This is a genomic window from Streptomyces sp. NPDC002054 (assembly GCF_040296685.1).
GTDB lineage: Bacteria > Actinomycetota > Actinomycetes > Streptomycetales > Streptomycetaceae > Streptomyces.
In genome coordinates this window covers 57672-115342 of sequence record NZ_JBEOXT010000002.1, presented here as the reverse complement: position 1 = coordinate 115342, position 57671 = coordinate 57672, and the positions used below count along the sequence as shown (strand labels likewise).

Genomic DNA, 57671 nt, shown 5'->3' with positions numbered 1-57671 from the left:
TGTGGCTGGCCTGGCGCTACGGCGCCTGCCTGGTGCCCGTACCCCGCTCCCAGGTGCGCAGCGGTGCCGACCTCGGCCCCTGGCTGGTGGAGCAGGAGATCACCGTGGTCTCCACCGTGCCGACCCTGGCCGCCCTCTGGGAGCCCGAGACCCTCAACGAGGTCCGGCTGCTGATCTTCGGCGGCGAGGCCTGCCCGCCCGAGCTCACCCAGCGCCTGGTCACCGAGGGCCGCGAGGTCTGGAACACGTACGGCCCCACCGAGGCCACCGTGGTCGCCTGCGCCTCCCTGCTGACCGGGGAGGAACCGATCCGGATCGGCCTCCCGCTGAACGGCTGGGAACTGGCCGTGGTCGACGAGTCCGGCGAACCGGTGCCCATGGGCGGCAGCGGCCAGCTCGTGATCGGCGGCGTCGGCCTGGCCCGCTACCTCGACCCCGAGAAGGACGCCGAGAAGTACGCCCCGCTGGAATCCCTCGGCTGGCAGCGGGCCTACCGCAGCGGCGACCTGGTCCGTGCCGAGCCGGAGGGGCTGGTCTTCCTCGGCCGCGGCGACGAGCAGATCAAGCTCGGCGGTCGCCGGATCGAGCTGGGCGAGGTGGACGCCGCGCTCCAGGCCCTGCCCTGTGTGGCCGGCGCGGCAGCCGCCGTCCGCACCGCCCGCAGCGGCAACCAGCTGCTCGTCGGCTACCTGGTCACCCAGGAGGGCTGGGACCACGCGGCGGCCGTCGAACGGCTGCGCGCCGAACTGCCCGCCGCCCTCGTCCCGCTGCTCGCACCGGTCGAGGAACTGCCGACCCGCACCTCCGGCAAGGTCGACCGGGACGCACTGCCCTGGCCGCTGCCCGAACTGGAGACCACCGGCCCGGCCGAGCAGCTGTACGGCACCGAGGCCTGGCTCGCCGAGCAGTGGAGCGAGACCCTCGGCGTGACCGTCGCCGGTGCCACCGACGACTTCTTCGCCATCGGCGGCAACAGCCTCGCCGCCGCCCAGCTCACCACCCGGCTGCGCACCCGCTACCCGAGCGCCGCCGTCCTCGACATCTACCAGCAGCCCACCCTGCGCAAGCTCGCCCGGCGGCTGGAGAAGTCCGTCCAGGACGACGGCGCGGCCCGGACCGTCGCCCCGGTACCGCTCCGGACCAAGGTGCTGCAGTGCCTCCTGCTGCTCCCGCTGTTCACCCTGGTCGGCCTGCGCTGGACGGTGGCGCTGCTGGCCCTGGGCAACGTCCTGCACTGGTTCGGGCCCTACCCGTGGGCGCCGACTGCCTCGTGGTGGGCGGTCGCCGCCGGCGCCGTGCTGCTCTACAGCCCGCCGGGCCGGCTGGCGATCGCGGCCGGCGGCGCCCGCCTGCTGTTGCGCGGGGTGAGCGCAGGACGCCACCCGCGCGGCGGAAGCGTGCACCTGCGGCTGTGGACGGCCGAACGGCTCGCCGAGTACGTCGGCGCGACCTCGCTCACCGGTTCCTGGCTGGAGCGCTACGCCCGGGCGCTGGGCGCCAAGGTCGGCCCCGAGGTGGACCTGCACTCGCTGCCCCCGGTCACGGGCATGCTCAAGCTCGGCCGCGGCTGCGCCGTGGAGTCCGAGGTGGACCTCTGCGGGCACTGGCTGGACGGGGACCGGCTCGTCATCGGCCCGGTCAAGGTCGGTGCGGGGGCGGTGGTCGGCACCCGCAGCATCCTCTTCCCCGGTGCGCGGGTCGGCAAGCGGGCCGAGGTGGCACCCGGCTCCGCCGTGGTCGGCCAGATCCCGACCGGCCAGCGCTGGGCCGGAGCGCCCGCCGGCAAGCTCGGCAGGGCCAAGCACAACTGGCCCAAGGAGCGCCCGCCGCGCGCGGTCCACTGGCGGGCCATATACGGGGCGACCGGCTTCTGCCTGACGGCCCTGCCCGTGCTCGCCACCCTGCCCGCCCTCCTGGTGGCCAGCCGGTTCGTACCCGCCGGCGCCGGGCTCGCCGAGGCCCTGCGCGGGGCGCTGATCGCCGTGGTGCCCGGGGCGCTCGCCTTCGGGTTCGCGTACGCGCTGCTGCTGCTGGTCTCGGTACGTCTGCTCAGCCTCGGGCTGCGGACCGGAAGCCATCCCACCCACAGCCGGGTCGGCTGGCAGGCCTGGACGGTCACCCAGCTGATGGACCTGTCCCGGCAGACGCTGTTCCCGCTGTACGCCGGGCTGATCACCCCCGTGTGGCTGCGGCTGCTCGGTATGAAGATCGGCCGGGGTGCGGAGGTGTCCACCGTGCTCGCGCTGCCGAGCCTCACCACCGTCGGCGAAGGGGCCTTCCTCGCCGACGACACCCTGACAGCCCCCTATGAACTGGGGGGCGGCTGGATGCGGATCGGACACTCCGAGATCGGCCGCCGGGCCTTCCTCGGCAACTCCGGAATGACCGCTCCGGGTCGCAGCGTGCCGGACGACGGGCTGGTCGGCGTCCTGTCCGCCACCCCGAAGAAGGCCAAGAAGGGCAGCTCCTACCTGGGCCTGCCGCCGGTCCGGCTGCCGCGGTCCGCCGCGGACGCCGATCAGAGCCGGACGTACGAGCCGCCCGCGCACCTGCTGTGGGCGCGCGGCCTGGTGGAGCTGTGCCGGCTCGTCCCGGTGTTCTGCTCGGCCGCGTTGGCCGTACTGACCGTGGCGGCGCTCTGCGCACTGAGCACCACGGGCGGGCCGGGCATCTGGGCGACGGCACTGCTGTCCGGAGCGGTCCTGCTCGCCGCCGGTGCCCTCGCGTGCGTGGTCGCGGTGGCTGCGAAGTGGCTGCTGGTGGGCCGGCACCGGGCGGGGGAGCACCCGCTGTGGAGCGGCTTCGTGTGGCGCAACGAGCTGGCCGACACCTTCGTCGAGGTCCTGGCCGTGCCGTGGCTGGTCGGATCGGTGCCCGGTACGCCCGCCATGACCCTGTGGCTGCGCGGACTGGGGGCCCGGATCGGCCGGGGCGTGTGGTGCGAGAGCTACTGGCTGCCCGAGACGGACCTGGTGGTGCTGGGCGATGCGGTCAGCGTGAACCGCGGCTGCGTGGTGCAGACACACCTCTTCCACGACCGGATCTTGCGGACGGATACTGTGGTCCTCCGCGAGGGCGCCACCCTGGGCCCGGGCGGAATCGTCCTGCCCGGAAGCACGGTCGGAGCCCGCAGCACACTGGGCCCCGCCTCCCTTGTGATGGCCGGGGAATCCGTCCCCGCCGACACCCGCTGGCTGGGCAATCCGATCGAGGCGTGGCGGTCCTGAAAGGGCCACGGCGTACGAGCACAGTGCAGGGAGCGGAAACGACAGTGACCGGCGAGAAGACCGCGGTATCGGACCCGTACTTTCCGGCCAACGGCGACCCCCGTTACCGCGTGCACCGGTACGAACTCGCGCTGGAATACCGTCCCGGCCCCAACCGGCTGGCCGGGACGGCCCGGCTGAGCGCGATCGCCGGGCGGGCCCCGCTCACCGAGTTCCACCTCAACCTGGCCGAGTTCAAGACGGGCCGGGTCCTGGTCAACGGCCGGGCGCCGCAATACACCCACCGCGGCGGCAAGCTCCGCATCCGGCCGGCCAAGCCGCTGCCGGCCGGCGCCGCCTTCACCGTGGAGGTGCACTGGTCAGGCAACCCCAAGCCGGTGCGCAGCCCCTGGGGCGGCCTCGGCTGGGAGGAACTGACCGACGGGGCGCTGGTGGCCAGCCAGCCGGTCGGCGCACCCTCCTGGTACCCGTGCAACGACCGGCCCGCCGACAAGGCCTCGTACCACATCTCGGTCAACACCCCGTCCCCCTACACGGTGGTGGCCGGCGGCCGGCTGCTCACCCGGACGACCAGGGCCAGCACCACCACCTGGGTGTACGAGCAGCCCGCGCCGACCTCCAGCTATCTGGTCGGCCTGGCCATCGGCATGTTCCAGACGGTGCTGCTCGGCGACCCCGGGCTCGGTGGCGTTCCGCAGACCGCCCATGTGCCGCCGCACCTGCTGGCGCGGTTCTCCCGCGACTTCGCCCGGCAGCCCGCCATGATGCAGCTGTTCGAGGAGCTGTTCGGGCCCTATCCCTTCGGCGAGTACACCGTGGTCGTCGCCGACGAGGAGCTGGACGTCCCGGTGGAGGCCCAGGGCCTCTCCCTGTTCGGCACCAACCATGTGGACGGCGCACGCGGTTCGGAGCGCCTGATCGCCCACGAGCTCGCCCACCAGTGGTTCGGCAACAGCGTGAGCATCGCCGACTGGCGGCACATCTGGCTGAACGAAGGATTCGCCAAGTACGCGGAGTGGCTCTGGTCGGAGCGCTCCGGCGGCCGGACCGCGCACGCACAGGCAGCCGCGGCACACCGGCTGCTGGCCTCGCAGCCGCAGGACCTGCGGCTGGTCGACCCGGGCCGCAAGCTGATGTTCGACGACCGCCTCTACCAGCGCGGCGGCCTCGCCATGCACGCGTTCCGCTGCGCCCTCGGCGATGACGCGTTCTTCCGCATGCTGCGCGACTGGGCCACCGTGCACCGCAACGGGGTGGTGACCACCTTCGCCTTCACCACCCACCTGTCCCGCTACGCCGCCGAGCCGCTGGACGACCTGCTCTCGGCCTGGCTGTACGAGCCGTCCCTCCCGCCGCTGCCGGCGCCGCCCAAGCCGCCCGCGCCGCCCGCCCTGCCGTCGATACCCGCGAGGCCCGGCTACCCGCCAGGGTCTAGTCTGCGTGGGTGAGCCTTCATATCGTCATGGGATTCGGGCCCGCCGGTGCGGCCACTGCTCGGCTGCTGGCCGAACAGGGCCATTCGGTAAGGGTTGTCACCAGGTCGGGCCGGAGTCCGGAGCCCGGGATCGAGCATGTCGCGCTGGACGCGGCCGACAGCGGGCGGCTGACCGCAGCCGCGCAGGGCGCGGCGGCCATCCACCAGTGCGCGGCCCCGCCCTACCACCGCTGGGCGGCCGACTGGCCGCCGCTGGCCTCGTCGGTCTGTGCCGCGGCCGAGGCGACCGGCGCCGTACTGGTCCTGCTGGGGAACCTCTACGGCTACGGTCCGGTGGACGGCCCCATGACCGAGGAACTGCCGCTCGCGGCGACCGGCCCCAAGGGGCGGGTGCGCGCTGCCGTGTGGGAGCAGGCGCGGAAGCTGCACGAGCAGGGCCGGATCAAGGCCGTCGAGGTGCGGGCCTCGGACTTCTTCGGACCCGGGGTGACCGAGGGCGGCCATCTGGCCGCGCGGGTGCTGCCGCGGCTGCTGCGCGGCAAGCCGGTGTCCACGCTCGGGGATCCGGACACCCCGCACAGCTGGACCTATCTCCCCGATGTGGCCCGGGCCCTGGCCGAGGTCGCGGGCGAGGAGCGGGCCTGGGGGCGCGCCTGGCACGTCCCGACGGGGCCCGCGCTGTCCACCCGCGAGATGGTCGACCGGCTTGCGGCCCAGGCGGGAACGCGGCCGGTTCCGGTGCGCAGGCTGCCCTCGGCGGTGCTGGGCGTCGCCTCGCTCTTCTCCCCGCTGATCCGCGAGCTGAAGGAGGTCCGCTACCAGTTCGACCGCCCCTTCGTGATCGATTCGAGCGCGTACGAGGCCGCGTTCGCGGTGCGGGCCACCCCTCTCGAGGAGCAGCTCCGGGCGACGGTGGAGTGGTGGCGACCGCGGGTGCGCGGGCTCGCCTGACTCAGATCAGGGTGCGTTCGATCCGGTTGAGCAGGGCGCTCTTTCCGGGGTCCGGAGCCGCGTCGTGCCGCTGTCCGGTTGCGTTGCCCATCCGCTGCGCGAGCAGGTAGGCGATGATCTCCGCTTCCTGTTCCTGGACGTCGTCGTAGGTCGCGCGCAGGAGCATGTCGCGTACGAGATCGGGGTCGAGGTCGGGGAAGAGGAGGCGGGAGGCCGCCTCGTCCAGCCCGCCCGCACCGCGATGGCAGCAGATGATGTGCCCCAGCTCATGCAAGATGATGTGCTCCTGATGCGCGCCGGTGGTGTTGGCGTCGTAGAAGATCAGGTCTTCGTCGCGTGCGGCGACCCACATGCCGCACGGATGGGACGCGGGCATCGGCAGCGGGACCAGCGTGATCGGACGGTCGCGCACCTCACCGAGGTGGTGGCAGAGCCCGTCCACATCGGTCACCTTCGGCAGGTCGAGTTCGGCGATCCGCCGGGCGCCGGCCTTCCGGAGCTTCTTGAGCCGGATGCGGCGGTCGTGATCGGCCGACCGGTCCTTCCAGGGGGCCTTCATGCGGGGTCGGTGGTGTCGGTGACGGGGGGCAGGCCCTGCATCTGCCGGTACTGGTCCATGATGGCCGTGATGGCCTGGAGGTTCTCTTTCTTCATGCCGGCCGCGCGCATGGCCACGGCGCGGACCCCGGACTGCCGCAGTGCCTCGATGGCGGCGACCTGGCCGAGCACCGATTCGGCGACCTGGTCGTCGAAGAAGTAGGCGACCGAGACCCCGAAGAAGCGGGCGAGGCCGGCCAGCAGGTCGGGGGAGGGGTTGGAGCGTTTCCCCGTCCGCAGCTGCGACAGGTACACGCCGCCGACCTTGAGCTCGGGGTTGGCCCGCTTGAGCTCCTCCGCCACTTCGGCGTTGGTCCAGTGCCTGCCCTTGGGGCGGACCGTCTTGAACAGGTCGTCGAGGCGCACTGCGAGCAGCGGCCGGTCGTCGGCGGCCTCGTTCTCGGCCCCGTTCTCGGTCTCGGTCATGGTGAAACTTCCTCCCGTCACCTCCCCGGCATAGCTCTTGGCTATACCGCAGTCTCACAGATTAGCGGTCAGTTGACAATCGAGCCGGACTCCGCCAACGTTGGGTCTCGCCGACAGTTGTCAGCCACGTGGCTCAAGGGGGTCGCCGGGCTGACCGTCGGCGATGTCGGACTGGCCCGGCCCTCGGGGGATGGGCCGGGCCAGCCCGGCGCGGGAGTCTTCCGTCCGGTTTGACGGGGGATGCAAACCGGGTGGGAGCCCTCAACTCGCGGTGCCGAGCTTACTGCAGGCGGCTGCGACTTGGGTGAGCCAGGCAACCTCCGCCGTGAATTTATTGGTGTCGCGGTCGTCACCCCGCGTCCTGTACCTCGACCGGGTCAACCGAAACGTTGATCGGTATCGTGAGGCACCCCGGGTTCCTGCGCAGGGAGTCAACGCCCGGTTCAAGGACGGATGGTGTTCTGTGGAGGGATCCACCGTGTGCGTCATCGGTGCGGGCCTGTCGGGGCTGGCGACCGCACACGCACTCGCGGCCAGGGGTATCGAGTTCGTCTGCCTGGAGAAGGCACCGGACGTCGGAGGGCTGTGGCGCCAGCCGGGGGCCGGCGAGGACGGCCCGGCCTACCTGTCGCTGCATCTGAACACTGCCAAACAGCTCACCGGCTACACCGCCTTCCCGATGCCGTCCGAGCTGCCCCTCTATCCCCACCACAGCGATATCGCCGCCTATCTGCGGTCCTTCGCCGAGTGGGCCGGGCTGCTGCCCCGCATCGAACTGCGGACCGAAGTGCTCTCCGTACGGCAGGGCGGCGACGGCATCTGGACGGTCACCAGCCGGGACGCGCGGGGCGAGGTGACGGAGCGGCGGTTCGCCCAGGTCATCGTGGCTTCGGGCCACAACACGGAGCCGGCGCTGCCGAAGCCGCTGCCGCCCGGCTCCGACTCCTTCGCCGGAACGATTCTCCATTCGATGGACTACCGCGACGGCAGCGATTTCGCCGGACAGCGGGTCATCGTCGTGGGGATGGGCGCGTCGGGGGTGGACATCGCCGTGGACCTCTCCCGGCACGCCGCGCAGACCGTGCTGTCCGTCCGCCGGGGGCTGCACGTCATGCCCAAGCAGCTCTTCGGGATGTCCGTGGATCTGATTGCCGATGCGCCCTGGTTGAACGAAATGCCCTTCCCGGAGCAGCAGCGCTTCGTCGAGCAGGCGCTGCTCGTGGCGCGGGGGAGGATGTCGGACTACGGCCTGCCCGAGCCCGACCACCCGGTCCTGGCCTCGGCCATGACGATCTCGGACGAGATCCTCAGTCGGATACGGCACGGCGGGGTGATCCCGAAGCCCGCGATCGAATCCCTGGACGGCAGCACGGTGTCCTTCGCCGACGGGACGTCGGCGGAGGCGGACGCGATCGTCTACTGCACCGGATTCCGCATGGACTTCCCGTTCCTGCCCGCCGGGTGTCCGGCGGGGCCGCGGCAGCAGGCGGTGACCTTGTACAAGCGCGTGGTCGATGCCGACCGGCCCGGTCTGTACTTCGTCGGTCTGATCCGGCCGATGGGCTCGATCACGCGCCTGGTGGAGGCCCAGTCGCAGTGGGTGGCGCGGATCGTCGAGGGCGAGGTCACCCTGCCGTCCGCGGACATCATGCGCGAGGAGATCGGCACGTACCTGAGCGGTATCGAGGCGCGCTACGGGCGGACGGAGGGGGCTTCCATCCAGGTGGACGTCGGCCCCTACCTGCGGGAGCTGCGGGAGTTGCAGGACGCGTAGGGCTCGGGCTCGGGGGCCGTCAGCTCATGCCGATGACGGCCTCCGGCAGCGGCGGCCTGACCGCGTACGCCTCCGAGGAGATGTACGCGTTCATCCGCGGCGGCCGGCCCTGCTGGTGGACGAGCCCCAGGTAGGCGATGAGCCCGACCCCGTCCTGCAGCTGCCGCGAGGTGACGGCGGACAGGGACCGGACGAGCGGCGCGGGGTCCATGCCGTGGCGGCGCAGCACGGCCACCGCCCGGTCGAGGGCCTCCCCGTCGTGACGGGCGTAGTCGCGGACCGGGATGTGCAGGGTGAACCCGCTGGGCAGGCCGGTCCGGCTCTCGGTGAAGGCGTGGCAGCTCAGGCCCGGCCGCCGGTCGAGCGGTACGTCCGGGTACTCGATGCCGTCGGCGTCGTGCCCGGCCGCCGTGCGGAAGAACTGCTTGATCTCCGTCTGCGCCGGGCCGCCGGCCACCCGGGACAGTCCGGCCGCCTCCGCTGCCGACAGGTCCTGGTGGACGACGTAGACCTTCACCCGGGGCTCTTCCCAGTCACCCAGGTCCAGGGCGAAGAACAGATGGCGGTCGCCCTCGGGCAGCGCGGCGAACGCCCGGCGGTGGCCGAGCCGGCGCAGTGCCTCGCGCACCGTAGCGGCGGAACGTTTCTGCCCGCGCGCCGCGGGGTTCAGGTACACCTTGGCCTTGGGGACCCCGCCGGGGAGCAGCTCCAGGGCGCACCACAGGGCCAGCGGGCCCTCGGGGTCGGGCGGGAAGAAAAGGTCCTCGAGATCGTCCAGCTGTGTGGTGCCGAACCCCCATCGCCGCGCCATCTCGCGGACGGCACGCAGTCCGACGCGCCCGTTCTCCGCCAGGCTGCCGGCGCCGTACCCGGGCTCCAGCAGCACCCGCAGCGTCGGGTCCGCATCCGGGACGAAGGCGAGCGAGAACTCCACCGGCGTGTGGTCGTCGGAGAGGAAGGAGGGCTCGGGCGGCAGATCGAGCGGCCGATCGGCAGCGGGGCCCAGCACGGTGAGCAGCGTTTGTGCATACTCCACGGAGTCGGCCCCGCTCAACCCCACGGCCTCGCCCAGTCGCAGGACCTGTCTCGCCGCGTGACCGCCGAGCGATTCCGTCCTGCGCCTGAGCGCCCAAGAAGATACCCGCCCGGATGGGCGGGTATCGAGGGGGCCCGGCTCGTTGGGGTGTTGCATGAAAACGGCGTCGGCGGATATGTGGTCCACGAACACCTCCTTGGCCTCATCAGCAGCTGGGAACAATGCGTTCCTCACTACCCCTGAGGCAGAAGTTCATGCAGGGACGGGGGAGCCGGGGCGAGTTACCTTGATCACTTCGTTAGCCAGTTGAGGAACTGGCTCCACTTTCCGGTGCGTTCGCGCCTGTTGTCCCCATGGCCGGGCTCGGCCGCCTCGGTACGCGCCTGGGACACGGGCCGGCGTGCGGTCTCGACCGGCGTGAACCGGGCAGGCAGCGTGTTGAGGCCCCGGTGGAACGGGCCGGGACGCCAGACGAGGCTGTCCTCGGGCACGGCGAGCTCGACGTCGGGGAGCTGGTTGAGAAGGTTCTCGACGGCGGTGACGGTGATCTGCCGGGCGGGATCCTTCGACGGGCAGGCGTGCGGGCCTGCGCTCCAGGCCAGATGGGCCCGGTTGCTGCCGGCCTGGCGCGCCGCCATCAGCGTCGGCCCGGTGTTGGCGGCCGTCAGACCGACCAGCATGAGCTCGCCCGCCTGCACGTGCTGCCCGGCGAACTCCATGTCGGCCGCGGGATAGTGCGGCGCGAAGTTCTGCATGGGCGGGTTCTCCCACAACGTGTCGTCGAGGGCCTCGTCGATCAGACCGCCCTTGTGGGCGTACACGTCGTGGGTGAGCAGCCGGTGCAGGGTGTTGCCGATGAGGTTGCGCAGCGGCTCGGTGCCCGCGCCCAGGAGCAGGGCGAGCTGATGGACCATCTCCTCATCCGTCAGCCTCGCCTGGTGCTGCATCAGCCAGGAGGTCACGTCGTCGCCCGGCCGTGCCCGCTTGAGCGCCACCAGCTCGCCGACGGCTCCGAACAGCACCTCGGCCGCCTTTTCGGCGTTGACGCCGTCGAACAGGCCGGTGGTGCCGAACAGCACCCGGTCACCGACCTCGGCGGGGCAGCCGAAGAGCTCGTTGAACACGAACAGCGGCAGCTGCTTGGCGTAGTCGCCGAGCAGGTCGGCGGAGCCGCGTGAACCGAACTGGGCGATGAGGTAGTTGGAGATCTGCTCGGTGCTCTGCGCCAGCCGGCGCGTGTCGACGCGGGCCATGCTGTCCGTGACCGCCTGGCGCAGCCTCAGGTGTTCGGCGCCGTCGCTGAACATGCAGTTGGGCCGGTACGCCAGCATGGGCACGACCGGGTTGTCCGGGCTGATCCGGCCTTCGTTGAGGTCCCGCCAGCGGCGCGCGTCCTTGCGGAAGGAGCCGGAGTCCTGGAGGAGTTGCAGCGCCGTCGCGTAATCGGTGACGAGGGTGGCGTCCACCCCCGGAGCGATCTCCACGGGCGCGGTCGGGCCGAAGTGCCGCAGATAGGCGTAGTACGCCTGCGGGTCGGCCGCGAACTCCGGACCGTACAGGGGTACCCGGCCGCCGGCGTCGTGGGCAGGGCACCCGGGTGGGGGAACGGGGGCGGTGGGCTGAGCGTGCATGTTGTTTCTGCTCCTAGTGAGCGCGGTACAGCAGATGTCGGACGAGTGTGATCAGGGCGTCGGCGGACGATTTCTCGTCGCGCGCATCGCAGGTGACGACCGGGGTGTCGTCGAGCAGGTCCAGCGCCTCGCGCAGCGCCCGTTCCGTTCGGTCCGGCGTGCCGTCGAAGTGGTTGACGGCGATCGCGTAGTCGAGGCCGTAGTGCTCGATCAGGTCGATCACGGCGAAGGAGTCCGCCAGCCGCTCGGGGTCGACCAGCACCAGCGCGCCGAGCGCGCCGCGCGCCATGTCCTCCCACATCTGCACGAAACGCTGTTGACCGGGCGTGCCGAACAGGTACAGCACGACACGGTCGCTGATGGTCAGACGGCCGAAGTCCATGGCCACCGTGGTGGTGGTCTTGCTCCGGACCCCCTTGAGGTCGTCGAAGGACTCGCCGGCGCGGGTCATCGTCTCCTCGGTCTTCAGCGGAGGGATCTCCGATATCGCACCGATGAAGGTGGTCTTGCCCACGGCGAAGTGACCGACGACGAGGATCTTCACCGCGGTCTGGGTCGCTCCGCCTCGGACGTACGCCTGCTCACCCAAACTTGGCGCGGAGTCCATTCAGTACCTCCTCGAGGATGTGTCGGTCCGTGAGCGTGGCGCGCTGCACGGGAGGGCGGGTGATGAGGTAGCCGCCTTCGGTGAGGGCGGAGAGGAGGATCTTCACCACACCCATGGGCAGGTGCGTGTGCCCCGCGATCTCGGCGACCGAGAGGTAGCCGGCGGTGCACAGCTCCAGCAGGTTCTGCTCCTCGGGAGACAGCTGGGTGGGACGCTGCTGCTCGTCGCCTGCCGCGGTGACCAGGGTGATCAGGGACAGCTGCGCCTCGTCGGGCAGGCCGCGCCCCTTGGTGATGACATACGGACGAACTAAATCCGCGGCCTCGGGCTCCAGTTCACCGAAACCGGTCATGAGTGGGCGCCGAGGTTCTCGCGCGGCGGCGTCGTCAGGGCCTTGCCCAGCTGGCCGACGAGCTGCTGCATGCGGAACGTGATGTCCTGCATGTCGACGTCCGGCGAGGCGGAAACACCGAGGTACGCGCCCTTACCGGCGGAGATCAGGAAGACCCAGCCACCGTCGAACTCGACCAGGGTCTGGCGCCACTGCAGGTTGCCTCCGTCGACGAAGAAGCTCAGCGAGCGGCTGAGCGACTGCACACCGCTCATCGCGGCGGCGACGGTGTCCGCGTTGTCCTTGCCGAAGTCCCTCGTCCGGGCCATCAGCAGGCCGTCGGCGGAGACCAGGACCGCATGCAGCGCCCCGGGAATCTCCAAGGCGCTGTCAAGCATCCATGACAGATCGTCGTTCACGAGATCTCATGCCCTTCGCTGCTCGCATCACGTGTGCTGCTCGATTGATCCGCCGCGTCCGAGCGGGTGGCCCGTCCGTATTGTGTGCCCCGCTGGAAGGCCCCCATGATCGCCGCGGTTTCGGCGCCGGAGCGCGTCGCGGTGGTGGTGTCCGGCGTGCTGCCGGGCACGATGACCATCGGCCGCTTGCGGCGGCGCTGCGGCAGGCCGTCGATGGTGGCGGGCGTGGCCGCCGAGGGTTCGGGGCCCCACTGGTCCGGCCCGGAGGCGCCGGGGACAGCGGAGACGGCGGAGTTGACGGGGTGTGCCGGCGCCGGGGCCTGCTTCTCCGGCATGCCGGTCAGAAGCTCGTGCGGCAGGAGGAGGACCGCGCGGACGCCTCCGTACGGCGAGCTGGTGTCCACGGACACCTCGAAGCCGAAGCGCTCGCAGAGCACGCCGATCACCGCGAATCCGAACTGCGGGGGGCTGCCGAGTCCGGAAACTCCGGAGACCCGCTCCGTCGACAGGAGCTTTTCCGCCCTGGCCCGCTCCTCGTCGTTCATTCCGACACCGGCATCGTCGACAACGATGCAAATACCCTTGGGTACGGTACGGATATTGATTTCGACCACGGTGTCCGGGCTGGAATAGCTGGTGGCATTGTCGAGCAGCTCGGCGAGAGTCAGTGCCACCGGCTCGACGGCACGGCTGTTGATACCGAAGTCGACCTGTGAAAGGATTTCCACCCGCCGGAAGTGCCGGATCCGGCCCTGTGCGCTGCGGACCACGTCATAAACCGAGGCGACGTCGCGCTGTCGCCCCAGCCAGCCGTCGCACAACACGGCGATGGACTGCGCGCGGCGTCCGAACTGGGAGTTCGTGTGGTCGATCTCCAGGAGATCCTGGAGAATGACGGACTCGCCGTACTTGCGCTGCAGTCCGGAGATGACCGACTGCTGTTCGGCGGCAAGTCCCTGAAGCGTCCGCATCGCGGACTTGAGGACCGTTTTCGTCGCAGCCTGGGCCTGCTCCTTTTCCGCTTCCACCGATTTCGAGAAACTATTCTCCAGCTCGGTGTAGTGGGATGTGATCTCCTCGATCTCGAGCAGTTGAACCCGGCTCGCCTTGTGCTGGCGAACAATGACGGCAACTGCGCCGATGAAGGCGGCGAGGAGGACCCAGAGCACTGGGTTCTGTATGTAATGCGTCATAAGACTCTCTTCAGGCGACTGACGGTCATCCGTACCCGCAAGTACGATGATCGTATCACTGGGCGTGAACAGGTGACCAATCGTCAGCATGCCGCAGTCCGGTGGGCATTGACCGTCATTCGGCCGTCTTCACAGGGCGTTAATGAGTGAGGGGTATGTGTCCGATAAGCGCAGTTCTATGGCTTTCGAGGCTGGGGGTGTCCGGGCGGGCCGCACATGTGCAAGGAGTTCGCGCGACATTTCTCGGATGGCTTGGAATTGCTCTGTGGGGGCCGGTGGCCCCCACGGCGGTCCGGGTGGACCGGACCGGGGTGTCGGCGGGTGCCGTTAGGCTTCTCCAATGGCCCTTCCGGATGCGTCCCCCGAGATCTCCGATGCTCTGCGGGTGCTCCACCGCGTCTTCGGTTACGACTCCTTCCGCGGCGAGCAGCAGCAGATCATCGAGCAGATCGTGGGCGGCGGCGACGCCCTCGTCCTGATGCCGACCGGTGGCGGCAAATCGCTCTGCTACCAGATCCCGGCGCTCGTCAGAGAAGGCACGGGCGTCGTGATCTCGCCGCTCATCGCACTGATGCAGGACCAGGTGGACGCCCTCACCGCCCTCGGGGTGCGGGCCGGATTCCTGAACTCGACGCAGGACCCGTACCAGCGGCAGGCCGTCGAGCAGGCGTTCCTCGCCGACGAGCTCGACCTGCTCTACCTGGCGCCCGAGCGGCTGCGCACCGAGAGCGCCCAGCGGCTGCTCGACCGGGGCAAGGTGTCGCTCTTCGCGATCGACGAGGCGCACTGTGTCGCCCAGTGGGGCCACGACTTCCGGCCCGACTACCTCGCGCTGTCCATGCTGTACGAGCGCTGGCCCAAGGTGCCGCGGATCGCGCTGACCGCGACGGCCACCGAGGCCACCCACGCCGAGATCGCGGCGCGGCTGGGCCTGGGGGAGGCCCGGCACTTCGTCGCCAGCTTCGACCGGCCGAACATCCAGTACCGCATCGTGCCGAAGAACAACCCGCTCAAGCAGCTGCTGGAGCTGATCCGGGCCGAGCACGACGGGGACGCCGGAGTCGTGTACTGCCTCTCGCGGGCCTCGGTGGAGAAGACCGCCGCCTTCCTGGTGGAGCAGGGCATCGACGCCGTGGCGTACCACGCCGGAATGGACGCCCGGACGCGTGCCGCGAACCAGGCGCGCTTCCTGCGGGAGGACGGGGTCGTGGTGGTGGCCACGATCGCCTTCGGCATGGGCATCGACAAGCCGGACGTGCGCTTCGTGGCGCACCTCGACCTGCCGAAGTCGGTCGAGGGCTACTACCAGGAGACCGGCCGCGCGGGCCGCGACGGCGAGCCGGCCACGGCCTGGCTGGCGTACGGCCTGCAGGACGTGGTCCAGCAGCGCAAGCTCATCGACGGCTCCGAGGGCGACGAGGCGCACAGACGCTCCCTGGGGATGCACCTGGACGCCATGCTCGCGCTGTGCGAGACGGTCGACTGCCGCCGGACGCGGCTGCTGGAGTACTTCGGGCAGTCGGGCGAGCCGTGCGGCAACTGCGATACCTGCCTGACCCCGGCCGAGTCCTGGGACGGGACGGTCGCCGCGCAGAAACTGCTGTCCACGGTGTGGCGGCTGGCCAAGGAACGGCGTCAGAAGTTCGGCGCCGGCCAGATCATCGACATCCTGCAGGGCAAGAAGACCGCCAAGGTCATCCAGTTCGACCACGACGCCCTCTCGGTGTTCGGCGTCGGGTCGGACCTGGGCACCGCCGAGTGGCGCGGGGTGGTACGCCAGCTGCTGGCGCTGCGGCTGCTGGCCGTGGAGGGCGACTACGGGACGCTGGTGCTGACCGACGGCAGCGGTGAGGTGCTGGGCGGGCGCCGCAGCGTCACGATGCGCAAGGAGAAGGCGCCCGCCGGCCCGGCCCGCAAGGAATCGGGGTCCCGCTCCGGGAAGGGTGCCCGGGTCCCGGTCGACCTTCCGGCGGCTGCCGTACCGGTCTTCGAGGCGCTGCGCAGCTGGCGGGCCGCGACGGCACGCGAGCAGGGCGTACCGGCGTACGTCGTCTTCCACGATGCGACGCTGCGCGAGATCGCGACGCGCCTCCCGGCCACCGTGGAAGAGCTGGGCACGATCGGCGGGGTCGGCGAGGCCAAGCTCGCCAAGTACGCCGAGGGTGTCCTCGACACCCTGGCCCAGGACACCCTGGCCCAGTCCCACGCCACGGTGCCCGCCCCCGCCGCCGCGCCCCCGGCCGAGTCCCTCCCGGCGCGCGCCACACCCGCACCGGCGGACGCGCCCGCGGCGCCGTACGACGAAGAGCCGCCCTTCGACGAGGACGAGATCGACCCGCCCTGGGACGACTGGGAGTAGCCGGACCGGCCGGGGCGGCGGGCGCACCCGCCGCCCCGGCCGGCCGTTCTCGGATCACCGGGTGCCGGCCGCCCGGTACGCCGTCGTCAGCTTCGCCACTGCGCCCCGCAGGTCACCGGTGAGCAGCAGGTGGTCCGCCTCCGCGAAGGGCTTCGCCGCCGCCGCGGTGGGATGGGGGCCGAGCTGCTGCTGGACGATCGCGCGGGCCCGGCCCGCCAGCACCCGGCCCGCCTCCGAACGGCCGCCGCCCGCCTGGTCCAGGACCGCCGCCGCGGCGGCCAGCGCCCGCAGGGCGTCCTCGCCGCCGGCCGGCGGCGCGCCGAGGGTGGTCAGGCCCCAGCCGTACGGGAACTGCGGATCGTACGCCGCGTCACCGACATTGACCGGCAGCTGCTCCTGGGAGCGCGGCCAGGTCACCGGGAGCTGCCCGGTGAACGGGCGCCTGCCGTACAGCACGTCGGCGACGCCGTCGCCCTCCGTGCCCGGCAGCCAGGAGGCGACCAGCGCCCCCATCCGGTCCAGCCGGTCGCCGATGAGCTGCGGACGCCCGGAGACGACCAGCACTGCGCACCTCATCGCGGCGCACACCCGGTCGACCGCCGCCTTGTCGGCCGCCGACAACTCCAGGTCGTGGCCGTTGCCGACATCGCCGACGCCTTCCGCGTACGGGGTCTCCCCGACGACCACCACCCCCACATCGTGGCCGGCCGGCGGAGCGGAGGCGTCCTCGGACCAGGTGATGGCACCCGGGGCCGCCGCCTTCCGCATCGCCTCCAGGATCGTCGTCCCCTCGGTGATGTCCCCGGACGAGCCCTGCCAGGTGACGGTCCAGCCGCCCGCCTGGTTGCCGAGGTCATCGGCGTTGGACCCGGCGACGTACACCTTCTGCGAGGGCTTGAGCGGGAGCAGCCCGCCCTCGTTCTTCAGCAGCACCTGGGACTTCGCCACCGCCTCGCGGGCCACCGCCCGGTGCTCCGCCGAGCCGACGCGGGCGAGCCCCGACGTGTCCGCGTACGGCTTCTCGAACAGTCCGAGCCGGAACTTCTGCTCCAGGATCCGGGACACCGCGTCATCGATCCGGGTCATCGGGATGCGGCCGGCCGCGACCTCCGCGACGAGCGTTGCACGGAACTCGGGGTACGCGGTCGGCACCATGATCATGTCGAGACCGGCGTTCACCGAGGTCCGCACATCACTCGGGTAGTCGCCCGGGATCTGGTCGATGGCCTGCCAGTCGCTGATCACGAAACCCCTGAAGCCCATCCGGTCCTTCAGGACGCCGTTGATCAGCTCCGCGTTGGCGTGCATCTTCACCGGGCCGGCGGCGTCGCCGATGATGTCGACCGAGGAGTAGGACGGCATGACCGTGCCCACCCCGCGCCGGACCGCCTCCCGGAACGGCGCCAGGTGCACCGCCTCCAGCTCCTGCCGGGTCACCCGGGTGATTCCCTGGTCGATCGTGTAGGAGCCGGTGGCGGACGAGCCGAACTCGGTGCCGCCGTCGCCCGCGTAGTGCTTGGCGGTGGCCAGCACCTTGTCGCTGCGGTGAAGATCCTTGCCGTTCGGCGCGCCCTGCATGCCGGGGATGACCGTCTCCATCGCGGTGACCAGCGCCGGGTCCTCGCCGAAGGCCTCGTACGACCGTCCCCAGCGCTCGTCGCGCGTCACGCACAGGCAGGGCGCGAAGTCCCACGGGATGCCGGTGGCCCGGACCTCGGCGGCGGTGACGGCGCCGGTCCGCTCGGCGAGCGCGGGGTCGCGGGTCGCACCCAGCCCGATGTTGTGGGGCATGATCGTGGACCCGATGACGTTGTTGTGGCCGTGGACGGCGTCCACGCCGTAGATCAGCGGGATCTGCAGGCGTGCCGCGCGGGTGCGCAGCTGGTAGCCGTCGATCATCTTGGCCCATGCCGCTGGGGTGTTGGGCGTCGGGACGGAGCCGCCGCCGGAGAGCAGCGAGCCGAGCGCGTACGCCGCGATGTCCCCCGGGGCCTTGAGCGCGTTGCGCTCGGCCTGGGTCATCTGGCCGGCCTTCTCCTCCGGCGTCATCCGGCCGAGCAGGTCGGCCACCCGCTTCTGCACCGGCAGCCGGTGGTCCAGGTACGGCAGCCCGTGCGCATCGATGACCACCTGCGGGTCCTCGGCGGGTGGCCGCGCCCCGGTCACCGTCAGGGCGAGCGGTACCGTCTCGGCGGTCTCGCCGTCGCGGTCCCGGTCCGTGATGACGGTGACCTTGCGGGAGGTGCCGGAGGGGGTGCCGGCGGGGAAGGTGAGGGTGCCGGTCACCGGCCGGTAGTCGGCGCCGGGGCTGGCGGTGCCGCCGCGGGTGGCGTAGGCGACGGTCACCGGCTCGGCCAGGGGCACGGAGCCGGTGGTCGCCACGGAGATCCGGATGTCGGCCGTGCCGCCTTCCTTCACAGGGTGAACGGCGGCATCGGTGAGGACCCTGGTCTGTACGACCGGGTCGGCGGCGCCGTACAGCTCGACCGCGTCCATCTGGAACTCGCCCGGCCGGCCGGGCGGGAGGGTGAGGGCGTAGCCCCACATCTCGCGCAGGCCGAGCACCTGGTCGATGCCGCCGACCGGCTGGTAGTCGGTGCGGTACTCGAACTGCGAGAACGGCAGCTCGACGAGGTGCCAGCCCTCCCAGTCGTCGGTGAAGGAGGTCGTCCACAGCTCGGACGCCTCGCCGTTGGCGCCGCCGTCCTTGATTTCGAAGTGCACGCGCGGGCCGGAACCGGGCGGCAGCGGCGCCGTGTTCCGCCCGTACCACCAGAACCGGATGCCCTTGCGGGCAGTCCAGTCCTGGGCGGGCCGGTCGAAGGCGAAGTCGTGGCTGAAGCCGCCCCACCCGCTGATGTCGTACGAGCCGTGCAGCACCTTCGCGCCCTCGGGCGCGTCGGCGCGTTCCGCCAGGACGAGCCGGGGCGGGTCGTCGGCGTCGCTGCCCCAGGGGAAGATCCCCTCGGCGGGCGGGCCGGCGAACGGAATCTCACCCTCGAAGCGGTCGACGGCGGCCGGGGGAGGGTCCGCCGCGACGGCGGCGGGGGACGCCAGGGCCGCGCCGAGGGGGAGCAGGGCGGCGAGCAGGCTCGCGGTGGCGAGCAGGGCGGATCTGGTCCAGGGGCGTGCCGTGTTCACGAGATGCCTCCGAGGTCTATACCACCGGACGGGACACCGCGTGAGTCAACTGATACGGCCGCATGTCGTCAAGACTTCGCGACAGGAGTGGCCCGAAGTCGCCCTCCGTGGCAGAGGAAACGTTTCTCCGTTCAGTGGTTGAACGCGGGGGCGGAGGCCTGGACCTGGACCGGACCCGCTCAGCCGCGCTCGCGCCCCGTCCGCAGCACGGTGCCCCGGCGTTCGAACTCCATCAGAGCCTCGACGCTCGTCGCGGCCGGCGAACCGATCTCCCGCTCCAGGATCCACAGGGCCCCGTCGATCCCGGAGCTGATGCCGCCCGCGCACACCAGGTTGCCGTCGTCGACCACGCGGACGGTGCGTACGTCGGCGCCCTGGTCCTTCAGGTACTGCTGGGCGCGGTGGTGCGTGGTGCAGGGGCGGCGCCCGATCAGGCCGGCCGCGTGCAGGACGACCACGCCGGTGCATACGCCCAGCAGGGTCAGGGACGGGCGTTCGGCGCGGCGCAGTTCGCGGGTGAGGACACCCTTCTGGATCTCGGCCCAGACACCCGGCGCCTGCTTGTTCTTGAAGCCGCCGCCGGGGACGACGATCACGTCAGCCGCCCCGGGGTCCCAGGCGCCGGGCACGGCGATGTCGGTGCCGAAGCTCGCGGTGACCCGCCCGGGCTGCCCGCTCGTGACGAGCAGGGGGCGTACGGGATGCCCCATGGCAGCCGCTGCCGCGAACACCTCCAGCGGGCCGAACACGTCGAGTTCCTCGGCGCCGTCGAACAGGACGATGTGGACCCGGAGCGGATTGTGCGCGGTTCGCCCGCGCGATCCGGCTGCAGGTGCGACCGCCGGTGCGACCGCGGCCGTGGCCGCAGCCCCCGGGCTTGCCGCGGCGAAGGCGGCTCCCGCGCCCGCCGCTGCCATCAGTGCGTTCCGACGGTTGAACTCCACCATGCCACCAGTCTCCGTCCATCGCGTCCGGACCGCTGCCGCTCAGCGGCCCTGCGAGGAGTTGGTCGCGGGCCCACGTGCCGGAGTTCCCTGCTACTTGTTCTCCACTTGACCCACCGGCACGCTCTGGGACAGCACACGGGTGGCGTTCGCTTCGGCCTCGCGCTCGAACCGGTCGGACGGATCGCTCACCCGCAGTCCGTTGCCGTGGTCCGTGCCGGCCACCGGTCCTGAACGCTGCTGGATGACGTGGGTCAGCTCGTGGGCGAGCGTGTGCTTGTCCGCGCCGCCCTCTCCGATGACCACGTTGCTGCCCGAGGTGTAGGCGCGCGCGCCCAGCTCGGCCGCGGATGCCTTCGCGGCGCTGCCGGTGTGGATGCGGACATCGGAGAAGTCGGCGCCGAGCCGTGCTTCCATGTCGGTCCGGGTGGCGTCGTCCAGGGGACGGCCGTTCCCGCTCAGGACACCGTGGACGGCGGAGCGCTGTACGGGGGCCTGCACGGGGGGCTGTTCCGCCGGGTGACCGCAGCCGGCGCCGTGCTGGTGCCGGTCCTGCCCCCAGGAGTGTCCGGCCTGGCGGAGCATCTGGACGACGGCGGCGTTTCCGGCGGTGCCCTGTAGCCCCTGGAGCGGCGTGCCGGTTCCGGACGTCGCGGGGCGGTGGTTCCGGGTGCGGCCGTGTCCGGCGTTGGCGTCCTTGTTTTTGTCCTTGTCCTTGTCGGAAGCGTGCATGGGCGGGCCTTCCTCGGGTGGCGGTTCGGCCCACTTTTACGTGCCGTGTCGCGACGGGTCCAGGTGCGCAGGGGCAGTGTGCGGTGTCCGCACGGGCAGAGCGCGCGCCGGTAGGGGCGTAAGCCTTCCGTAAGCGGTGGATGCCTACCGGGCCGGAGCGCCCTCGGTCGACCATGAACGAGCCGGCGCGTTCAGCGACGCAGCCGGCCTTACGGGGAGGGGGGAATCACATGCACGACTCATTCCGGAGCACGGGCACGGGAACCGGGGATCCGGACCACCGGATCCCGGTGGTGGTCCACGCGGCGGATCCGATCTCCCGCGCGGGGGTGATCAGCCAGCTGCGGTCGCATCCGGCGATCGACCTTCGTGACGAGGCGGAGACCGGGCCCGGGACCGTGGCGGTGCTGATCGGCGAGACGCTGGACGAGACCACGTTCACGCGGCTGCGCCGGGTGGTGCGCGGCGAAGGGGCCCGTGCCGTCCTCGTGGTGAGCGCCGTGCGGGAGGCCGAACTCCTCGATGTCATCGAGTGCGGTGTCGGGGCGGTCGTCTGGCGCCGCGAGGCCACCGCGCCCCGTCTGCTGCAGGCCGTGCTCGCGGCCTCGCGGGGCGACGGCGACCTCCCGGCCGACCTGCTCGGCCGGCTGCTGAGCCAGGTGGGTACGCTCCAGCGATCCGCCGACGGACGTACCGGCGCGCCCGCGACGGGGCTGACGGCCCGCGAGGTGGATGTCCTGCGGCTGGTCGCGGAGGGGCTGGACACCGCCGAGATCGCCGGCAAGCTCTCCTACTCCGAACGCACCGTCAAGAACGTGATGCACGGGCTGACCACCCGCCTGTACCTGCGCAACCGGGCGCACGCCGTGGCCTATGCCCTGCGGGAGGGCTACATCTGACCCCGAGGACCTCGAGGACCTCGAGGGCAACGGCGCAGGGCCGCCCGGACGCCGGGGTCGGCCCTCGCTCCGTCCCCCGAGTGCTTGCGGGCGGCCGCGGCGACGAAAAGGATTGCGGCACATCGGGCAAGGCGGGAGCACGACGATGATCCACGAGGTGGACGAGGTCCTCGAACGGTTGCTGAACGGAGGCGCGCTGGCCGGTTCCGGTATTGAGGTCTCCTTCGAGGCTCCGACCCGCGACTGGGCTGCCCGGCGCAACACCACTGCCGTCAACGCCTATTTGTACGACATCCGTGAGGACGTGGGCCGACGCCAGCGCGGCACGGTGCCGGTCAAGGACGACCGGGGAGCGGTGATGAAACGCCGTCAGCCGCCCCGCTGGTTCCGGCTGTCCTATCTCGTCACGGCCTGGACGAAGCAGCCCAAGGACGAACACCGGCTGCTCTCCGCGGTGCTGGCCACCCTGCTGCCCCGCGAAATGCTGCCGGCGAGTGAACTCCCGGGCTCGCTGGGTGCGCTGGGACTGTCGGTGCCGCTCACGGTCGCCGGGATCCAGACCGAGTCGCGGTCCCTGGCCGAGATCTGGTCCGCCCTCGGCGGCGAACTCAAGCCGTCCCTGGACGTGGTGGTCACCGCCCCGTTTCCGGCGTTCCCCGAGTACGACGCCGGGCCACCGGTCACGGAGGGCGCCGCGGTGCGGGTACGCGCGATCGACGGCAGCCTGGAGGACTCGCCGGTACGGCTGCACCGGCAGCGGCACGGTGCGAGTCAGGAGACACGACAGCGATGACCCCGTACGCCTCCGCCCACGCGCTCCTCGCACGGCTGGCCCGGGTCCGCGACCGGGTTGCCCTGCTGGTCGAGCAGCGCAGCGTCACCGATCCCACCGCAGCCGACCCGCTGCGCGGTCTGTACCTCTCCGACGACGCCGTACGGCACCTGCTGGCCACCGTGCCCGGCGCGGCAGCGGCAGAGGCCGAGGCAGAGGCGTTGGACCGGACGATGCCTGAGGCCGCGGCGACGGGCGACGACCGGCTGGCGCGGCTCGTGGAACGGAACGGACTCACCGAGCTGGACGCCGGCCTGCTGCTGATCGCCCTCGCGCCCGATGTCGACCGCACCTTCGAGCCGTTGTACGGCTACCTGAACGACGACGTCAGCCGGCGCCGGGCGACCACCGGGCTCGCCCTCGACCTGTGCGGACTTCCCGTGCACCTGGCGTGGGCGCGGGCCAGGTTCCATCCCTCGGCGCCGCTGTCCGCGCTCGGTCTGGTCGAGGTCGAGGAGCCCGAACGCCCCTTCCTCAGCCGTACGTTGCGCGTCCCCGACCGGCTGATCGCCCATCTGCTCGGCGACGATGGCCCGGACGCCGCGCTCACCGGGCACATACGCCCGCTCGCGGCGCCCACCGGACCGTACGACGAGGACTTCACCCGCAGGCTTGCCGAGCGGCTGACCGCCGCCCCACTCACCGTCTACCTGCGCGAACACCGCGAGGGCGACGGACTGGCCGTGGCCGCGGCGGCCCTGCGGGCAGCCCGTCTCGACGCCCTGCACGTCAGCGCCGCCGCGGCCGGCGGCGACGGCGACGTACCGTGCCCGGAGCTCCTCCGCGAGGCCCGGCTGCGCGGCTGCGGGCTCGTCGTGTCACAGGTTCCGGACGATCCGGGCCCGCTGTTCCGGGCGCTGGCCTCGGCCGAGGTCCCCATGGTGTTCATCGGTGAGCGGCCCTACGACCCGCGGTGGTGCGAGGACCGTGACCCGCTGGTCCTGGACGCGCCCCGGCTGCCGGCCGGAGCCGAGGCGGCGTGGTCGGCCGCGCTCGGCGAGGAGCCGGGGTTCGACCTGGCCGCGACCGTCGCCCCGTACCACCTCGGCGGCGACCGGATCGTCCGGGCCGCGCGCGCCGCCCGGGAGCTCGCCGCCTTCGACGGCACCCCGACGACCGCCGCCCATCTGCGGCTGGCCGCCCGCCAGCAGTCCGCGTCCGGTCTGGAGCGGCACGCCCGCCGGATCCGGCCCGACGTCGGCTGGGAGGACCTCGTCCTGCCGGACAAGCCCCTGGCCCAGCTGCATGAACTTGCCCTGCGCGCCCGCCACCGCGACCGGGTCCTCGGTGACTGGCGGCTCAGCGCCGGCGGTGGCCGGGGCCACGGTGTCCTGGGGCTCTTCGCCGGCGAATCCGGTACCGGAAAGACGCTGTCGGCCGAGGTCGTGGCCGCCGAACTCGGCCTCGACCTCTACGTCGTCCAGCTCTCCTCGATCGTCGACAAGTACGTGGGCGAGACCGAGAAGAACCTGGAGCGGATCTTCACCGAGGCCGGCCGCACCGACGCCGTGCTGCTGTTCGACGAGGCCGACGCCGTCTTCGGCAAGCGCTCCGAGGTCAAGGACGCGCACGACCGCTACGCCAACATGGAGAGCGCCTACCTGCTCCAGCGCCTGGAGTCCTTCGACGGCATCGCCCTGCTCACCACCAATCTGCGGGCCAATATCGACGAGGCGTTCACCCGGCGGCTGGACCTGGTGGTCGACTTCCCGTTCCCCGACGCTCAGCAGCGGCTGGCGCTGTGGCGGCACAGCCTCGTCCGGGTGCCGTGCGCGGAGGGCACCGACCCCGGTGCGTGCGCCCGCGACTTCGAGCTGGCCGGCGGGTCGATCCGCAGCGCCGTGGTCACTGCCGCCTACGCTGCGGCCGGCCGCGGCGGCCCGGTCACCACCGCCGACCTGCTGGAGGGGGCCCGCCGCGAGTACCGCAAGGCGGGCCGCCTGGTGCCGGGCGAGGGCGGCTGGTAGCAGTGTTCCGCCGCGGGCCCGTGCGGGGCCCGCGGCGGATCTGCTGTCGTCTGCTGTCGTCAGCCCAGCGGGTGGACCACCTGCCAGTCCGGATCGGTGGGGTTGACGAGCTGCCACCTCTGGGTCTCGCCGGGGACGCAGTCGTGGACCACCAGCCGGTTCGGTGCGTGGTCCCGGCCCGCCTTGTCCAGGCAGGTGCTGTTGCTGGAGGCGCTGCGGATCCAGTAGGTGTCGGCGTCCTGCTTCTGCAGCCACCAGAGCTGGTTGTCGGTCTTGCTGTTGCAGCCGTACGCGGAGATCGGGCTGTGGGTGGGCTTGGCGCCCAACCCCGGCAGGTCCATGCAGAGTCCGCCCCTGACCGCGCGGATCAGGAACAGGGCCGTGCCCCCGGGGCCCGCCTTCGGGCTGACCAGCTCCAGGTTCCAGCGCTGGTTGTCGGCGGTGCTCGGGTTGCAGGTGCCGGCGTTGACCTCGGCGCCCCGGGCGGGCGGGGCGATGCCCGGGACATCGGCGCAGGCCTTGGCCTCCCTGAGCCTGATCAGAATGTTGTTCAGGGACCGCGGCTCGGGCTGCTTCTCGGCCGTCGGCTTCGGAGCCCCGCCGCCGCCACCCCCTCCTCCGCCGCCTCCGGAGCCGTTCGGGGCCTTGGACGCGGCCGGTTCGCCGGCCGGGGCTGGGGAGGGTTCGGCGGGGGCGATCGGCGGCGGAGCCAGGCTGGGACCGGGCGAGGGCGGAAGCGCGCTCGCGCCGGCCTCCTGGAGCTGCTCCACGGCGGCGCTGCGGACTTGGGGCCGGTAGGCGAGCCAGAGCATCAGGAACGTGATGGCGAGTACCAGGAGAACGCCGAGGAAGGTGGCGAGCCAGCCGGGCAGGAATCCGCGCTGGACATACCGGCCGTCGACCTCCAGCGGGGCCACCCCCGACCGCTGCACGGTCAGCGTGTACGGCCGCTGCTGCTTCGAGCCGAACCAGATGATCTGCCGTGGCTTGAGCGTCGCCTTCACGAACGCGGCGCGGCCCGGCTCGATCTGGACGTTGCCCGGATGGATGTCGTACGACAGCTCGTCGCCGTTGTCGCTGCCGCTGATGGACGCCGTGAGCGTGGTGTTGCCGATGTTGTCGACGGCGAGCCTGGGGCGTCCGCGGAAGCGGCCCTTGACGGTGGGCGGCACCAGCTCCGTGCGTATCTCGCTGAAGGGCGTGATGGTGAGATTTCCCTCGGGGACGGTGACCGCCTCGGGGTGCTCGGTCGGCGTGATGCGTACGGCGTACGGGTTTGGGCCGGCCGTCGCGTCGGGGGTGCGCGGCGGCGCGAACGTCAGCTCCACCGTCCCCGTGGTCCCCGGATACAGCCGGAGCGTGGCCGGTTCCACGGTGGTCCACGGTGCGATGTCACCGACCGCCTCGAAGCGGTACTCGTCGACGACATCACCGGTGTTGCGCAACCGCAGCCGAACGGTGGTACTGGCGCCCGGGTCCACGGTTGCGGAGGGGGGTTCCAAGGAGGTCCATAGGCTCACGCCACGACGCTACGACGGTGCCCGGACGCCGGTCAGAGGCCCCGGGGCAGCCTTCCCTGCCCGAACGGGCACCGGGCATCCGGGCTCGACGCACTGCCCCTACGGGCAACCGTGCTGCCCTCGAACAGGTACCGGAGGACGTGTCGGCGGACCGGCTCGCGGTCGAGGCTGGACGGCATCACGTCTCGTACCCCGAGGAGAGCAGAGCATGCCGTCCTACCTGTCGCCGGGCGTATATGTCGAAGAGGTGGCCAGCGGCTCCCGCCCCATCGAGGGGGTGGGAACCTCGGTGGCGGCCTTCGTGGGTCTGGCGCCGGCCGGCCCGTTGAACGAGCCGACTCTGGTGACCAACTGGACCCAGTACGTCGCGTCCTTCGGTGACTTCACCGACGGGTACTACCTGGCGCACAGCGTCTACGGCTTCTTCAACAACGGCGGTACGGCCGCCTATGTCGTCCGGGTCGGCGGCACCCCCGGGGGCGCGTCCGGCGATTCCGTCGCCCCCGCGGCGGTGAAGGGCTCCGTGGCCCCCGCCACGGCCCCCGCCGCACTGCCGCCCGGTGAGCCGCAGCAGCTCGGCACCTTCACGGTGACGGCCGCGGCACCCGGCTCGCTGACCGTCGAGGTCGCCGACCCGGAGGGCGACGGCCCCGCCGAGCGGTTCAAGCTGATCGTCAAGGACGGCGACAAGGTCGCCGAGACCTTCGACGTGACCGCCAGGAAGGGCGGGCGCAACTACGTCGTCACGCAGGTCAAGGAACACTCCAAGCTCATCACCGTGCAGGAGGCGGCTCCCGCCGGACAGCTGGCGCGACCCGAGAACCAGACGGTGGCGCTGGCGGCCCCGGCCCCTGCCCCGGCCGCGGCCCCCGTGCCGTCCGGGTCGGCGGTCCCGTCCGGGGCGGACATCTCCCACCCCGGCCCCGCCGAGTACCTCGGCGACTCCGCCGACCGGACCGGCTTCGGCGGTCTGGAGGCGGTCGACGAGGTCTCCATGGTCGCGGTGCCCGACCTGATGGCTGCCTACCAGCGTGGCGCGATCGACCTGGAGCAGGTCAAGGCGGTGCAGCTCGGGCTGATCGCGCACTGCGAGCTGATGGGCGACCGCGTTGCCGTCATCGACCCGCCGCCCGGCCTGAACGCCCGCCAGATCCGCGTCTGGCGGCAGGAGACCGCGGGCTACGACTCCAAGTACGCGGCCCTGTACTACCCCTGGATCAAGGCGTTCGACCCGGTCACCGGCCAGTCCCGGATGATCCCGCCGAGCGGTCACATCGCCGGCATCTGGGCCCGCAACGACTCCGAGCGCGGCGTCCACAAGGCACCCGCCAACGAGGTCGTACGCGGCGCGGTGGACCTGGAGATCCAGATCACCCGCGGCGAGCAGGACCTGCTCAACCCCGTCGGCGTCAACTGCATCCGCGCCTTCCCGGGCCGCGGCATCCGCGTCTGGGGCGCCCGCACCCTGTCCTCCGACCCGGCCTGGCGCTACCTGAACGTGCGCCGCTACTTCAACTACCTGGAGGAGTCGATCCTGATCGGCACCCAGTGGGTGGTGTTCGAGCCGAACGACCACGCGCTGTGGGCCCGGATCCGGCGCAATGTCTCTGCGTTCCTGGTCAACGAGTGGCGCAACGGCGCGCTCTTCGGTGGCCGGCCCGAAGAGGCGTACTACGTCAAGTGCAACGAGGAGACCAACCCGCCGGAGTCGGTCGACCTGGGGCGGGTCGTCTGCGAGATCGGCATCGCGCCGGTCAAGCCCGCCGAGTTCGTGATCTTCCGGCTGGCCCAGTTCTCCAGTGGCAGCGGGGAGCTGGAGGAGTAGTCCCGGGCCCGGGGCCCCTGAGTCCCTTGTCCCTTCTTCCCCGTACGCAGTCAAGACCTTTCGGAAGGCAGAGCACAGATGAGTCTCCAGCCGGGTGACGCCCTCACCTCACACAATTTCGGGCTCCAGATCGACGGCGTGATGGTCGAGTACCTCGCGGAGGTCAGCGGCCTCAGCCTCGAACAGGACGTCATCGAGTACCAGCAGGTCTCCGCGCAGGGCAAGGCGGTGACGAAGAAGCTGCCGGGCGTGAAGAAGGCCGGCACGTGCACCGTCGTCCGCGGTATGACGCAGTCGGCTGCCTTCAACCAGTGGATCAACGAGTCGGTCAACGGCAACATGGCCACGGCCCGTAAGAACGCCACCATCATGGTGATGGACTATCAGGACAACCCGGTCAAGCGGTACAACCTGCGCAATGCCTGGTGCAGCAAGATCGACACCAGCACGGTGAAGGCCGGCGAGGCGGCGGCGCTCACCGAGACCGTGACCATCACGTTCGAAGAACTGGTCGTCGAATAATGCGGCGCACGGCTCTCCGGGCGGGGGCGGTGGCCGAGGCCTCGGCCTCGGTGGAGGCCGGTGCTCCGGCTGAGGCGCCGACTGCCGCCGAGGCTGCCTCCCCGGCTGCCGAGCGGCTTCGGACGGAATTCGCCTTCACACTGCCGCGCGGATACGTCGACGAAGCCGGAGCCGTGCACCGGGACGGAACCATGCGGCTCGCGACCGCCCGGGACGAGCTGATCCCGCTGCGGGACATGCGGGTGCAGGAGAACCCGGCCTACCTGTCGGTGGTGCTCCTCGGCCGGGTGATCACCCGCCTGGGCACGCTGCCGGCGGTGCACGACGGGGTGGTGGAGAACATGTTCGCCTCCGACCTCGCCTTCCTGCAGGACTTCTACCGGCAGGTCAACGCCGAGGGGCACACCCGGGCGGGAGTCACCTGCCCGCACTGCGACCAGCCGTTCGAGGTCGAACTCGGCGGGAGCCGCCTGGGGGAATCGTGACGTACGCGACCGACCGCCTGCACGAGGAGATCGCGTACATCGCCTACCACTTCCACTGGAGCCTGGAGGAGATCCTGGATCTCGAACACCGTGACCGTCGCCGGTACACGGAACAGATCGCCGGATTCGTCGTCCGTGCCGCGGCGGAGGGGTGACGGCGTGGGTCTCCTTGACCGGCTGATGGGTGGTTTGACGGGGCGCCGGGGGCAGCAGCGGGCGGCTGTGGTGGAGCCGGTTGCCGGGCCGGGTCCTGGTCCGGGTGCTGGTGTGGTCCGGCCGGCCGGGTGGTCAGCGCTGCCGCCGATTCAGCGCATGACCGCTTCCGGTGTGGCCGGGCCGGTCGCGGACGCGGGGTTCGGTGGTCGCCTGACCACATGGCAGGACCCTTCCTTCCGCGGGACCCTGTCCCATGCCGTGCTGGACGGTGCGCCGGGCGGCCTGGTCAAGGGGGTGCTCACCGCGTCGGCGGAGCCCGGCTCCGGACTTGAACTGCCGTCACGCACCCTGCCCGTCGTGCCGTACGGCGAGACGGCCGACGACGCCCTGCCGATGCAGCGGGCGGCCCTTCCGGCGGGCGTCGCGGTGACCCCGGTCCGGCCATCGCCCGCCCATCCGACCACACTGACCAGGTCCCACCGCGCGCCCGAGGTGCAGCGGCGGGCCCTGCCGGTGGCGCGACGGGTGGCTTCGAGCGGAGCGGTGGCCGCCACCGCCGCTCCCGCGGGCCCGGGTTCCCCCGACCCGGCCCCGGTTTCCGGTGGCCCGGGTTCTCCGGAGCCGGGCCACCGGAACCGCGCGCCTGCCGGCGCCCCGCCGGTGCCGACTCCGTCTCCGGTTTCCAGCAGCCCGGGTTCTTCGGCACCGGGCCCGGCACCGGCTGCCGGCGTCTCCCCGTCCCGGAACACGTCACCGACCGGTGCGGCGAGCCCCATCCAGCGAAGTGCTGCTGCCGAAGCACGGCGCACGGCACCGCGCTCGGCTCCGGCTCCCGGCGCATCCGCGTCCCCGAGCACGCGATCGGCCGGTCTGGCGGCTCCTGTTCAGCGGAGCGTTGCCGACCGGGTGCGGCTGAATCCGGTCGTGCCCGCAGTGCCGGCCTCCGGGTCGAGTGGGCGTCCGGCTTCGGCCGGGGGCGTGTCCCCGTCCCGGAGCACGTCATCGGCCGGTAGTGCTGCCGACCGGGCGCGGCGGCTGGGACCGGTCGTTCCGGTGGAGGCCGGCCCGGGCCGGGAGCCGTCTGGTGCGGCGGCCCCGGTGCAGCGGAGTGTCGCCGATGGGGTGCGCCCGGACCCGGTCGGGCCCGTGGTCCCGGCGCCCGGTCCGGCTGCCGGCGTGCCTGGGTTCCCGAGTACGTCATCGGCCGGTCTGGCGGCTCCTGTTCAGCGGAGCGTTGCCGACCGGTCGCAGCCGACCCCGGTCGTGCCCGCAGTGCCGGCCTCCGGGTCGAGTGGGCGTCCGGCTTCGGCCGGGGGCGTGTCCCCGTCCCGGAGCACGTCATCGGCCGGTAGTGCTGCCGATCGGGCGCGGCAGCTGGGAGTGGTCGGGGCGGTGGAGGCTGGCCCGGGCCGGGAGTCGTCCGGTGCGGCGGCCCCGGTGCAGCGGAGTGCTGCCGATGGGGTGCGCCCGGACCCGGTCGGGCCCGTGGTCCCGGCGCCCGGTCCGGCCTCGGCTGCCGGCGTGCCTGGGTTCCCGAGTACGTCATCGGCCGGTCAGGCGGCTCCTGTTCAGCGGAGCGTTGCCGACCGGTCGCAGCCGAACCCGGCCGCGCCCGCAGCCTCGGCCTTCGGGTCGGGCGGGCGTCCGGCTCCGGCTGGCGGCGTGTCCCCGTCCCAGAACGCGTCATCGGCCGGTGGGGCGGCTCCTGTTCAGCGGGGTGCTGCCGACCGGGCGCGGCGGAAGGGACCGGTCGTGCCGGTGGAGGCCGGCCCGGGCCGGGAGCCGTCCGGTGCGGCGGCTTCCGTGCAGCAGAGGGCTGCCGATGGCGTGCGCCCGACCCCGGTCGGGCCCGTGGTTCCGGTGTCCGGTCCGGCTGAAGAGCCGTCTCGCGCCCCGCGCCCGGCCGCCCCTGTTCAGCGGAGTGCTGCCGATGGGGTGCGGTCGAAGCCGGTCCTGCCCGTAGCCCCGGTCTCCGGCCCGGGTGGAGAGCCGTTTGGAGGTCTGCGCTCGGCTTCGGCTGCCGGTTTGTCCGCGTCCCCGAGCACGCCATCGGCCGGTCTGGCGGCTCCTGTTCAGCGGAGTGTTGCCGGCCGGTCGCAGCCGACCCCGGTCGTGCCCGCAGTGCCGGCCTCCGGGTCGAGTGGGCGTCCGGCTTCGGCCGGGGGCGTGTCCCCGTCCCGGAGCGCGTCATCGGCCGGTGCGGCGAGCCCCGTCCGGCGGAGTGCTGCCGCCGAAGCGCGGCGGCAGGGGCCGGTCGTGCCGGTGGAGGCCGGGCCGGGCCGGGAGTCGGCCGGTGCGGCGGCCTTCGTGCAGCGGAGTGCTGCCGATAGGGTGCGCCCGACCCCGGTCGGGCCCGTGGTTCCGGTGTCCGGTCCGGCTGAAGAGCCGTCTCGCGCCCCGCGCCCGGCGGCTCCCGTTCAGCGGAGTGCCGCCGATGGGGTGCGGTCGAAGCCGGTCCTGCCCGCAGTGCCGGTCTCCGGGTCGAGTGGGCGTCCGGTTTCGGGCGGGGGCGTTTCCCCGTCCCGGAACGCGTCATCGTCCGGTGCGGCGGTTTCGGTTCAGCGGAGTGCTGCCGACCGGGTGCGGCGGCAGGGACCGGTCGGGCCGGTGGAGGCCGGCCCAGGTCGGGAGCCGTCCGGTGCGGCGGCACCCGTACAGCGGAGTGTTGCCGCCAGGCCACCGCGAGCGGGGCTCGGCACACCGGTATCCGCCGTTCCGGCTTTGGCTCCGGCCGCGCCCGCATCGCCTCCTGTCCGGTCTGCCGGCGTGTCCCCTGTGCAGCGGCAGCAGGACAAGGGCACGCCGGTGTCCGCTACCCCGGCCGCGCGCAGGCGGCCGTTGCTGGGCGCGCCCCTGTCGGCGACGCCCATAGGCGCCAGGCCGCTCACCGGCGCGGTGAGGACGTCGAAGCCGACGTCAGAGGCCGGCGCGCGGAGCGGTGGCGGCGGTGCCGGGACACCGGCCCCGACGCCAAGGCCGCTGCCCCAGCAGGGCCGGGCCGTTCAGCGTGCCGCCGTTGTTCCGGGCGCACCGGGTTCGGACGACCGGACGCGGAGTGCCGGTGCGAACAGGGTCGGAGCCCCCGTACCCCTGGCCGCGCCCCTTCCCACTCGGCATCCGCAGGCGCCGGTGGCCGTACCACTGCGTCATGCCACTCCTGCCGTCCAGCGGATGACCGCCGGAACCCCTGCGGTACCAGCCGGTCCCGGCGGCACCGTGCCGCCCGTACGACGGCTCGCCGGCCCGGAGCCGTCGCCGGGGGGCGGGGTCACCCCGCCGCGGTCGCCCGGCACCAGCGGCGACGTACCCGCCTCCGTGCAGCGCTCCCCGCTGCCCATCGCAGCCGCCCTGCCGGTGCAGCGGTTCCCGGCGACGCCGCCCCTGCCGCCTGTCCCTCGTACGTCCATCCAGCGCGCCCCCGCCCCAGCCCCCGTCCCCACGACACGCAGGACACCCGAAACGCACAAGGCGCACGAGGCACCCACGCACACCCCGGTCCCCGACGGTGCGTTCAATCCCCGTTCCCTGACCGAGTTCCAGCTCGACGAGCTCGCGCACCGGCTCATCAGCCGGATCACACGGCAGCTCCGTACCGAACTCCGGCTCGACCGGGAGCGGGTCGGGAAGCTCCGCGACCCGCGCCACTGACCCCGCCCACCCCGGTACCACCGAAAGGCCCACCCATGCCCAGCGATCTCGACCCGGGCTCCACCGTCTTCTTCACCCTCACCATCGACGGCGAAAGCCTCGGCTACTTCAACGGGTGTGAGGGACTCTCCTCCACGGTGGAGATCGAACACCGCCACGAGGGCGGCAACAACGGGTTCGTCTGGCAGCTCCCGTCCCGGGTGACCTTCTCCACCATTCGGCTGACCCGGCCCCTGACCCCGGACACCGCCAAGGTCGCGGCCTGGATCTCCTCCGTGACGACGGGCGTCACCCGGCCCACCGCCCAGATCGCCGCGCTGCGCGCGGACGGCTCCGAGGTGGCCCGCTGGGGGCTGATCGACGTGCTCCCGGTCAGCTGGCAGGGGCCCTCCCTCGACCCCGCCAACCCGGGCGTGGCGACGGAGGTTCTGGAGATCACGCACCACGGGTTCACGGACTGAGGGGACGGCCCAGCACATGGCAGGCAAGGGAGGAAGAGGCGGCGGCGTTGCCGGCGGTGGCAAGGGCGGCGCCGGCAAGAGTCTGGTGCGCGCCTCGTTGGCCATTCACGAGCCGCCGATCGGCCAGAGCACCACCCCGGGCGGTCTGATCAAAAACTTCACCTTCGAGTTCAACCCGTCCCAGCTCGCGCTCAGCCGGCGTGCGCAGTGGAAGACCACCCCGACCGCCGCGGTGCGCGACGGCGCCGTCCCGGAGTTCATGGGGCCCGAGCCCAGGGAGATGACGGTGGAGATCTTCCTGGACTCCTCCGACGAGCCGGGCGGCAACTCGGTGCTGAAGAAAGTGGAGGCCCTCTTCTCCTGCTGCGAGGTGACCGCGAAGAGCATCGCCGCCAAGCAGCCCTCCACCCCCTGGGTGGTCTTCCAGTGGGGGTCCTTCTCGACGGCGCGCTTCACGGCGTACGTCTCCTCCGTGGACGCCACCTACTCGCTGTTCAGCATGACGGGCGTGCCGATCCGGGTCACCTGTCAGGTGCGGCTGCACGAGATCCCCGGCAAGACCAAGGGACAGAACCCGACCTCCGGCGCGCTCACCGCGCAGCGCGTGCACCGCGTCGTCGCGGGCGACACGCTGCAGTCGCTGGCATGGCGGGAGTACGGCGACCCGAACGTCTGGCGGGCGATCGCCGGGGCCAACGGCATCGACGACCCGTCCCGGCTGCGGACCGGCACGGAAGTGGTGCTTCCGGCAGCCGAGGAAGTGGGTGGTCACTGATGGTGCAGGCGTCCTTCTCCAACGTCGTCCACGTCTCGATCGGCGGCGGCAAACTCCCGGACCACATCGCCGACGATCTCGTCGGCGCCTGGGTGGACCTGGGGGCCGGGGGGCCCGGCGCGTTCCGGCTCACCTTCCGCGACCCGCACGGTCTGCTGCTCGGCGAGCTGAAGGTGAAGTTCGGCACCAAGGTGGTCGTGGCGCCCGTCGCGGCCAGCAAGGGCGCGTCCTCGCCGCTGCTCACCGGCGAGGTGACCGGCATGGAGACCGACTACGACGGCACCGGCACGTTCACCGTGATCCGCGGCTACGACCTGGGCCACCGGCTGATGCGGCAGCGCAGGGTCGCCGCGTACCGCAACCAGACCGCCGCCGACATCGCCCGCAAGCTGGCCGGGCAGAGCGGCATACCGATCGGCAGGGTCCAGGCCACCAAGACCGTCTACGAGTTCATCAGCCAGTCGAACGTCACCGACTGGGACTTCCTCTCCCGGCTCGCCGACGAGAACGCGATGGTGATGTCCCTCGACTCCAAGGGAAAGTTCCAGTTCGTCCGGCCGGCCCCGGCATCCGGCGCGCCGCCGACCAGCACCGACGGCGAGAAGAGCCCGTTCGTCCTGCACGCCGGCCAGGACGTACTGCGCTGCCGCGCCGCCGTCAGCTCCGCGGACCAGATCGGCAAGGTCGAGTCCCGCGGCTGGGACGTCGCCACGAAGAAGGCGCTCACCGCGATCTCGACCGCGACCAGCACGCCGGCCGTCGCCATCGGCACCACCCCGGGGGCCGCCGCCTCGGCTTTCAAGGCCGGGAAACTGGTGGAGACCGAGACTCCGTACGACCGCCAGTCCGAGGTCAAACACGCCGCCGACTCGCTCGCCGACGACATCACCTCCTCCTTCGCCGAGCTGGAGGTCACGGTGCGCGGCAATCCGAAGCTGCGCCCCGGTGTGCCGGTCACGCTCAGGGACGTGGGCACCCCGTTCGAGGGCAAGTACACGGTCACCTCCGTACGGCACGTCTTCGGCGACGACAGCCACTACCAGACCTGGGTGACCGTCAGCGGCCGGCAGTGGCGCTCCCTCTACGGCCTCGCCTCCGGTGCCGGCGGCGCAGCAGCAGCCGCGCCGAGGCTGCCCGGCGTGGCCAACGCCCTGGTCACCGACGTACAGGACCCGCTGAAGCAGGGCCGGGTGAAGCTGCGGTTCCCGTGGCTGGACGATGCGTACGTCAGCGACTGGACCCGTACCGTACAGATGGGCGGCAAGGCAGGAGGCGGGATCTTCCCGCTGGACGTCGGCGACGAGGTGCTGGTGGCCTTCGACCGCGGGGCCCTGGACCATCCGTTCGTCATCGGCGGCCTCTACAACGGCCGGGACAACCCGACCCCGGTCAGGGACGTGCCGCTGCACGACGGGCTGCGGAAGAAGGCGATCCGGCACACGCTGTCCGACCGGGACGGCAACCGGGTGGACCTGCTCAGCCAGACGACCGGGGCCCGCAGGCAAGGCGTGCGCATCGCCACCGGGGACGACCGGCTCACCATCAACCTCGACCGCACCAGGACCGAGATCACGGTGGACAGCAAGGGGTCCGTCACCATCACGGGCGGCATGTCGGTGTCGGTGGAGGCGGGCCTGGACCTCACGCTGAGCGCGCGCCGGGCCCTGACCATCAAGAGCGGCGGACCCCTCACCGTCCAGGGCCGCGGCCTGGTCAACCTCAGGTCGCTGGGCGGGGCGGTCAATGTGGACGCGCTGGGGGCCCTCAGCTTGAAGGCGGCGGGCGCGGCGACGATCAGCTCGGCCGGGACCGTCCAGGTCAACGCTGCGGCGAACGTGGGCATCCGGGCCGCCTCGCTCCTGCTGCAGGGCGTGGTGCTTGTCAACAACAAGCCGTATCCGATCCCGTGACGGCCGGGAAGTCCTCAAGGTCCTTGAAGTTCTCGCAGTTCGACAGGAGAAGGCGGGTGGTCTGCTGATGGCCGAGCAGTTCGTCGGGTCCGGCTGGGCGTTCCCCCTGCGCATCGGCCCGACCGGAGGCATCGCCCTGGTCAGCGGGGAGCGGGAGATCGAGGAGGCCATCCACCTGGTGCTGGCCACCGCGCCGGGGGAGCGGCCGATGCGGCCCGAATTCGGCTGCGCCATCCACGACCTGGTGTTCGCGCCGGTCAACGAGGCCACCGCGGGCCGCATCCAGCACGAGGTGTACGCCAGTCTCGACCGCTGGGAGCCCCGGATCGAGGTGACCGACGTCGAGGTCACCGCCGGCGCGGACCAGGGTGTGCTCTTCATCGACGTCCGCTATGCGATCCGCGGCACCAACAACCCGCGCAGCCTGGTCTTCCCGTTCTACGTCATCCCGTCCCACGACGAGCCCGGCGACGGCGACACCCCTCCGGAAAGCGAACGCTGATGGCCCTGCCCTCCCCGAACCTCGACGACCGCCGCTTCCAGCAGTTCGTCGACGACGCCAAGCGCTACATCCAGCAGCGCGCCCCCGAGTGGACCGACCACAATGTCTCCGACCCGGGTGTCACCCTCGTGGAGACGGTCGCGCACATGGCCGACCAGATCGTCTACCGGCTGAACCGGGTACCGGAGAAGAACCATCTGGCCTTCCTCGACCTGGTCGGCATCACGCTGTTCCCGCCGTCGGCCGCCCGGACCGATGTCACGTTCTGGCTTTCCGCACCTCAGGAGGAGCCGGTGCTGCTGCCCGTCGGTACCGAGGTCGCCACCGCGCGGACGGAGGGCGAGGAGGCGGTCGTCTTCGCCACCGAGCACGAACTGACCGTAGTGCCCAGCGAGTTGTGCCATCTCATGGTGCAGCGCCAGGGCGAAACCGTCGCCGACCTGACCGCCGACCTCACCGCGGCCAAGGACGTGATGTGCTTCGCCGAGGCCCCGCGGCCCGGCGACTGCATGCTGCTCGGGCTGAGCGCCGCCGTGCCGCACTGCGCGGTGGCGCTGGGTCTGGACAGCCGGGTCGACGGCGTCGGGGTGGATCCGCGGCAGCCGCCGCTGGTGTGGGAGGCGTGGACCGAGGACGGCTGGGCTCCCTGCGAGGTCGACCGGGACGGCACCGGCGGCCTCAACCGGCCGGGCGAGGCCGTGCTGCACGTCCCCGGCGGGCATGTGCTGTCCCGCACCGGCGGGCGGCAGGCCGGCTGGCTGCGCTGCCGGGTCACCGAACCCCTGCCCGGCCAGCCCTTCTACACCACGTCGCCGACCGTGCGGTCCGCCGAGGCGTTCACGATCGGCGGCACCACCGGCGTCGTGCACGCCGAGACCGTGTACGACGAGCCCCTCGGCGAGTCCACCGGCCTGCCCGGCCAACGGCTGAGTCTGGCCCATGCGCCCGTGGTGGGCGACGACCCGCCGGTGCTGCTGCAGACCGCCGACGGCGGTGACGGTGAGGGCGACGGCGGCTGGCGGAACTGGGACGTGGTGCCCCATTTCGCCGCCTCCGGCCCGGGCGACCGGCACCTCACGCTCGACGCCACGACCGGGGAGATCGCCTTCGGCCCGGCGGTACGGGAACCGGACGGCACCCTGCGGCAGTACGGGGCGGTACCTCCGCAGGGCGCGGTCATCCGGGCCCGCCGCTACCGCATCGGCGGCGGCCGGGCCGGGAACGTGGCCCGCGGCGCGGTGCAGGTGCTGCGCAACTCCGTCCCGTACGTCTCCGAGGTCGTCAACCGGGAGGCGGCGCGCGGCGGGGTCGACGGCGAGACGGTGGCGGAGGCGAAGGCGCGGGCGCCGATCACCCTGCGGGCCCAGGAGCGTGCCGTGACCCTGCGCGACTACGAGGAACTGGCGCGCCGTGCCGCGCCCGAGACGGCCCGGATCGCCTGCCTGGAGGGCGAGGAGAGCGAGTACGGGGCGTACGCGGTACGGGTGCTGGTGGTCCCGCAGGCGGTACCGGACCCCGGTGGGCGGCTGCGCTTCGAGCAACTGGTCCCCGGCGACGCCCTGTTGCGGCGCATCACCCGCCATCTCGACGACCGGCGGCTCATCGGGACGCGGCTGGCGGTGGGTCCGCCGTTCTACCAGGGCGTCACCGTCGTCGCCACCGTGCACGCCTTCCGCGGCGTGGACACCGACCGGGTGCGGCGGCAGGCGCACGACGCCCTCTACCGCCACCTCGACCCGCTGACCGGCGGCGCCGACGGCACCGGCTGGCCGTTCGGCCGCCGGGTCCAGGCGGGCGAGATCTTCGCGGTGCTGCAGCGCGTGGCCGGCGTGGAACTGGTCGACGAGGTCCGGCTGCATCCGGCGGACCCGCTGACCGGCAAACGCGGCGAGGCCACGGACCGTATCGATCTCGAAGCGCCGGCGCTGGTGTTCTCCTTCGACCACCGGGTGCGTGTGATCGGAGACGACGCATGAGCATGAGCGTGAGCACGAGGGGATCCATCGACGGGCTGAGGTCCTCCGCGCCGCTGGGCGAGCTGCTGCCCGCGGTCTTCGCCGAAGACCGGCTGGCACAGCATTTCGTCGCCGGGCTGGACGAGGTCCTCGCTCCGGTCCTGAACGCCCTGGACTGCCTGGACTCCTATTTCACTCCGGCGCTGGCCCCGGTGGACTTCACCCGCTGGCTCGGCGGCTGGGTCGGAGCCGAGACCGACGGCACGGAACCCGAGGACCGGCTGCGCGCGGCCGTCTCCGCCGCCGCGCGTCTGCACCGGGTACGGGGCACCCGGCGCGGGCTGGCGGAGGCGATCCGGCTGACCTTCGGCGTGGAACCGGAGATCAGCGAGAGCGGAGCCGCCGACTGGAGCGCCCGGCCGCTCGGCCCGGTGCCAGGCGAGCGGCGCCCGCGGCTGCACGTGCTGCTGCGGCTGCCCGACCCGACCCCTGCGGACGAACACCGGCTCGACCGTCTCGTGGCGGCGGCCCGCCCCGCGCACATGCCCTACACGGTCCAGGTGACCGCTGCGGAAAGGAACCCCGACAGATGACCAGCCAGACCCCCGCCACCGGTCCCCGGAGGGACGGGGCCGCGAACTGCGCCGAATGCGGCACCCGGGCGGAACCCGGCCAGTCCTTCTGCGACTCCTGCGGCGCGGTGCTGGGCTGGTCCGGCCGCGCCGGCCGCGCTGACGCGCGGGGCGAGGCGGCCGACCCCGCCGGTGCGCGAGCAGGGCTCGGTACGACCCCGGCCCACGGGCCCGGTACGGCAGCCGGGGACGCCGGGGCGGCGCCCGGGCGGCCCGCTTCCCCGGCGGGCGCGACGCCCGCCGACCGGGGCGGGGCCCTGCCCCGGCCGGATGCCGACCGCGCGCCCACACCCGGGCGGGCCCCTGGGCCGCACGGCGACGACGACGGCGCGAGCCCGTCCCGGTTCGGCCCCGCCGGACCGGGCACCCCCCTGCCAGACGCGACGGGACCGGACTCGGCGAGGCCGGATCCGGACGGGCCGGGTTCCACTCGGCAGGGCCCGAGTGGGCCGGGCACGACCGGGCTGGGTTCGGCTGGGGTGGGCGCGACCGGGCTGGGTTCGGCCGGGGCTGGCACGACCGGGCCGGATCCGGCCGGGGCTGGCACGGCCGGGCCGGGTTCGGCCCGGCGGGACGTGACCCGGTCGGGCGGGGACGGGCCGGGCACGATCGGGGCGGGCGCGACCGGGGCCCGCACGACCGGGGCGCGCACGACCGAGGCGGGCCCGGTTGGACCGGGTTCGGTCGGACCGGGTTCGACCGGGCTGGGTTCGGCTGGGGTGGGCGCGACCGGGCCGGGTTCGGCCGGCGCTGGCACGACTGGGCCGGATCCGGCCGGGGCTGGCTCGACCGGGCCGGGTTCGGCCCGGCGGGACGTGAGCCGGTCGGGCGGGGACGGGCCGGGTTCGGCCGGGGCGGGTGGGGGCAGCGGGGCGATGCTTACTGCGGCCGTTGCTGCCGGTGCGGACGACCCGGCCGCACGCGCCAGGTCGCTGCTCGTGCCGGTCGCCGACCCCGGACCCCGGGCGGCGGCGGTACCCTCCGTGGCGCCGGTGCTGCCGGGCCGCCCGGTCGCGGACCGCCCGCAGGTCCGCACCCCGGGCCGGGAGCCCGGCACCGAGGGCGGCGCGCCCTGTCCCTGGTGCGCCACACCCAACCGGCCGGACCGGCACTTCTGCGTCGTGTGCGCCATGCCGCTGTCCGGCGGCCCCGCGGTCCCCGGGCAGCGCCGCCCCTGGTGGCGCCGCGTGCGGGACTTCCGTAACCGGGAGACCCCATGGGCCGGCGACCGCCCGCGCTTGCGGCGCGGCTTCGGCTACCTCATGACCTGGGTGCTCTGGGCACTGGTGGCGGCCCTGCTGATCACCGCCGTCGTCTACGCCGACAACGCCGTCGGCGCCGTCCGCGATCACTTCGCCAAGCGCACCCCGGTCGGACCGGACGCCGTCTCAGCCTCGCGGTCCTACCCGGGGCACGACCCCCAACTCGCCTTCGACAAGCTGAACAACACCTGGTGGGGCCCGGGGATCAGCCAGTCCGGCGCGGGGGAGTGGGTCGAAGCCCGCTTCGACCGGCCCACCCGGCTGCTCGACGTCATCATCACCCCGGGCGTCTCCACCCGCGCCGACCGGCTCTCACAGTCGGCCCTCCCGCACCACATCGAGGCCGTGATCACCACCTCCGACGGCAAGACGACCACCCGCTCCCTCACCCTCGACCAGGGCGCCGGCGGCCAACGCCGCACCTTCCGGGCCGGCGACGTCACCGCCGTACGCTTCATCCTGCGCTCCGCCTACGCCGCCGCCGCCGACAAGCAGGTCGCCATCGCCGAGGTCGAGTTCTTCGGTCCGTCGAAGAGCAGCCGAGCCTCGTAGCGATGGCACGGACTCAGCAACAGCCGGGGAACGGCCGGACCGGCGACACCCAGCAGGCGCCCCAGGCACCCCAGCTGCCCCGCCACGCCCTGCTGGCCTTCCAGCAGTCCGCGGGGAACGCGGCCACCACGCAAGCGGTGCGGCAGGCGGAGCCCGCCGAGACGGGCTTCGAGCTGCCGTCGTACCTGATGCACCTACAGGCGGGCGGGCTCTCCACGGCGTACGGGCTGACGGGGCACGACTTCGTGCCGCACGCGGTCGCCGCAGTGGTCGGGCACCGCGACGGCACCGTCGCCGACATCGAGAGCGAGCTGGCCGGACGGCCGGAGAGCTTCTTCGGAGCGGGCCGCGCCTTCGCCGTCCAGGGCAGGACAGGCAAGGAGTCGGGCGAGGACTCGGGCGAGGAGTGGTACGACGTCACCGTCCGCATCTGCCCGGCCCCCGACGACCGGCCGCCCACGTTCCGGAAGGACCCCCCGGCCGCCGCTCCCTCGCAGGCCGAACTGGAGGACCCCGAAGGCAAGGACACCAAGGTCGACGTCCAGCACAACACCGCCGCCACCGTGAGCAGCACGGCCGGCGGGTCGTCGAGCAAGGGCGCCGGAGGCCTGCTCTTCGGCCTCGCACCCGTGGCGCCGGCGGTGTGGCTCGGCGCTGCCGGGACCGCCGGCCTCCAGCCCTGGCAGTCCTCCCGTGAATCCCGCCGCCAGCGGAACGTGGCCGAACCACGGGTGCTGCGCAGCGACAAGGGCTCGGTCGAGGTGCCGCGCAAGGTGCGCTACGAGGTGCGGTTCAAGAAGCACGGTGCCCGCAGCGCAGAGGTCTACCGGGGCTCCGGCACGCTCACCCAGCGGGTCCCGACCGAGCACCTCGTCCCGGCCGGCACCCGAGGGCCCGGCTCCCGGCGGGTACTGACCCCCGCCACCGCCCGGGCCGTCTCCCTCGCGGACTCCATGGCCCCCGTCGCCGTGACCGAGCGGGGCGCCCCGCACCAGGGCGGCGCCGGGCTGTTCGACGCGCTCGCCTCCGTCCTGCACCCCGACATCACCGCACCCGGCGCGCCCGGCAGGGCCCGGCTGTACGAGGCGACCGCCACGGCCACCGTCCTGGAGGATCTGCCCCGGCTGCTGCGCGACGGTGTGACCGGCGAGGACCTGCAGGCCAAGGACGGTAAAACGGTGGGCAGTTACCGCCTCCGGGCGGCGATCAGAAGCCTCGCCCCCGCCTGGGGCACCGGCAAGACCCAGCTGCGCACCCACCAGCAGACCCAGACCTCCGTCACGGAGAGTGCGGGCAAGGGGCGGTTCGTCCAGGGCGGGCTGGGCCCCGCGATCGGGGTCGGGGCGGTGGGCAACGCGGCCATCGTCCGGGGCACCGCCATGCCGGTCGCGGCGGCCCGCAAGGCGCGCTTCACCGCGACCGAACAGACCGTCTCCAGCCGGCAGGGCGCGGAGGTCCGCGGCGAGAAGGTGCTCTACTTCGGGACGGTGACCTTCACCGCGGAGGGTACGGGCCTGCGCTCGCCCGGGATGACCCTGCGCCCGGAGACCCGGGTCGCCCGGCACACCATGAACATGTGGATCAGCCTGAGGGCGGAGGAGGCGAAGGAGTTCGGGCTGCCCCTGCCGCCGGGAATGCAGGCCGACGACTTCGTCAGGAAGCCGACGACGACCGACGAGAACGGCAACGAGGCGGAGGTCGAGCGACACCTCCCCTTCGGCGGCAGGGGATCCAGCGTCGCGCTCAGCCGGCTCGACACCGGGCCCATGGTGCGGGCCGTGCTCGGCCTGTTCGAGAACGATCCCCGGCTGGCCGGCTACCTCCCCGACTTCGGCGCCACTGCGATGACGGGGCGCACTGAGCCCACCGGCGATGAGGCCGAGGCCCAGCGGCGCAACTACCGCGAGCTGATGGCCGCCCTCTCGGAGACCAACATCCGGGTCAACAAGGACCAGTTGCTGTCCACGGGACTGCGGGTGCGGCTGCGCCGCAAGACGAGTCTCCACTCGCACGACGTGCAGCTGCTCGTCAAGGGCGCGCTGAGCGAAGCCGCCTACCAGGGCGACATCAAGGACTGGTCGGTGCGCAGCCACAGTGGTGTCGTCAGCAACTCACAGAGCGGACGGAGCAGTTCGCGGTCGATCGGCGGACTGGTCCTCGGCCAGGCCCGGCTGGTCCCCGGCACCCTGACCGGCGTGGCCCGCTACGACAGGCACTACTCCGGCAACCGCCGCAACCAGGCGGGACCCACCGGCCGTACGGACATCGTGGCGAACGGCTCCGACACGGCGAGTGCCTTCGACGCGGCCCTGAAGCTCGACGTGGAGGTCACCATGACCTCCCGGCCCCGCAAGATGACCCGCACTGTCATCGCCGGCTCGCCGGGCCGGTCGGTGCCGGAGGCCGAGACCTTGGCGTACATGAACCTCGGGCCCCAGGACGTACGGCTGCTCACGCCCGCCGAGTTCACCCTGGACCAGGCGGGGAAGGACCGGCTCGACGCCGTGGCGGACGCCCGCAGGGCGGAGCCCGCCGCTGCCGAGTACGAGGTCAGGGCCGAGGGCATCGGTGACCTGGCCTCGATCACCCCGCGGCCGTCCACCGGGTTCCTGCTGCGGGACTGGCAGCTGGTGGAGACCATCGACGGGGAGCCCGTCCGGGCCCTCGCCCACCAGCTGCTGTCCCGGGCCGCCGCCCGCAACAAGAGCCTGCGCGAGGACCCGGCGCTGGCGACGGAAGGGCTCGCGCCACGGCTGGCCATCGAGGAGCGGTTCGGCGAGCGGGCGATCCAGGGCGCGCTGCGGCAGGCCGCGTCCTCGGGCTGGGTGGTAAAGAACCTCCGCCATCCGCGGCGGCTCGCCGGCCTGAACGGCGCGGTCGGTACCCGGCTCGCCCTGGCCAACCCCAAATTCCTGCACAAGGGCGCGGGCCCGGGCACCGAGACCTTCGTACTCGGCGGTCACCAGTCCGCCGGGCAGTCGGGCGAGGGCACCTCTCAGGCCTTCCAGTACGGCGTCACCGTCATCGAGCAGGGTGCCGCGTGGCGCCTCGGCCAGGGCCTGTCGGTGTCCCACACCTCGGGCAAGGGCGACTCCGAGGCCCTCAGCGTGTCCGGCACGGTCGAACGCAACGCCCACACCCCGAAGAAGGCCCCGCTGTATCTGGTCCAGTGCGATGTGCTGGTCAACATGGTCGCGGAGGTCAAGGTCACCGGCGGCGGCCCGTACGTGGCGAAGGGCGCCCGGACCCTGCCGGCCGCGGCGGGGGTGTGGCTGACCGAAGCCCAGCTCCCGGAGGACATCCGACAGCAGGTGAGACAGCAGGAGGCGGCGGCACCCACCGGGCAAGCCGCTGGTGCCGGTGCCGGTTCCGGTGCGTCCTCGTCCCGGCCGCCCGCCCGCCCCACCCCGAGGCTCGACGGCAACCGCGCCCTCGGTTTCGGCATGATCGAGAAACTGCCGGACTTCGTCCCGCTGCTCGGGCAGCTGCGCACCCGCCTCGCCCAGGGCAAACACAAGAGCCTCGCCGACGAACTGCTGCCCCGGCAGCAGCTGGCGGACCGCAACGACAATGTGCAGCGGCTGCTGCGCGTCCTGGACCGGGACGGTTCCGCCGGGCTGCTGTCCAGTGCCATGGACGGCGGAGTCACCGTCGAGCTGTTCGACGGCCGCAACGACCCGTACTGGGCGGTGTTCAAGGTGAACCGCCTGGGCGACGGCACCTCCGCGGACGGCGAGGACGTGAACGACGGCCGGGACATGGAGTACATCACCTCGGCCGTGGTGCAGCAGGCCGACTCCCACGACGAGGGCTCCGGGACCGGTGTCGAGGGCATTCTTGCCGGATCGGGCAGACCCGAGGGCGGGGCCGGCCGGTTGAAGAGTGTCGGTGGGGCGGCGGGCCTCGGCTACGCGTCCGGCAGGTCGCGCGGGCGCCGTGATGTGCGCCGCGCCCAGCTCGGCATGAAGTCCGTCGCGGACAGCTCCGCGAAGTCGGTGAAGATGCACCTGCCGATCCGGGCGAGCCTCGAACTGTACAAGGGCAACACCCGGGTGGGGCTCGCCCAGCTGACGCATCTGATGGTTCACCGCATCCTGCGCAATGACCTGGAGGCGCTGTCGAGACTGCAGCTTCCGGTGGCCGACACGCCCCAGGTTGTGTGGGGCGGTCGCGACGGCGGCGGGACCGCACTCGGCTCCTGGCGGGCGGCCGGTGTGCGGCTGCCGATGGAGGCGCAGGTCAACGGCTTCCAAGGGGTCCCGCAGGTCCGGCAGTTGGTGGATTCCGCGATTGAGCAGGCGGGCGGCGGCAGCGGGTTCAAGGACGGCGGGAAGGCCGCTGCGTACGCCCTGAACGAGGCCGTGTCCACCGAGTGGATGATCGCTGCGCTGCCGCTGCTCACCGCCGCCGGGGCCGACCTGCCACCGGTACACGCCTCCGGCACGGAGGGCCAGGACCTGCACGCCTCCCTCCACGCGCGGCTGCGCAACGGGCGGGTGCTGGGCCTCGGCGACACGATGACCTTCGAGACGGTGGGCCAGAGCCATCTGGAGACGCCCCGCCCCTCCCAGAAGGACGGCCAGAGCTCCTCCGACCACAGCAGGACCGCCCGCCCGTTGTTCGGCGCGGGGGTTCTCAACGCCTCCGAGTTCCGCCTCAACGGGCTGCTGGGCAACACGGGCGGCTCGGGCGGCGAGGCCGACGCCACGGTGAACTCCTCCGGCTCGATGCCGCTGCACAAGCCGAAGACGAAGGCGGTCCTGGTCCAGTTCACGCTGGACGTCAGGGTGGTGGCCAAGGTGACCGGCAGGGTCCGGGGCCGTGCGGCCACGGCGGTACGGGAGACGACCCTGGCGCAGCCGGTGGTGATCCGCATGCCGGAGCCCGTCGTCCGCCGCATGCTGGCCACGCAGGGCGACCGCCTGCAGGACGACGGCAACCACCTGAGCCGGCCCACACCCCCGCCCGCCACCTAGGCCGGACGGGTGGACCGGCGGTGGCGGCGTACGCGGCCCGCGGCGGCCGGTGCCGGTCGACTCTCATGGACTGCGGCCGGCCCGCGGTGGCCCCGTCCACCGTGCGCGCCGGCCGGCCCGGAGAACGGCTGGAGGAGAGCGGACCGGCATGAACGAACGCGCACGCATCGACGTCCACCACCACGTGATCCCGCCCGACCGCAGCCGCGGAATTGCCGAGGGGGCCCGCGCCGCGGCCCGGGACGTGAACGAGTTCACCGCCGAGCTGGTCAAGGACCGGCCCGACCGGTTCGGCAATTTCGCCGTCCTCCCCCTGCCGGACGTGGAGGCGGCGCTCGCCGAGGCCGTCCACGCCCTGGACGAGATCGGCGCCGACGGGGTGACGGTGCTGTCCAACGCACATGGGCGCTACCTCGGAGACCCGGAGTTCGAGCCGCTCCGGGCCGAGCTCGACGCGCGGGCGGCGGTGGTCCTCGTCCACCCCACCGCGCTTCTACTTCGACACCGCGTTCTGCGCCGGCCCGGCCTCGCTGCCCTCGCTGCTCGCCTTCGCCGCGCCCGGACACGTCCTGTACGGCAGCGACTTCCCGATGGTGCCCGAGGAGTGGTGCGGCGGCTTCGACGAGGGGCTGGACGGCTACCCGCACTGGACGGACGGGCAGCTCCACGCGATCCACCGGGGCAACGCCGAGCGCCTCTTCCCCCGTCTGGCGGGAACGGCCTCCCGGCCCGGCTGACGCCGGCGGTCAGTCCTCCGTGAGGGCCGGGCCGGTGCGGCGGGCCAAGGCGTTGTTGCCGATCGAGTTGTGGACGCTGAAGCTGACCGCGTCCGAGCGGTAGCGGTCGTCGGACCATTCGACCGGACGGCCCTCGCGGGTGGTGGTGATGCGGCGCACCCGCAACAGCGGGCTGGTGCGCCGTACTTCGAGGAGCTCGGCGTCCTGCGCACTCGCCGCGACCGCGTCGATGAGGTGCTCCCCGTAGGCGAACACCAGCCCCGTGTCGTCGAGCAGACGCTGCGTCACCGACGGGCAGTCGGGGTCGATGAGCTCGACTGCGGGTGCGATCCAGTCCGCGTACACGGTGCGCTCCAGCAGGACCGGTTCGCCGTCCAGGCCGCGTACGCGCAGGACGTGCAGCACGGGTGCGCCGGCCGCCACCTGCAGCCGCATCGCGTCGAGGTCGCCGGCCGGGTGGTACTCCGAGGACACCACCCGCCCGGTCGCGGTACGGCCCATCGCGCGGGCCCACTGGGCGAAACTCCGCAGCTCGGCGAAGCTCTGGCTGCGGCGGCTGGCCAGCACCACCCGGCGGGCGCCCTGGCGGGAGCCGATCAGGCCTTCGGTGGTCAGGGCGAGCACGGCCTGGCGGACGGTGCCGCGGGAGACACCGAAGCGCTCCGCCAGCTGTGTCTCCGCGGGCAGCAGTGCTCCCACCGCGTACTCCTCGCGGTCGATCGCCCGGCGCAGTTCCTCGGCGATCTCTTCGTGCCGCGCCGTCATCCGTAGTGCTCCCGTCCTTGGTCACCTACAGCGTAAGCGCAGGTCGGGCCGGGCCGAAACGAGGGGAGAGTGTCCAGATTATTGGCTGGATTCCGTCGCCCGCCGTTCACCGGAAGGTCATGGACGCCGTGCCTACTGAGGCCAACTTGTTCAGACAAGTTGGCCGCGGAATCTTTCAGTCCGCCGGCCCCTCCCCACCCCCGCCGCGCCCGCTCGCGCCGCACCCCAGGAGAGACCGTGTACATGCCGAGACACCCGAGAAACACCGTCCTCGCCGGTTGCCTCGCCGTCCTCGCCGCCTTCACCCTCAGCGCCTGCGGCGCGGCCCCGGACAAGGCTGCGGCCAAGACCGCCACCGGCAAGGACGCCGCCACCGCGACCTCCGCCGCCGACTTCGGCGGCATGGACGCCCTGGTCGCCGCCGCCAAGAAGGAGGGCGTGCTGCACGCGATGGCCCTGCCCCGCGACTGGGCCAACTACGGCGCCCTCATCGACGGCTTCACCCAGAAGTACGGCATCAAGGTCGAGGTGGAGAACCCCGACGGCAGCAGCCAGGACGAGATCAACGCCGTCACCAGCCGCAAGGGCCAGGACCGCGCCCCCGACGTCCTCGACCTCGGCACCTCCTTCGCGGTCAGCGGCGCCCAGCAGGGCCTGTTCGCCCCGTACAAGGTCGCCGCCTACGCGGAGATCCCCGCGGGCCAGAAGGACGCCGACGCCCGCTGGTACAACGACTACGGCGGCTACATCTCGATCGGCTGCGACGCCAAGCGGGTCAAGAACTGCCCCACCACCTTCAAGGACCTCCTCAAGCCCGAGTACAAGGGCCAGGTGGCGCTCAACGGCAACCCGACCAAGTCCGGCTCCGCCTTCGGCGGCGTCTACGCGGCGGCCCTCGCGAGCGGCGGCTCCCTCGACGACATCCAGCCCGGCATCGACTTCTTCGGCCAGCTGAAGAAGAACGGCAATTACACGCCCGTCGAGTCCACCCCGGCCACCGTCGAGAAGGGCGAGACGCCCATCAGCCTCGACTGGGACTACCTGAACGCCGGCTACGCCGAGCAGTTCAAGGGCAAGGGCCTCGACTGGAAGGTCACCGTCCCCGAGGACGGCAAGTACGCCCAGTATTACGCCCAGGCCATCAACAAGGACGCCCCGCACCCGGCCGCCGCCCGGCTCTGGCAGGAATGGCTCTACAGCGCCGAGGGCCAGAACCTGTGGCTGAAGGGCTACGCCCGCCCGGTCCTGCTGCCCGCCATGGAGAAGGCCGGCACCCTCGACCAGGCCGCCGCCGCCAAGCTCCCGAAGCTCACCGGCACCGCCCCGGCCTTCCCGACCGAGGCCCAGCAGACCAAGGCCAAGGGCGTCCTCGCCCAGAGCTGGGGCAAGGCCGTCTCCGGCTGACCGGCGCCCCGGGGCGCCGAGCCCATCGCCGCCCCGACTCGCCGCCCGCCCCGACAGCCCGCCCGATCACGGACCCGATCGCCCCTCGATCGCCCCCGGTCACCGACCCGATCAGGAACATGACCACCGATACGACCAGCCCGCGCACGGCAGCCGCGCCACCCGCCGCCGCGCCCGCCGCCCCCGCCGCCCCATCCGGGCGGCGGGCCCGCCGGTCCGGCGCGCTCGCCGTCGTCCCGCTGCTGCTGTTCACCGCAGTCGCCTTCGGCCTGCCCGCCGCCGCCATGCTCGACGGCGCCTTCACCGTCAAGGACCCGGCCACCGGCGCCACCGGCTACGGCCTCGACAACCTGACCGCCTCCTGGCAGGGCGCCTACCGCACCGCCCTGCTCGGCAGCGTGAAGCTGTCCGCCACCTCCGCCGTCCTCGCCGCCCTGCTCGGCCTCCTCCTCGCCCAGGCCGTCGTCAGCTCCCCGCTGCGGGCCCTGCGCGAGGCCGTACTCACCGCCTCCGGCGTCCTCGCCAACTTCGGCGGCGTCCCCCTCGCCTTCGCCTTCGTCGCCACCCTCGGCAACTCCGGCGTCCTCACCCGCAAGCTGGGCCTCGCCGACACCGGCTGGAACCTCTACACCTTCTGGGGCCTGGTCCTCGTCTACCTCTACTTCCTCGTCCCCCTCATGGTCCTCACCATCACCCCCGCCCTGGACGGGCTGCGCACCCAGTGGCGCGAGGCCGCCCAGAACAACGGCGCCACCCACCGCCAGTACTGGCAGCACGTCGCCCTGCCCGTCCTCGCCCCCTCACTACTCGGCGGATTCGTCCTGCTCTTCGGCAGCGCCTTCGCCGCGTACGCCACCGCCGCCGCAATGGTCGGCAGCTCGGTCCCGCTCGTCACGCTCCAGATCGCCGACGCGATCTCCGGCAACGTGCTCATCGGCCAGGAGAACGTGGCCCTCGCCCTCAGCCTCGACATGGTCCTCGTCGCAGGCCTGGTGATGGCGGTCTACCTGCCCCTGCAACGACGGAGCGCCCGATGGCTCGCCTGACCACGACCACCACCACTCCCTGGCGGGCCCTCGTGCTCGCCGCGGCAGCCCTGTACTTCCTGGTGCCGCTCGCCGCCTCCGTGGTCTTCACCGTCGACGTGCCCGGCCGGGCACCGAACCTCGACGCCTACACCCGCATCCTCGACACCGAGGGCTTCCTGCCCAGCCTGCTGCTCTCCCTCGAACTCGCCGCCGCCACCATCGCGGTGGTCCTGCTGCTCATGGTCCCCGCCACGGTGGCGCTGCGCCTGACCGCCCCGAAGCTGCGGCCCGTCGTCGAGGTGGTGTGCTCGCTTCCGCTGGTCGTGCCGCCCATCGCCTTCGTCGCCGGCATCGGCACCGTCCTGAAGTGGGGACCCGAGCATTTCTCCGACACCCCCTTCTTCCAGACCTTCGTCGCCATCCAGAACCCCGACTTCCCCGTGGTCCTGGTCCTCGCGTACGCGGTGATGGCACTGCCGTTCGTGTACCGGGCCCTGGACGCCGGACTGAGCGCCATCGACGTACGCACCCTCGTCGAGGCGGCCCGCAGCTGCGGCGCGAGCATGCCGCACGCCCTGCTCCGCGCCGTACTGCCGAACCTGCGCGGCGCCCTGCTCAACGCCTCCTTCCTCACCCTCGCCCTGGTCCTCGGCGAGTTCACCACCGCCCAGCTCCTCGGTTTCCGGCCGTTCGCCGTCTGGATCGTCAACATCAGCGGCTCACAGGCCCAGATGTCCGTGGCCGTATCCGTCATGAGCCTCCTGGTGACCTGGCTGCTGCTGCTCCTCCTCGCCGGAATCGGCAGCCGCCGCACCCCCTCTTCGACCACCGACCGGAAATGACACCCCTCATGAGCCTCACCGCCCCCGCGCACCCCGCGGAAGCCGCCTCCGCGCAGTCCGCCGCGGCCACCGTCGAACTGCGCGCCCTGCGCCGGTCCTTCGGCGCCACGACCGCCCTCGACGGACTCGACCTGACGGTGCGCCCCGGTGAACTGCTGGCCCTGCTCGGCCCCTCCGGCTGCGGCAAGACCACCGCCCTGCGCATGCTGGCCGGCTTCGAGCACCCCGACTCCGGCGAGATCCTCATCGACGGCAAGGACGTCACCGCGGTACCCGCCCACCGCCGCGACGCCGGCATGGTCTTCCAGTCCTACAGCCTCTTCCCGCACCTCGACGCCATCGACAACGTGGCGTTCGGACTGCGTATGCGCAAGGTCCGCACCGCCGAGCGGCGCGCCCGCGCCGCGGAACTGCTCGACCTGGTCGGCCTCGGAGACAAGGGCGAGCGCTTCCCCCACCAGCTCTCCGGCGGCCAGCAGCAGCGCGTCGCGCTGGCCCGCGCCCTCGCCCTGCGCCCCCGCGTCCTGCTCCTGGACGAGCCGCTGTCCGCCCTCGACGCCAAGGTGCGGCTGACGCTGCGCGAGGAGATCCGCCGCCTCCAGCAGGAGCTCGGCATCACCACCCTCTTCATCACCCACGACCAGGAGGAGGCGCTCTCCATGGCCGACCGGGTCGCGGTCATGCGGGCCGGCCGACTGGAGCAGGTCGCCACCCCCGCCGAGTTGTACGCCCGCCCCGCCACCGCCTTCGTCGCCGAGTTCGTGGGCACCATGAGCCGCATCCCGGGCCGGCTGCACCCCGCCGCCGCGACCGGCGCTACCGTCGAGGTACTGGGCCGCCGCCTGCCGGTGGACGGTACGCCGCCCGAGACCGCCGGCGCGGCCGACGCCGAGGTCGACGTCCTCGTCCGGCCCGAGGCCGTCCAGGTCGAAGCGGACGACGCCGGGACGGCCCGGGTCCTCGGCACCTCCTTCCTGGGCGCGACCGTCCGGGTCACCGTCGCCCTCGCCGACGGCACCCGGGTCAAGGCGGACCTGCCCGCCCACGAGGCCTCCGCGCTCAACGCCGGTGCCGCGGTCCGCCTCTCGCTGCCCGACCGGCCGGTGCTGGTGGCCCCGCGCGCCGCCTGACCCGGCCAGCGCTCCGCCCCCTCCGCACCGCCCTCACCACCCCGTTTCCGGAAAGAGACCCTTCGTGACGCTCCTCCCCGCCCCTGCCCCCGCCCCGCCGGTGCTCCAGGCCGTCCTCTTCGACATGGACGGCACGCTCGTCGACACCGAGCAGCTGTGGTGGGACACCGTGGCGGAGGTGGCCGCGGGGCTCGGGTACGACCTTGTCACGGCCGACCAGCCGGACGTGCTCGGCCGGCCCGTCGAGCACACCGCCGGGGTCCTCGCCCGGCTCACCGGCGCCCCGCTCGGCCCGATCGCCGCCGAGCTGCACCGGGCCTTCGCCGAGCGGGTCCGCACCCGGGTCGTGCCCCGGCCCGGCGCGCTGGCCCTCCTCGGCGCGCTGCGGGACGAGGGCGTCCCCACCGCCCTGGTCACCGCCTCCCCCCGGGAGGTCGCGGACACCGTCGTGGCGGCCCTCGCGGAGGCGGGCCACGGCGGCTTCACGGTCACCGTCACCGCCGACGACACCCCGCTCACCAAGCCGAACCCCGACCCCTACCTCGCGGCCTGCCGCGCCCTGCGGGTCCCGCCCGCCGCCTGCGTGGCCGTCGAGGACACGCCCACCGGTGTGGCCTCGGCCGAGGCCGCCGGCTGCCAGGTCCTCGCCGTGCCCTCGGTCGCCCCGATCGAGGCGGCCCCGGGCCGGACCGTACTGGACTCCCTGGAACGGGCCACCCCGGACCGGTTGCGGGCGCTGGTCGCCACCGCGCCGGCGCCGCGGTTCCTGGTACCCGAGCTGACCACCCACCGGGCTCGGGCCGGTCGCCCCTTCACCGCCACCGTCGCCGGCCTGGTGCGCGGCGCCGCCCAGCCCGTGACCTTCGCCGCCGCCGACCGCCCGGACTGGCTCACGGTCCGCGCCGACGGCACCCTCAGCGGCACCCCGGCTCCCGCCCCCGCCCCGGCCACGGGGGCCACGGACACCGCCGTCGCCACGGTCACCGCCGTCGACGCGCACGGCGCCACCGCCCGGCTCACCGTCCGCATCCCCGTGGCCGCGGCCGACGCACCCCCGCTCGACCGGCTCCGGGTGATGAGCTGGAACCTGTGGCTCGGCGGCAGCCCCGTCGACGACCACCGCGACAAGCAGCTGGCCGTGCTCCTCGCCGCGGACGTCGACGTGGTCGGCCTCCAGGAGACCGCGGTGCACGCCGGCCCCGAACTCGCCGACGCGCTGGGCTGGTTCCACCACCGCGCCGGGGAGAACCTGGCGATCCTCAGCCGCCACCCCATCGTGGCCACCCTGGGCGACCCCGAGGTGGGCTTCTACGGAGCGGCCGGCGCCCGGATCCGGCTGGACGAGCACCCGGACGGCACCCCGCACGAGCTGGTGCTGTGGACAGCCCACCTCAACTACACCCCGTACGGCCCGTACGACGCCTGCTTCGACGGCCTCACCGAACCCGAACTCATCGCCCGCGAGGGGGAGTCGGGCCGGGTCCGCGAGATCGGGGAGATTCTGGCCGCGATGGCACCGGACCTGGCCGCGGCCGACCGCACCCCGGTCCTGCTCACCGGCGACTTCAACGCCCCCTCACACCTGGACTGGACCTCCGGCGCCACCGCACTGCACGACGGGCACGGCCCGGTGGACTGGCCGGTCTCCCGCGCCGTCGAACGGGCCGGCCTGCGCGACTCCTACCGCGAGGCGCACCCGGACCCGCTGTCCGCCCCCGGTACCACCTGGTCGCCGATCCACCCCCGGCACGAGGACGGCAGCGGCCGGCCGGAGCCGCAGGACCGTATCGATTTCGTACTCCACGCCGGCGACCGGCTCACCGTTCTGGACTCCGCCGCCCTGGCGACCGGCCGCATCGCCCCCTGGCCGGACGTCGCCGCCAACGACTGGCCGTCCGACCACGCGGCGGTGGTCACGACGTTCCGGTTCGCCTGACACGTGTCCCGGTCGGCCGATGAGTTGCCGACGGTCGGCCGACCGGGACAGCAGGTTCACGGGACAGCAGGTTCAGACGAGGTCGAACCGGTCGAGGTTCATCACCTTGTCCCACGCCGCCACGAAATCACGCACGAACTTCGCCCCCGCGTCCTTGGACGCGTAGACCTCCGACACGGCTCGGAGCTGGGAGTGCGAACCGAAGACGAGGTCGACCGCGGTGGCGGTCCACTTGGCCTCGCCCGTGGCGCGATCCCGGCCTTCGAATACGTTCTCGTCCGTGGCCGACGCCTTCCACTCCGTACCCATGTCCAGCAGGTTGACGAAGAAATCGTTGGTCAGCGTCTCCGGCCGGTCGGTGAAGACCCCGTGCGGGGACCCCTTGAAGCCGGTGTTCAGGGCCCGCATGCCACCGGTCAGCACTGTCATCTCGGGTGCGGTCAGGGTCAACAGGTTGGCGCGGTCCAGCAGGAGGGTCTCCGGCGACAGCTTCTCTCCCGCCGGGAGGTAGTTGCGGAAGCCGTCCGCCCTGGGTTCGAGTACGGCGAAGGCCTCCACATCGGTCTGCTCCTGCGATGCGTCCGTACGCCCCGGCGCGAACGGGACCGTGATGTCGTGCCCGGCGTCCTTCGCGGCCCGCTCGACGGCCGCGCAGCCGCCCAGGACGATCAGATCGGCGAGCGAAACCTTCGTTCCGCCGGTCTGGGCGCCGTTGAAGTCCTGCCGGATCCGCTCGAGGGTCTGCACCACCTCCGCCACCTCGGGCAGGGCGTTGACCTCCCAGTCCTTCTGCGGCGCGAGCCGGATCCGGGCCCCGTTGGCCCCGCCCCGCTTGTCGGTGCCGCGGAAGCTCGCCGCCGCCGCCCACGCGGTGGTGACCAGCTGGGATACGGACAGCCCCGAGGCGAGGATCCGGGCCTTGAGGTCGGCGATCTCCGCCTCGCCGACCAGCTCGTGATCCACGTCGGGGACGGGGTCCTGCCACAGCTGCGGCTCGGGAATCCAGGGTCCGAGGTAACGCGAGAGCGGACCCATGTCGCGGTGCAACAGCTTGTACCAGGCCTTGGCGAACGCTGTCGCGACCAGCTCCGGGTTCTCGTGGAAGCGCTTCGCGATCGGCGCGTAGACCGGGTCCAGCTTCAGCGAGAGGTCCGTCGTCAGCATCATGGGAGCGTGCCGCTTCGACGGATCGTGCGCATCGGGCACCGTGCCCTGGGCCGCGGGGTCCTTGGGAGTCCACTGCTTCGCACCGGCCGGGCTGGTCGTCAGCTCCCAGTCGTACCGGAACAGGTTGTCCAGGTACCCGTTGTCCCACTTCGTCGGCTCGGAGGTCCAGGCGCCCTCGAGCCCGCTGGTGAGGGTGTCGGCGCCCTTGCCGCTGCCGTAGGAGTTGTGCCATCCGAGGCCCTGCAGCTCGATCGGGCCGGCCTCGGGCTCCGGACCGACGTACTCGGGATCGACCGCGCCGTGGCACTTTCCGAACGTGTGGCCGCCGATGATGAGCGCAACCGTCTCCTCGTCATTCATCGCCATCCGCCCGAACGTCTCGCGAATGTCCCTGGCGGCGGCCAGCGGATCCGGATTTCCGTTGGGACCCTCCGGATTCACATAGATCAGGCCCATCTGGACGGCACCGAAAGGACCGCCGAGTTGCCGGTCGCCGGTGTAGCGCTCGTCCCCGAGCCAGGTGTCCTCGGGCCCCCAGAAGATTTCCTCGGGCTCCCAGATGTCCTCCCGACCGAAACCGAACCCGAAGGTCTTGAATCCCATCGATTGCATGGCGCAGTCGCCGGCGAAGATCAGCAGGTCGGCCCATGAGATCTTGCGGCCGTACTTCTGCTTGACCGGCCAGAGAAGCCGGCGTGCCTTGTCGAGGCTCGCATTGTCCGGCCAGCTGTTGAGGGGGGCGAAGCGCTGGGCGCCGGAGCCGCCGCCGCCCCGGCCGTCGGCAATGCGGTAGGTGCCTGCGGCATGCCAGCTCATCCGGATGAAGAGGGGCCCGTAGTGTCCGTAGTCGGCAGGCCACCAGTCCTGCGAGGTCGTCATCACCTCGAAGAGGTCGCGCTTCAGCGCGTCGACGTCCAGGGTCGCGAATTCTTCTGCGTAGTTGAAATCCTCACCCATCGGATTGGACTGGGGCGAGTGCTGGTGGAGAACCTGAAGGTCCAGCTGATTGGGCCACCAGTCCCGGTTCGTCCTGGGGGCAGTCGGCGCGGGGGCCGGGGAGGGGATTACCGGATTTTCACTTTCGCTGCCGGCCACGTCCGTCCTTCTTCCTGTCTCGGTGTTTCGCGTCCGTATGGTTGCGCACCACGGACCGCACCACTAAGAGAACACGCGGGGCACCCCGCGAAAGGAAAGGCGGCAGCGGAATGGTCGGCTCGTTCAGTCGGTGAACGAACCGTGCCGTCCCGCCCCCGACGCGAAGCGTGTGGCACCCGAGAGGGTCTCGCCGGCCGACAGCGGCACCATGCCGTGCCGCAGCTCGGCCGCCAGCGCCTCGGCCTCGGTCAGCCCGTGCTGCTCCCGTACGGACAGCCGGTCGTGGCGCAGGCACAGCTGCGGGAACGCGGCGATCTCCCGGGCGAGCTCCTCCGCCGCCTGCCGGGCCCGCCCCGGCGGCACGAGGCGGTTGGCCAGCCCGATCGCGTACGCCTCGGCAGCCGGGACCGGCCGGCCGGTCAGGATCAGGTCCATGGCCCGGCTCTCGCCGATCAGCCGCGGCAGCCGGACCGTGCCGCCGTCGATCAGCGGCACCCCCCACCGGCGGCAGAACACCCCGAGGACGGCGTCCTCCTCGACCACGCGCAGATCGCACCACAGGGCCAGTTCCAGCCCGCCGGCCACGGCATGGCCGGCGACGGCCGCGATCACCGGCTTGGTCAGGCGCAGCCGGGTCGGCCCCATCGGGCCGTCGCCGTCGGGTTCCACCCGGTTCCCGCGTTCGGTGCCGACGGCCTTGAGGTCGGCGCCCGCGCAGAACGTCCCGCCCTCGCCCCACAGCACGGCGACACAGGATTCGTCGTCGGCCTCGAACGCGCGGAAGGCGTCGGCCAGTTGCCGGGCCGTCGGCCCGTCCACGGCGTTCCGGGCGGCGTGCCGTGACAACACCACGGTGGTCACGGGGCCGGCCCGCTCGACGCGGACGGCGGGTGCCGAGGACTGCTGCTCTGCCACTGTCGCCGGGGTATCGGTCATGGCGGCATTCTCACCCCTCCGGCGCGGCGGTGTTCCGCAGATACGGCAGCCGGGCCAGTGGCGCGTCGATCCACACCGTGGCCGGGCCCTCGTACGACCGGCCGTCGTCCGCCAGCCAGGTGCCCGGCGGGATGAGGACCTCACGCCCGACCGCGCCCTTGGCCACCACCGGAGCCACCATCAGGCCGTCGCCCAGCATGAACTGGTCGGTGACCGCCGCATAGCCCTGGTGGGGGAAGGCCCATTCGAGGGGTCGCTGGATCGGCTCGCCCGTGGCCGCGGCGTGCGCGGCGAGAGCGAGGATCTCCGGGGCGAGCTCGGTGTGCAGGCGGGCGGCGGCGCGGACGATGGCGAGGCCCTCGGGGGAGAGCACCCGCCAGGGCGCCGCGGAGAACTGCATCATCGGGAACAGCGCCGCGATCTGGGCGTAGCGGACGAACAGCTCCTCGTCGAAACCCTCGCCGTCCTCGCCCGGGACGAAGCGGAACTCGCCGCCGCCGATCATGTCGGGACAGCTGAACGCATGGCCGGTCAGCGACTGGGCCAGGGCGTTCGGGATCAGGCTGGCCAGCCCGAAGCGCCCCTCCCACAGGTGGTACTTGTCCTGCTGGCGCTGGGCCAGCGGCAGGCCCGCGGCGCGCCAGGCGTCGCGGAACTCGTTGAGCGGCCAGTCGGCACCGAAGCGGTTCCAGGCATGCGTGTACGCCTCCGGGTCCGCGCACCCGAGCGCGCGCCACCAGGGCGCGTCGCCGCCGTCGAACTTGAACCCGTCGATGCCGATGTCGTCGCGCAGGGCTTCCAGGCGGCCGGTGAGCCAGGCCCGTGCCCGCGGCTCCAGCAGGTCGAGGCCGGAGCTCCAGCCGTTCCACCACCAGGCGACCCCGGCCCGCCGCCCGTCCGCGCCGGTGCCGGTGTCGCGGACCAGCAGGCCCTGGTCGCCCAGCTGCCG

General features: G+C 72.4%; 42 protein-coding genes and 2 pseudogenes (2 of these 44 cut by a window edge). 28 read left to right on the top strand and 16 right to left on the bottom strand.

Annotation, left to right across the window (positions count from 1 at the left end; all coding sequences use genetic code 11):
- The 3 genes in view from ABT123_RS02210 to ABT123_RS02200 are tightly spaced (at most 44 nt apart) and all read left to right on the top strand, a layout consistent with a single transcriptional unit that may run on beyond the window.
- Positions 1-3227 carry the 3' portion of a Pls/PosA family non-ribosomal peptide synthetase gene (locus ABT123_RS02210; protein ID WP_351308455.1) on the top strand. 700 nt of this gene lie to the left of the window's left edge, so the window shows 3227 of its 3927 coding nt (coding positions 701-3927); its start codon lies off the left edge, out of view; its stop codon occupies positions 3225-3227.
- A 44-nt stretch (positions 3228-3271) separates the two neighbouring features.
- Positions 3272-4675, top strand: coding sequence for a M1 family metallopeptidase (locus ABT123_RS02205; protein ID WP_351308453.1), 1404 nt, complete (start codon positions 3272-3274; stop codon positions 4673-4675).
- Complete coding sequence (locus tag ABT123_RS02200) at positions 4672-5613, top strand: NAD-dependent epimerase/dehydratase family protein (RefSeq protein ID WP_351308450.1); 942 nt, start codon at positions 4672-4674, stop codon at positions 5611-5613. Before ABT123_RS02205 ends, ABT123_RS02200 begins: the two co-directional genes overlap by 4 nt.
- A 1-nt stretch (position 5614) precedes the next feature.
- Here the strand turns inward: ABT123_RS02200 and ABT123_RS02195 are convergent, their stop codons facing one another.
- Together ABT123_RS02195 and ABT123_RS02190 are read right to left on the bottom strand one after the other, a co-directional pair.
- Positions 5615-6172: a toxin gene (locus ABT123_RS02195; protein WP_351308447.1), complete on the bottom strand. Its 558-nt coding sequence runs from the start codon at positions 6170-6172 to the stop codon at positions 5615-5617.
- Positions 6169-6636: a helix-turn-helix domain-containing protein gene (locus ABT123_RS02190; RefSeq protein WP_351308444.1), complete on the bottom strand. Its 468-nt coding sequence runs from the start codon at positions 6634-6636 to the stop codon at positions 6169-6171. Before ABT123_RS02190 ends, ABT123_RS02195 begins: the two co-directional genes overlap by 4 nt.
- A 463-nt stretch (positions 6637-7099) precedes the next feature.
- Between ABT123_RS02190 and ABT123_RS02185 the strand changes: the two genes are divergently transcribed.
- Positions 7100-8410, top strand: coding sequence for a flavin-containing monooxygenase (locus tag ABT123_RS02185; RefSeq protein ID WP_351308441.1), 1311 nt, complete (start codon positions 7100-7102; stop codon positions 8408-8410).
- Positions 8411-8429: 19 nt separating this feature from the next.
- On the opposite strand, the gene ABT123_RS02180 is transcribed toward ABT123_RS02185, so the two are convergent.
- The 6 genes from ABT123_RS02180 to ABT123_RS02155 all read right to left on the bottom strand — a co-directional run bounded on the left by ABT123_RS02180 (position 8430) and on the right by ABT123_RS02155 (position 13627).
- A complete protein-coding gene (locus ABT123_RS02180; protein ID WP_351308438.1) occupies positions 8430-9446 on the bottom strand; it encodes a tryptophan dimethylallyltransferase family protein in 1017 nt (338 codons plus the stop codon).
- A gap of 290 nt (positions 9447-9736) precedes the next feature.
- On the bottom strand, positions 9737-11077 hold the full coding sequence (locus tag ABT123_RS02175) for a cytochrome P450 (RefSeq protein WP_351308435.1): 1341 nt from the start codon (positions 11075-11077) through the stop codon (positions 9737-9739).
- A 13-nt stretch (positions 11078-11090) separates the two neighbouring features.
- Positions 11091-11684, bottom strand: coding sequence for a GTP-binding protein (locus ABT123_RS02170; RefSeq protein WP_351308432.1), 594 nt, complete (start codon positions 11682-11684; stop codon positions 11091-11093).
- Positions 11659-12036 carry a DUF742 domain-containing protein gene (locus ABT123_RS02165; RefSeq protein ID WP_351308429.1) on the bottom strand — a complete coding sequence of 126 codons (378 nt, stop codon included), beginning with the start codon at positions 12034-12036 and terminating at the stop codon, positions 11659-11661. The genes ABT123_RS02170 and ABT123_RS02165 overlap by 26 nt, the downstream gene beginning before the upstream one ends.
- Complete coding sequence (locus ABT123_RS02160) at positions 12033-12434, bottom strand: roadblock/LC7 domain-containing protein (RefSeq protein ID WP_351308426.1); 402 nt, start codon at positions 12432-12434, stop codon at positions 12033-12035. The genes ABT123_RS02165 and ABT123_RS02160 overlap by 4 nt, the downstream gene beginning before the upstream one ends.
- Entirely contained in the window at positions 12431-13627 is a 1197-nt protein-coding gene (locus ABT123_RS02155; protein WP_351309008.1) for an ATP-binding protein, read from the bottom strand. The genes ABT123_RS02160 and ABT123_RS02155 overlap by 4 nt, the downstream gene beginning before the upstream one ends.
- 340 nt (positions 13628-13967) lie before the next feature.
- On the opposite strand from ABT123_RS02155, the gene recQ reads away from it, so the two are divergent.
- On the top strand, positions 13968-15986 hold the full coding sequence (gene recQ, locus ABT123_RS02150; RefSeq protein ID WP_351308424.1) for a DNA helicase RecQ: 2019 nt from the start codon (positions 13968-13970) through the stop codon (positions 15984-15986).
- A 54-nt stretch (positions 15987-16040) separates the two neighbouring features.
- Here recQ and ABT123_RS02145 read toward each other — a convergent pair whose 3' ends face one another.
- The 3 genes and pseudogenes from ABT123_RS02145 to ABT123_RS02135 all read right to left on the bottom strand — a co-directional run.
- Positions 16041-19127, bottom strand: a complete 3087-nt coding sequence (locus ABT123_RS02145; protein WP_351308421.1) for a glycoside hydrolase family 3 protein — start codon at positions 19125-19127, stop codon at positions 16041-16043.
- Positions 19128-19306: 179 nt separating this feature from the next.
- The gene (locus tag ABT123_RS02140; protein ID WP_351308419.1) at positions 19307-20074 is read right to left on the bottom strand and encodes a DJ-1/PfpI family protein; all 768 of its coding nucleotides are present in this window, start codon (positions 20072-20074) and stop codon (positions 19307-19309) included.
- Between the two features lie 108 nt (positions 20075-20182).
- Positions 20183-20803: pseudogene (locus ABT123_RS02135) on the bottom strand (eCIS core domain-containing protein); the annotation flags it as partial.
- Positions 20804-21033: 230 nt separating this feature from the next.
- On the opposite strand from ABT123_RS02135, the gene ABT123_RS02130 reads away from it, so the two are divergent.
- The 3 genes from ABT123_RS02130 (at position 21034) to ABT123_RS02120 (ending at position 24501) form a co-directional block, all read left to right on the top strand.
- Entirely contained in the window at positions 21034-21702 is a 669-nt protein-coding gene (locus tag ABT123_RS02130; RefSeq protein ID WP_351308416.1) for a helix-turn-helix transcriptional regulator, read from the top strand.
- Positions 21703-21847: 145 nt separating this feature from the next.
- Positions 21848-22495 carry a Pvc16 family protein gene (locus ABT123_RS02125; protein WP_351308413.1) on the top strand — a complete coding sequence of 216 codons (648 nt, stop codon included), beginning with the start codon at positions 21848-21850 and terminating at the stop codon, positions 22493-22495.
- On the top strand, positions 22492-24501 hold the full coding sequence (locus tag ABT123_RS02120; RefSeq protein WP_351308411.1) for an ATP-binding protein: 2010 nt from the start codon (positions 22492-22494) through the stop codon (positions 24499-24501). Before ABT123_RS02125 ends, ABT123_RS02120 begins: the two co-directional genes overlap by 4 nt.
- A gap of 59 nt (positions 24502-24560) precedes the next feature.
- Here ABT123_RS02120 and ABT123_RS02115 read toward each other — a convergent pair whose 3' ends face one another.
- Positions 24561-26021 (bottom strand): RICIN domain-containing protein, encoded by a 1461-nt coding sequence (locus ABT123_RS02115; protein WP_351308408.1) that lies wholly within the window; start codon positions 26019-26021, stop codon positions 24561-24563.
- Positions 26022-26229: 208 nt separating this feature from the next.
- Between ABT123_RS02115 and ABT123_RS02110 the strand changes: the two genes are divergently transcribed.
- The 15 genes and pseudogenes from ABT123_RS02110 to ABT123_RS02040 all read left to right on the top strand — a co-directional run bounded on the left by ABT123_RS02110 (position 26230) and on the right by ABT123_RS02040 (position 46419).
- A complete protein-coding gene (locus ABT123_RS02110; protein WP_351308405.1) occupies positions 26230-27846 on the top strand; it encodes a phage tail sheath subtilisin-like domain-containing protein in 1617 nt (538 codons plus the stop codon).
- Between the two features lie 78 nt (positions 27847-27924).
- On the top strand, positions 27925-28368 hold the full coding sequence (locus tag ABT123_RS02105) for a phage tail protein (RefSeq protein ID WP_351308402.1): 444 nt from the start codon (positions 27925-27927) through the stop codon (positions 28366-28368).
- Positions 28368-28853 (top strand): hypothetical protein, encoded by a 486-nt coding sequence (locus ABT123_RS02100; protein ID WP_351308399.1) that lies wholly within the window; start codon positions 28368-28370, stop codon positions 28851-28853. Before ABT123_RS02105 ends, ABT123_RS02100 begins: the two co-directional genes overlap by 1 nt.
- Positions 28850-29008, top strand: a complete 159-nt coding sequence (locus tag ABT123_RS02095) for a DUF6760 family protein (protein ID WP_351308397.1) — start codon at positions 28850-28852, stop codon at positions 29006-29008. Before ABT123_RS02100 ends, ABT123_RS02095 begins: the two co-directional genes overlap by 4 nt.
- Positions 29009-32180: 3172 nt before the next feature.
- Positions 32181-32657, top strand: a complete 477-nt coding sequence (locus ABT123_RS02090; RefSeq protein ID WP_351308394.1) for an extensin — start codon at positions 32181-32183, stop codon at positions 32655-32657.
- A gap of 35 nt (positions 32658-32692) precedes the next feature.
- Positions 32693-33118, top strand: a complete 426-nt coding sequence (locus ABT123_RS02085) for a phage tail protein (RefSeq protein ID WP_351308391.1) — start codon at positions 32693-32695, stop codon at positions 33116-33118.
- A 16-nt stretch (positions 33119-33134) separates the two neighbouring features.
- Complete coding sequence (locus tag ABT123_RS02080) at positions 33135-33893, top strand: CIS tube protein (RefSeq protein ID WP_351308388.1); 759 nt, start codon at positions 33135-33137, stop codon at positions 33891-33893.
- Positions 33893-35803, top strand: a complete 1911-nt coding sequence (locus tag ABT123_RS02075; protein ID WP_351308385.1) for a VgrG-related protein — start codon at positions 33893-33895, stop codon at positions 35801-35803. The genes ABT123_RS02080 and ABT123_RS02075 overlap by 1 nt, the downstream gene beginning before the upstream one ends.
- A gap of 67 nt (positions 35804-35870) precedes the next feature.
- Positions 35871-36305: a GPW/gp25 family protein gene (locus ABT123_RS02070; protein ID WP_351308382.1), complete on the top strand. Its 435-nt coding sequence runs from the start codon at positions 35871-35873 to the stop codon at positions 36303-36305.
- A complete protein-coding gene (locus tag ABT123_RS02065; protein WP_351308379.1) occupies positions 36305-38281 on the top strand; it encodes a putative baseplate assembly protein in 1977 nt (658 codons plus the stop codon). Before ABT123_RS02070 ends, ABT123_RS02065 begins: the two co-directional genes overlap by 1 nt.
- Before the next feature lie 8 nt (positions 38282-38289).
- Positions 38290-38853, top strand: a complete 564-nt coding sequence (locus tag ABT123_RS02060; protein WP_351308376.1) for a phage tail protein — start codon at positions 38290-38292, stop codon at positions 38851-38853.
- A gap of 914 nt (positions 38854-39767) precedes the next feature.
- Positions 39768-40706 carry an NADase-type glycan-binding domain-containing protein gene (locus ABT123_RS02055; protein WP_502970830.1) on the top strand — a complete coding sequence of 313 codons (939 nt, stop codon included), beginning with the start codon at positions 39768-39770 and terminating at the stop codon, positions 40704-40706.
- A gap of 2 nt (positions 40707-40708) precedes the next feature.
- A complete protein-coding gene (locus tag ABT123_RS02050) occupies positions 40709-45682 on the top strand; it encodes a hypothetical protein (RefSeq protein ID WP_351308373.1) in 4974 nt (1657 codons plus the stop codon).
- Positions 45683-45830: 148 nt separating this feature from the next.
- Positions 45831-46145: pseudogene (locus ABT123_RS02045) on the top strand (amidohydrolase family protein); the annotation flags it as partial.
- Positions 46084-46419, top strand: a complete 336-nt coding sequence (locus ABT123_RS02040) for an amidohydrolase family protein (protein WP_351308370.1) — start codon at positions 46084-46086, stop codon at positions 46417-46419. The pseudogene ABT123_RS02045 and the gene ABT123_RS02040, both read left to right, overlap by 62 nt.
- A gap of 9 nt (positions 46420-46428) precedes the next feature.
- On the opposite strand, the gene ABT123_RS02035 is transcribed toward ABT123_RS02040, so the two are convergent.
- Complete coding sequence (locus ABT123_RS02035) at positions 46429-47184, bottom strand: GntR family transcriptional regulator (protein ID WP_351308367.1); 756 nt, start codon at positions 47182-47184, stop codon at positions 46429-46431.
- Between the two features lie 243 nt (positions 47185-47427).
- Here ABT123_RS02035 and ABT123_RS02030 point away from each other — a divergent pair, with 243 nt between their 5' ends.
- The 5 genes from ABT123_RS02030 to ABT123_RS02010 all read left to right on the top strand — a co-directional run bounded on the left by ABT123_RS02030 (position 47428) and on the right by ABT123_RS02010 (position 53524).
- Positions 47428-48588, top strand: coding sequence for an ABC transporter substrate-binding protein (locus tag ABT123_RS02030; protein ID WP_351308364.1), 1161 nt, complete (start codon positions 47428-47430; stop codon positions 48586-48588).
- Positions 48589-48707: 119 nt separating this feature from the next.
- Positions 48708-49634, top strand: coding sequence for an ABC transporter permease (locus tag ABT123_RS02025; RefSeq protein ID WP_351308361.1), 927 nt, complete (start codon positions 48708-48710; stop codon positions 49632-49634).
- Entirely contained in the window at positions 49622-50458 is an 837-nt protein-coding gene (locus tag ABT123_RS02020; protein ID WP_351308358.1) for an ABC transporter permease, read from the top strand. Before ABT123_RS02025 ends, ABT123_RS02020 begins: the two co-directional genes overlap by 13 nt.
- An 8-nt stretch (positions 50459-50466) precedes the next feature.
- A complete protein-coding gene (locus tag ABT123_RS02015) occupies positions 50467-51588 on the top strand; it encodes an ABC transporter ATP-binding protein (RefSeq protein WP_351308355.1) in 1122 nt (373 codons plus the stop codon).
- 64 nt (positions 51589-51652) lie between these two features.
- A complete protein-coding gene (locus tag ABT123_RS02010) occupies positions 51653-53524 on the top strand; it encodes an HAD-IA family hydrolase (RefSeq protein WP_351308352.1) in 1872 nt (623 codons plus the stop codon).
- A 72-nt stretch (positions 53525-53596) separates the two neighbouring features.
- Here ABT123_RS02010 and katG read toward each other — a convergent pair whose 3' ends face one another.
- The 3 genes from katG to ABT123_RS01995 all read right to left on the bottom strand — a co-directional run.
- Positions 53597-55786, bottom strand: coding sequence for a catalase/peroxidase HPI (gene katG / locus ABT123_RS02005; protein WP_351308349.1), 2190 nt, complete (start codon positions 55784-55786; stop codon positions 53597-53599).
- Between the two features lie 123 nt (positions 55787-55909).
- A complete protein-coding gene (locus ABT123_RS02000; RefSeq protein ID WP_351308346.1) occupies positions 55910-56722 on the bottom strand; it encodes a crotonase/enoyl-CoA hydratase family protein in 813 nt (270 codons plus the stop codon).
- A gap of 10 nt (positions 56723-56732) precedes the next feature.
- Positions 56733-57671, bottom strand: the 3' portion of a protein-coding gene (locus ABT123_RS01995; RefSeq protein WP_351308342.1) for a glycoside hydrolase family 31 protein. 609 nt of this gene lie beyond the right edge of the window; 939 of the gene's 1548 nt are visible here — the last part of the coding sequence; its start codon lies off the right edge, out of view — the gene reads right to left on this strand; it ends in the stop codon at positions 56733-56735.

Bases quoted from the DNA above. Each gene is read 5' to 3' on its own strand.
- recQ (WP_351308424.1), top strand. From the start codon at position 13,968: ATGGCCCTTCCGGATGCGTCCCCCGAGATCTCCGATGCTCTGCGGGTG.
- ABT123_RS02175 (WP_351308435.1), bottom strand. From the start codon at position 11,077: ATGCACGCTCAGCCCACCGCCCCCGTTCCCCCACCCGGGTGCCCTGCC.
- ABT123_RS02085 (WP_351308391.1), top strand. From the start codon at position 32,693: ATGCCCAGCGATCTCGACCCGGGCTCCACCGTCTTCTTCACCCTCACC.
- ABT123_RS02190 (WP_351308444.1), bottom strand. From the start codon at position 6,636: ATGACCGAGACCGAGAACGGGGCCGAGAACGAGGCCGCCGACGACCGG.
- ABT123_RS02030 (WP_351308364.1), top strand. From the start codon at position 47,428: ATGCCGAGACACCCGAGAAACACCGTCCTCGCCGGTTGCCTCGCCGTC.
- ABT123_RS02100 (WP_351308399.1), top strand. From the start codon at position 28,368: ATGCGGCGCACGGCTCTCCGGGCGGGGGCGGTGGCCGAGGCCTCGGCC.
- ABT123_RS02075 (WP_351308385.1), top strand. From the start codon at position 33,893: ATGGTGCAGGCGTCCTTCTCCAACGTCGTCCACGTCTCGATCGGCGGC.
- ABT123_RS02110 (WP_351308405.1), top strand. From the start codon at position 26,230: ATGCCGTCCTACCTGTCGCCGGGCGTATATGTCGAAGAGGTGGCCAGC.
- ABT123_RS02015 (WP_351308355.1), top strand. From the start codon at position 50,467: ATGAGCCTCACCGCCCCCGCGCACCCCGCGGAAGCCGCCTCCGCGCAG.
- ABT123_RS02120 (WP_351308411.1), top strand. From the start codon at position 22,492: ATGACCCCGTACGCCTCCGCCCACGCGCTCCTCGCACGGCTGGCCCGG.
- ABT123_RS02165 (WP_351308429.1), bottom strand. From the start codon at position 12,036: ATGACCGGTTTCGGTGAACTGGAGCCCGAGGCCGCGGATTTAGTTCGT.
- ABT123_RS02170 (WP_351308432.1), bottom strand. From the start codon at position 11,684: ATGGACTCCGCGCCAAGTTTGGGTGAGCAGGCGTACGTCCGAGGCGGA.
- ABT123_RS02050 (WP_351308373.1), top strand. From the start codon at position 40,709: ATGGCACGGACTCAGCAACAGCCGGGGAACGGCCGGACCGGCGACACC.
- ABT123_RS02035 (WP_351308367.1), bottom strand. From the start codon at position 47,184: ATGACGGCGCGGCACGAAGAGATCGCCGAGGAACTGCGCCGGGCGATC.
- ABT123_RS02125 (WP_351308413.1), top strand. From the start codon at position 21,848: ATGATCCACGAGGTGGACGAGGTCCTCGAACGGTTGCTGAACGGAGGC.
- ABT123_RS02065 (WP_351308379.1), top strand. From the start codon at position 36,305: ATGGCCCTGCCCTCCCCGAACCTCGACGACCGCCGCTTCCAGCAGTTC.
- ABT123_RS02140 (WP_351308419.1), bottom strand. From the start codon at position 20,074: ATGGTGGAGTTCAACCGTCGGAACGCACTGATGGCAGCGGCGGGCGCG.
- ABT123_RS02130 (WP_351308416.1), top strand. From the start codon at position 21,034: ATGCACGACTCATTCCGGAGCACGGGCACGGGAACCGGGGATCCGGAC.
- ABT123_RS02155 (WP_351309008.1), bottom strand. From the start codon at position 13,627: ATGACGCATTACATACAGAACCCAGTGCTCTGGGTCCTCCTCGCCGCC.
- ABT123_RS02025 (WP_351308361.1), top strand. From the start codon at position 48,708: ATGACCACCGATACGACCAGCCCGCGCACGGCAGCCGCGCCACCCGCC.
- ABT123_RS02195 (WP_351308447.1), bottom strand. From the start codon at position 6,172: ATGAAGGCCCCCTGGAAGGACCGGTCGGCCGATCACGACCGCCGCATC.
- ABT123_RS02020 (WP_351308358.1), top strand. From the start codon at position 49,622: ATGGCTCGCCTGACCACGACCACCACCACTCCCTGGCGGGCCCTCGTG.
- ABT123_RS02000 (WP_351308346.1), bottom strand. From the start codon at position 56,722: ATGACCGATACCCCGGCGACAGTGGCAGAGCAGCAGTCCTCGGCACCC.
- ABT123_RS02070 (WP_351308382.1), top strand. From the start codon at position 35,871: ATGGCCGAGCAGTTCGTCGGGTCCGGCTGGGCGTTCCCCCTGCGCATC.
- ABT123_RS02090 (WP_351308394.1), top strand. From the start codon at position 32,181: ATGACCGCCGGAACCCCTGCGGTACCAGCCGGTCCCGGCGGCACCGTG.
- ABT123_RS02040 (WP_351308370.1), top strand. From the start codon at position 46,084: ATGGGCGCTACCTCGGAGACCCGGAGTTCGAGCCGCTCCGGGCCGAGC.
- ABT123_RS02080 (WP_351308388.1), top strand. From the start codon at position 33,135: ATGGCAGGCAAGGGAGGAAGAGGCGGCGGCGTTGCCGGCGGTGGCAAG.
- ABT123_RS02105 (WP_351308402.1), top strand. From the start codon at position 27,925: ATGAGTCTCCAGCCGGGTGACGCCCTCACCTCACACAATTTCGGGCTC.
- ABT123_RS02055 (WP_502970830.1), top strand. From the start codon at position 39,768: ATGCTTACTGCGGCCGTTGCTGCCGGTGCGGACGACCCGGCCGCACGC.